We start from the raw sequence: 57,553 nt of genomic DNA, 5'->3' as shown, positions 1-57,553 counted from the left end.
AACATCATAGAAGATATGTATGGCTTATACAGAAATTTCGAAGCGACGGTTTTCACGTCGTGGCGGGAGATTTACCTGGGCACGGCAAAGAAAGTGTCGAAGTGCATGCAGAAGCATTTAAGGACTACCGCAGATTTATCAAGAAAATGATCCGTAGCGGATTAGATGATAATTTGCCTGTATTTTTATTTGGACATGGATTAGGAGCTACGTTCTTACTTCGTTTATTACAGATGGAACGAATTGAATGTGCGGGAGTGATCTGTACATCGCCTTGGCTACACTTGGAACATCACCCGCCAATTCGGGCGAAAATGTTTACAAAATGGTCTCAATCGATGACATTGGATCATGAAATAACGCCGGAACTCCTATCACGTAATCCAGAATTTTTAGAGCAATTCGCTGAAGATCCACTGTATGTATCCATTGTGACAGGCGGCTGGTACCGTGAATTGCAGACACTTATGAAGTCTGTCATGCAACCTGATTTAATTATCCAAGATGTACCGCTGTTACTTCATACGGGAGAAGCAGATCAAATCACGAACATCGATTACACACGGAAGTGGGCATTCGCACAAAACTTATCTGAACTTCAGTTGAAACGATGGAAAGACGTTGAGCACGATATCATCCAAGCACCTGAGCAAGAAGGGGTCTATTTATATACACATTCATTCATTAATAATGTACTTCATTCACTCGGATATATTATCGAATGACGTCAGGTCGTGAACATATGAGAAAACGTCTGTACATAGGTGTGGCTGGTGCTTTTGGAGCGAGCACAAGGCTGCTGGTCGGTCAGCTGCTGATCGTCAGCGGTTCTTTTCCTGTCGCGACGTTCTTGGTGAACATAGTCGGCACGTTTATACTTTGCTATATAGTGGAACGTGCTCGTCTTGGAGGAAGTCTCAGCCCTCTAGCAGTGACGGTTATAACTACGGGATTCCTTGGTGCATTTACGACGTTTTCAGCTGTCAGTGTAGAAACGGTTGAATTGCTAAGTGACGGATTTTTTGGACTTGCCGGTGCCTACGTCGGTAGTAGTTTATTAGGTGGACTAGCTATGGCAACACTTGGTTTTTCATTGGCTAGGAGGCGAACGTTATGATCTGGCACTTTATAGCAGTTGGTTGTGGCGGATTTATAGGAGCGCTTTTGCGTTACGAGGTATCTACCAAGCTCAATCGTGACCGTTTACCATATGGAACGTTGCTTGTTAATTCTATTGGAAGCTTCTTCATTGGCTGGATCATAGGATCAAATCTTTCACTCGGTTGGACATTGTTCTTGGCGACTGGTGTAGCAGGTGCTTTGACGACCTATTCTACGTTAATGAAAGAGATTTGGATGTACTGGGCTGAAGGCCGAAAATTCCAGGCCATTGGTTATACACTATTCACGTTCACAGTAGGGATAGGCTTAGCCTATTTAGGTTTTAGCTTATAGAAATGAGGTTCTGATGAATAACAAAACAATGCAAAAAACGACACCAAACAAACGGAAGAAAAGGATCACTTCATTCTTAATTGCTCTAGGGGTTGCGATTGCCGCCATATATTTCCCAGAACTATTTGACGATGAAGAAAAAGAGCCGAGTCGTCAAGGTCTGATTCCTGTCGAATTAGTGAAAACAATTGACGGCGATACGATCAAGATTATGTATGAAGGTAAAGAAGAAAATGTACGGTATTTATTAATTGATACACCGGAAACGAACCATCCACGTCTTGGCAAGCAGCCGTATGGGCAGCAAGCAAAAGTTCGAAATCAAGAACTACTGCAAAAAGGTCAGCTCGAAATCGAGTTTGATGTAGGCGGGAAATATGACAAATACGGCAGGTTATTAGCGTATATATACATAGACGGCAAGAGTGTGCAAGAACAGTTATTGAAAGAGGGATTGGCGAGAGTCGCTTATGTGTATCCACCGAACACACGGCATCTAGATGCATTTGACAAGGCGGAGCAACAAGCGAAGAAGTCCGGCATTGGAATCTGGACGTTGGAAGACTACACCACAGACCGCGGTTTTGACAGTGAGAAATATCCTGCAGATTCAGTGAAGATCTCTGTCTATGGTGAAACACAGGATTTCAAGAATTGTACAGAGCTTCGTAAAGTGTATCCAAAGGGCGTTAAGAAAGGCCACCCGGCATATAAAGAACAGATGGATGGCAATAGTGACGGACGGGCTTGTGAATAAAAGAATGACTAAGTGAGTGGTAAGACACCGTTGATTGTAAGCACTAATGAATAAATAAAAGAATGAAGACAATTCCTGGTCAGATCAAGGAATTGTTTTCATTCTTTTTTCATTAAAATACTTCATTATAATTGGTAAGCTCTCGCAGTGCACGTTCTTCAGCGGGAATCCGAACGGATAGCATCCAGATGTTCAGCAATAGAAACAGTCCTGCAGTGAAGTACGCACTGAATAGTAAAGGTAATACAATCAGTTCAGTTGTGACAATGACATAGTTCGGGTGGCGAATCCAGCGATAAGGTCCTTTTTTTTGTACGTCCGCTCCAGGTAGTATGAGAATTTTAGTATTCCAGAACTTCCCTAACGATGATAGACACCAAACACGCAGTACTTGCATCAATAGGAAAATTCCAAGCAAAACGCCCCAGAACGGTGAGAGAGGACGTTCGAATACAAGAACTTCGAATAATAAGGAAACGAAAAATGCCGTGTGCATTAGAACCATCCATTTATAATGAGACGCACCGATTTCTACTGCGCCATTACTGCGAATCCATTTCTCGTTACGATTGGCGACGACCAATTCGACTAACCGTTGAATGACGACGATCATAAAAACAAACAAGAAGAGCCTGCTCATCTTACTGCCACTCCAACAACAGTAACTCTCCACAGAAGCCTGGACCAAGCGCTGCCATTAAACCGTATTCACCTTCCGCAGGCTGTTGCTCGATAAAATCCTTGAGTACATACAGCACAGTAGGAGACGACATGTTTCCATGGTATTGCAACACTTTTTTCGACGTAGCGGTTTGCTCTGGATTCATATTCAAGGCTTTTTGATAAGCATCTAATACTTTTTTACCGCCCGGATGGGCAACGAAATGTTGTACATCTTCCATTGAAAGGTTACGATCTTCCACGAATTGATGTACAAATGGCCCTAACCAACTCTTGATGACGTTTGGAATACTCTTTGAAAATACAACATGCAAGCCATCATTTTTAATGTTCCAGCCCATTACATCCTCTGAATCAGGCATGAAACGGGAAGACGTTGCACGGATATGAGGCATCGGCCGTGTACTTTTGATGGTAGACTGTTCTCCGGAAACAAGTGCGCAAGCTACGCCATCAGAGAATAACGATACACCGACCAAGTTACTTTTTGACACATCATCTCGTTGAAATGTTAAGCTGCAAAGCTCAACAGCGAGTACGAGAACATTCGATTCAGGATAGGCTTTACAGTAATCAAAAGCACGACTCATACCCGAAGCACCACCTGCGCAGCCAAGACCCCAAATTGGAATACGTTTAATATCATGTCGAAATGGTAATTGATTTATAAGACGCGCATCGATACTTGGGGTGGAGATGCCACTACTTGAAACAAAGAATATCGCGTCTATTTCGGCTGCATTCACGGGACGCTCAAGCGTTGTCGTATTGGTGAGACATTTCTCGACTGCCTGTTTACCGAGTGCAACAGCATGCTGAATGTATAAATTATTTTTCGTTTCAAAATCATGGGGCTCCGCATACCATTCCAACGGCATACATACTTGACGTGAATCAATTTCACCGTTTTGGAACACCTTTAATAAGCGGTCGATATCTTTAAATGAATCCGAAAATAACGAACGAGCAAATGTCATAGCCTCTTCCTGTGACAAATCAACAGGCGGACTAACTGTACTGACAGATTGGATGATTGGCATAGGGTAACCTCCGTTTTAAATAATAGCGAGCACGAGCTGTGAATTTTGCAGTGGCTTCTTGTAGACTATATGCAATAGTAGAGGAGGACTTGTCTTGAAAATACAATTAAGTATATTAGATCAATCTCCCATTACATCCGGCAGTCATGCTCATGAAGCTTTTCAGCAAACCGCCACCTTGGCGAAAAAAGCCGAAGAATTGGGCTATAGCCGCTTTTGGGTATCCGAACATCACGATGCTCCAACTCTGGCGGGTTCATCTCCTGAAATTCTGATGGCGCATTTGGCTACAGTCACTTCGAAGATCCGAATCGGATCAGGCGGTGTCATGCTACCTCACTATTCCCCTTATAAGGTGGCAGAAAACTTCAAAGTGTTAGAAGCCTTATTCCCTGGGAGAATTGATGCGGGTGTCGGGCGAGCTCCAGCAGGGATGCCCCGAGCAACATATGCTCTCAACAACGGCGAATATCTAAATCGTGACCAATATCCCCAACAAATTGACGACCTGCATATGTATCTTCACGACGCGTTGCCTACAGATCATCCATATGAAGGATTGAAAGCAACCCCACTGACGAATAATGCACCACCCATCTGGATGTTAGGCACAAGTAAAGAGTCAGCGGGTTTAGCAGCTCAAAAAGGACTACCTTATATGTTTGCACAATTCATTAATAGTGAAGGAGGTAGGGAGGCTGCGAGGTATTATCGAGATTATTTCCAAGCGTCTGCGTATACACATTCACCGAAGCAAGCGGTAGCGGTATTTTTGTTTTGTGCAGAGACAGAAGAAAAGGCAGATTGGATTGCGTCCTCATTGGATTTGTTAATGATTATGCAACAACAAGGAATGAAAGTAGAGGGGACACCTTCGCCAGAGCAAGCGGCAGCGTATCCGTATAGTCAACTGGAACGAGAACTTGTTCAATTGAATCGCGAGCGTATGATAGTCGGTACGCCAAAATCAGCTCGTAGGCAGTTGGAACAAATAGCGGAAGATTTTGGTGCAGAAGAAATCATGCTCGTTTCAATTACATATCACTTTCATGATAAACTGAAGTCGTATGAACTGATTATGCAAGAGTTTTTGAAAGGGGAGAAGAGTAATGAATTTGATTGATACAAAAAATCAGCTGACTGAAAAGAAAAAGCATGTGGAGAAAGTGGCGAACGTTGACAATGCAACCTTTATGAATATTCAATTGCGTGCAGGTGAGGAAGTAGCAGAGCATGATGCGAATAAAGAAGTATTCATCATCGTGCGTAAAGGAAAAGTGCGGTTCATTGTAGAAGGCGAGCCGGTTGATGTAACACCAGATAATGTCTTGCATATGGTGCCTATGGAAAGGCATAGTTTACATGCTATAGAAGAGTCGGATATTTTGGTTATTCAAGTGAAGCCATAAAGATACTATAAAAACAGATCGCTAGTATTACTAGCGATCTGTTTTTATAGTATCTAGAGTAGGTTAATGCTGAACGGTTTTACATAACTCACACAAACTGGAAATGAAACCTTTATTCTGTTCAGCAGTTCGTTTTTTCGGGCCACGCAAACGACCTCCTGCTCGTCGGATTTTCTGAGCTTTATGACGTGCCGCAAGTAATTGATCAATATTGTCATTTGTATACCATCTACCGTTTTGATCAAGTGGTAATCCTTGTTTCGCCAACGCCATAGCGGCCAATCCGTAGTCTTGAGTGACGACGATATCCCCTTTTTTTATACGGTTCACTAATACAAAATCGACTGCGTCGGCACCTTTGGAAACAGTAATCGTTTCTGCGCCTTCCCGGTGCATTTCGTGTGCAGTGTCACATATTAACACACAAGGTAGGCCGTACTCTTTAGCTATCTCGATCGTTTCATTGATTACTGGACAGCCATCTGCATCCACTAAAATCGTTGTCACGTAATACCACTCCTTCCGCATTACTTAATAGGTTTAGTATAGCAAATAACGGGAAAGATAAGTAAAAATGTACGATTGAGGTGATGAAATGGCTGATTTATCAAAAGAACAACGAACTACTGTAGAACAACGTGAGCAATATGGACGAGAATTGGATGCGAGGAATGCTGCCATGGAGAACATAGAAGTTCCACTTGAAAACAGAGCGTTGGCAGATCACGAAATTCCACCACCATTAACAGAAGAAGAAGTACGAGCAAAAGTTGGTAATCAGAACTACCAAAATGCGACTGATGATAACGCACCTACATCAATTGGTAGCTAATAAAGTTAAGAGAACTGCTAGGGACATCACGGATGTTCCTTTTCTGCGTTAAAAGCTAATAACGAAACCAACCTGTGAGGTAAATCGTATACATACAATACAACTAGATGACGGAGTGATGAAAGATGAATGAAGGATATTTTGTAGGATGGGGCACGTTAGCTTTAATCAATGCAGTATTAGCGCAAGGAAAAAACAGAAGCGGATTGAACTGGTTTATACTCTCCTTATTTTTAGGACCACTGGCCACTCTCTTCTTAGCGCTATCAGGTAAAAAGTGATAAGCTATTTAGGAAACCGAAATAGTGAAGGGAGCTATTATAACTATGCACATTAATGTAGAGATTTTATTCGCAACAGATGCAAAAATAACGAAGAATCTTTTGGTGAAGCAATTTGTCGACAATCAAACTGGAGGATTTTCCACGTTTGTACATGACGGAAAACAGCTAGTCGTGATAAAAAATAAAGAATGGAAAACACTAGATGCAATTCGCAGTATTGCAGGTGAAATCTCTCGCAATCTTGCGGCACAAAAAGTAGATTCTGCTTCGATCCAAGCAGATCAGCTAGGGCAAAAGTGGTCGTCTGTAGATGAAGCAGTGACGGCTTTCGTCGAAGGATGGCACCTTGGCGCTTATAACTTTGACCGCTACCAATCCAAAAAAGCAGACCCTGTCACTACATTAAATGTTAAAGGTGCTGACAATGCAGCAGTCAAATCAGGAGAAGTGCGTGCAGCAGCTATGGCGTTTTCTCGCGATTTGATGAATGAACTTTCCGATGTCCTAAACCCGGAGACGTATCCAGAAGTATTGAAAGACCATTTCAAAGGGACAAAAGTGAAAATCGATGTACTTGGCAAAAAAGAAATCGAAGAACGCGAGATGAACGGCGTGTTGACTGTTTGTCGCGGTAGTAAATATGAACCTTCATTCGTAGAGATGACATTGCAGACGGATGCATCGAAACCACTCGTGGCTCTTGTCGGAAAAGGCGTGACATATGATTCGGGCGGTATCAGCTTGAAAGGCGGACGCGACGACAGTGATATGCGCATGGATATGGGCGGTTCAGCAGCTGTGAGCGGAGCTTTATCACTTCTAGCTCATTCAGATGCCAAAGTGAATGTAGTTGTGCTGATTCCAATGGTAGAAAACACTCCAGGACCCGACGCTGTTATGCCTGGGGAAGTAATTCAATATAAGAATGGCATCAGTGTACAAGTCGGTAATACCGATGCTGAAGGCCGTTTGATTTTAGCGGACGGATTAATTCGCGCAGGAGAATTAAACGCAGATTACACAGTCGATATTGCTACATTGACTGGTGCTGTTGTCGCTGCTCTCGGTACAGAAGTCGGCGGAGTTTTCGGGGATGAAGAGTTGTCTGCTAAACTGAAGAAAATAGGCGATCAAAACGGTGACTTCGTTTGGCCACTTCCGTTGGTGGATGAGTATGAAGAAACACTAGACAGCGCCTATGCTGATTGCAATAATATGAGTTCTCTAACTGTTGCCGGTTCGATCACGGCTGGCCTCTTCTTGCGCAAGTTCGCACCGAAGAATAACTGGTTGCATGTGGACATGGCAGGCGTCATGGATAAGCAGAAGTCGAAAGGTTATTACACAAAATCTGCAACAGGATACGGAGCACGTTTACTTGCAGATTATACAGTGTCATTGACTAAATAAGTATACTGAAAAAGGATGCCTTAACAGAGCATCCTTTTTTATGGTTTAGTTTAAAATCTAAATATGTTTATACTAGGAGGAACTAGTATCTACGATGGGATTGAAGCTCCAGCTGGGGACGCTTTCCGGAGGGCGTGGCTCAAGCTGATCCTCATCGAGTCGCCCTAGCTTCCGTTTAAACCCTCATAAAAACAAAGAAGGGGAGCTAATTCCCGCTAGAATAATTAGTAAGGATACCGACGCGATGATTGCGGGTTTCATAAATGCCGGCTCTTCCTTCACGAGCTCCTTTATTGCATAGATTATCGATATGACAAAAACAAATGGCCATACGAACCATGTCCATAGATAAAGAACACTTAAAAGCTTCATGATGCTAATAAACATAAACTTCACTCCTTCTATAAGAATAAGAGCTCACTATAATAAAAAAGAATAATGTGATAGATAATTGCTCTTTTACTTTTGTTTCCCCTATTTTATAAAATTCACACTTTTCATAATGAGATATATAACAAAATTATTTGTAATTCATCAACGGACCAATCACAGGGGAGTATGTAATTACGAATAAATGAGTTGCTCCTCCAAAATACACAATAAAAAAGACGAGTGAGAGAAATCTTCTCACTCGTCTTTCATTATTTACATAGCACTACTTCACGTGAAAATGTTCCTTTGCGAGCGAGACAACGATCGGCTATCTCAAATCCAGCAATTTCGAGCATTTCGTCCATATTCTCAATCGTAATAATTAAACAGCTTTTCGCAAAACGACGAGCTTCTTTCAAAATCTCGAGTTGGCCTTCTGCTGTAATATGCGTAAATAAATTATACGGCATATCTATAATTGCTACATCATATTCTTCGCCGACTTCAGCAATTGGACCTATTGTGACATTGCCTTCCAAATCGAAGTAGTCGATATTTTTCCGTGAACCATAGACGACAAGAGGATTAATATCACGACCTTCAATAGGGATACCCATAGAGAGTGCTTCAACAAGGACAGTTCCAATTCCACAGCAAGGATCGATGACGCGTTTCCCTTCAGGATGTGGCACAGCGATATTGACAGCAGCTCTGGCTAAACGTGTACCAAGCGCAGTGGAGTACATATGTGGCTTCTGTTGGTGCACATGCCAATCAGAAGAACTGTAAAGTAAATTTCCAACATACCAGTGATCATCCAATTGCATGATGCCGATAAACACTTCTGGATGATCCAACTCTGGCTCGCCTTTGATACGTAATCCAATTGTACGCTCTATTTCGCGACGATCATCATGACCGATTTTAGCTGTGCTTGCAAGCTTCATATCGTTCAAGCAGACTGTCTTAAATAATTGATCGATCCTCAGCTCAGAAGCTTTGTCTGCCAGCAATTCTAAACTGTCTGCATCCAGTAAGACTTCAAGGCGAGTTTGTATGAACGGACTTCGTGACGGATCCACCGCAATATCACTTACGATCACGTTGTCTTCCACGTAATGACCGAAAAAAGCTCGCATTTCCATTCGACATAATTCCTTTTCATCACGGTGTCGAATATACGTGTATATAAATTGTGAAGCCATTAGTTATTTGCTCTCACTTCATGCAAACCTACAAGTGCTTCATACAAAAGTTGTAATGCATCTTGGATCGACATCGTCTCGTCAAATCCTTTAAGAGAATCAAACGGAACATTCAATTCCCAGAAGCCTTCGTTGTCAGAAAACGAAATACTAAAGCCATTTAAGTTGTGCTGAAGTTTTTCTTCAATAAATGTGCGAATTGTTTCGGCTTCTTTTTTCTTACCTTGTAAACCAAACAACGCCATATACGTCTTGAAAATGTCATCAACTTCAAGTGCCAGCGAATCCACTTTGATCTCATCGAAGTCAGGCGACTCGACAAAAAGAAATTCAGCTATATTAGATTTCAAGTAAGAGATGGGTTCCTGTAAAAAATGCTCATCTGCAAAGCGTACGGTTTCTTCTGTTTCTTTTACACATACTTCTATTGTTTTGATTGTTACTGTACTCATTTTATTCACTCCTCGTTAGTAAGTATACCGGATTGTTTTTCGGGATACCACGGATTTAAGTGAATTAACACTTCATCGACGTCTTCATTCTTTGCCATGATCAAATTACGTAATCTACTCGAGATAATATGGCCTTCTTGTATCGTCAAATCACCACTGATACCGATTCGAATATCGACCAATACGTAATGTCCATGTTCCCTGCCACGCAAGCGATCAATTCGTTTCACTTCTGGAATGGAATAAATCAATTCTTCAAATGCGTTTAATCGCTCATCACATACGTTTTTTTCCATTAAAATATCAACACTTTCCTTACCGATCTCCATAGCGATTTTAAAGACAAGAATAGAGACAATAATCCCAGCGATAGGATCTCCATATGTGAGTAGCGGCAATGCGTAAGCATCTCCAATTAAAGCAAGTCCAATACCTACTACTGCTGCAAGCGAGGCATAGACATCAGCCAGGTGATCATACGCGGTCGCGATTAACCCTTTGCTGTTCTCGGCTTTACCGATACGAATTGTGTAGATATAGAGTATATATTTCCAAATTAGCGACACAATCGCAGTCAGTAAGGCAATTTTACTTGCTGTAGCAGGTTCTTCAAATAAAGCCATTATAGCTTCGAAAGCAATATAGATCGCAGCCAATCCTAAAATAATTGCGACTATACCTGAACCAATTACCTCCGCTTTTCCGTGTCCGTATGGGTGATCTTCATCAGCCGGTCGTTTTGAAATTTGCATAGAAGTCAATGCAGCGGCAGAAGCTACCACATCACCTGCGTTATGGAAACCGTCTGCAAGTAAAACGGGACTTCTGAAAACAAATCCGACTATCAGTTTTAATACAGTTAAGATCACATTACTCAATAAGCTGATCCAAATAGCTAAGACGGCAGAAGTAGAATGCTCGCGTGCATGAATTGTCATAAAAGTTTCCCCCCTCTAACAGTGTTGCCTTTAAACAACAAAAAAACCTCGCTTATTTTGGGCGAGGTCATAAATATTTTTACTTGTTGGATTGGTGCAAAGTTCATCATTGTCATCACTCATTCATTTGTAGTTCAATCATTATCCCATAAATGTACAGTTTATGCAAGGAAACGCAACGGCACTCAAAGTAGAAAAATGTCTTCTACTGTGTCAAAATAAGAAAATAGAAACAATGCAAGGAAGTAACAGTAAAAGTTGTTATACGCAGTCACGTATAAAAATACAATTCGAGAGGTTTGATGAATAATGAAGCTTTGGGGCGGACGTTTTAGTAGTAAAGCAGACGAGATCATGGAGAAGTTCAATAGCTCTTTACCCGTCGATTATCGTTTATATAGAGAAGATATCGCAGGTAGTATCGCACACGTCACGATGCAAGTTCATTCGGATTTATTGTCACCGGAGGAAGGTGAATTGCTAGTGAACGGCTTGCAGTCAATTTTGGCAGATATTGAATCTGACGAACTAAAAATTGAAGGAAATTATGAAGATATTCATTCATTCATTGAAATGAACTTGACGGAGCGGGTAGGGGAGACAGGCAAGAAATTACATACAGCCCGTAGTCGAAACGATCAAGTAGCTGTCGATATGAGACAGTATGCGAGAAATCAAACTTCTGTCGTCATGGATGCGTTGCAGGTCTTAATTGATTCACTTGAAGCAAAAGGAAAAGCAAACAATGTTATTATGCCAGGCTACACACATTTGCAACGCGCGCAGGTCGTCACTTTCGGACATCATTTGGGCGCATACGCACAAATGTTCAAACGCGATAAAAAACGTGTACAAAATGCGGCCGAGATTCTGAATGAAAATCCACTGGGCTGTGGTGCGCTTGCTGGTACGACGCATGATATTGATCGTCAAGTGACGACCGCTTTGCTAGGTTTCGATAAGCCGGTAGATAACTTCCTTGACGGCGTCAGCGATCGCGACTACTTAGTAGAATTGATGTCCGACTTCTCACTCATTATGATGCATATGAGCCGTTTAAGTGAAGAACTGATTCTTTGGAGTAGCCAAGAGTTCCGCTTCATCACCATCTCAGACGCCTATTCAACAGGAAGCAGTATCATGCCACAGAAGAAAAATCCGGATGCAGCAGAACTGATTCGCGGTAAAACAGGACGTGTATATGGCTCTCTATTCGCTTTACTGACGACGTTGAAAGGATTGCCATTAACATATAATAAAGACATGCAGGAAGATAAAGAACAATTCTTCGACTCACTGGATACAGTTCTAGATTGCTTGGAAATCATGTCTAAAATGATCGACACTCTAGAGGTAAATGAAAAGCATATGAAAGCAGCAATTAAAGGTGGATTTTTAAATGCAACAGAAGTGGCGGACTATTTAGTTGCAAAAGGTACGCCATTCCGTGATGCTCATGAAATCGTTGGAAAAATCATCATTTATTGTGAACAGGAAAACAAAGCGATTGAGGACCTGACAGTGGGGGAACTTAAAGAGTTCAGCGGTCATATCGAAGACGACATCTATGAATATATTGATTACGAATCCATTATTACAAAAGGCAATAAAGGATTGATGAAAGAACAGTAATTCCAATAAGTAAACTAGTTTTTCTATAGACGCTGGCTAATACTACCTCAATAAAACTGAACGATAATAAGCATGTAAAAAGCCTGTGGAATGTCCACAGGCTTTTTACTATTCAACACGGGGCTTACCTTGGGCAGATGCGACAATAAAACCTACTGCACCAAACACTATTGCAGGCAAAATCCAACCGACACCTTGTTTATATAATGGTAGGAATTCCAATATATGTGTAACCGGTACCACATCGATATTGAATGCACGTAACACATCAAAGAATCCAATTAGACCTGCTGCTAGTAAGCCATAATTATACACTTCATGATAGCCTTTGAATAATGGGTGTAACAATCTGAAGATTATTAAGACAATGGCTAGAGGATATACTCCTACTAGTACAGGAATCGTCACTGCAAGCAACTGCGTGAGACCGACATTCGCAACTATCGTAGAAAACGTACAAATAATAAACACAAACGCTCTATAAGAGATCTTTGGTACGACTTTAGAAAGATATGTAGCACTAGCAGTCGTCAGTCCAACTGAAGTCGTTAAGCAAGCTAACGTGACTGCAAGTCCAAGTAAGTATAATCCGTTATTACCCATCAAAGCATATGCAAGTTTTGCTAAAATATCTCCGCCATTCGTGGCGCCTTCTGCTACAGAGCGACTCGTCATCCCTAAATAGGCTAATCCAGCATAAACAAAGCTCAACCCGATAACTGCAATGGATCCTGCTTTCATCGTAATAGAAGTAATCGCTTTTCTATCTGTAATACCTTTTGCCTTCACGGCATTAATTACAATGATAGCGAAGACGAGCGCAGCCATTGCGTCCATTGTTCCATACCCTTCGATAAAACCTTTGAAAAAATAATCTTCTGCATAAGATCCTTGCGGCGCGCCCGCTTCACCGACTGGTTTGATAATACCAGTCACGACGATAAGCGTTACGATAGCTAGCAATATGGGAGTTAAAATACTTCCGAATCGATCGACTAGTTTATTTGGCTTAAATGAGAGCCAAATCGTCACTGTAAAAAACACAATGGATAAGAGCGCCAGTGCGAACCTAGAGTACGACTCCGGTACAAATGGTGAAACGGCAATTTCGAATGAAACAGTCGCTGTACGCGGAACACCGAAGAACGGTCCAAGCGCTAAATATATAACTAATGGAAAGATCATGGCAAACAAAGGAGATGCTTTTCTCGCTAAATCACTTAGTTGGCTACCACTCATGGTAACTGCAATTACGCCGAGATAGGGAAGACCTACTCCTGTTATTAAAAACCCAACTAGCGTAATCCATGTTTGTGTTCCTGCTAGTTGACCCAGTAGCGGTGGGAAAATCATATTTCCTGCACCGAAAAAGAGAGCGAACATCGTCAACCCTAATTTGAACGTATCAAATTTTGTAAATTGATTCATTTGGAATTCCTCCTGAAATACTTTGAAAAGTGTATGTATTTAGATAATTAGTTATATTTTCGTGAAAAGAGCTCATAAAAAAGGATTCTCCTAAGAGAATCCTTCAGAAGATTACCCCATAATGTGGTAGCCGGCATCTACATAGATGACTTCACCTGTCACGCCACTCGATAAATTACTTAACATTGCCACTGTCATATCTGAAACCTCTTCAGGTTTGACATTACGTTTTAGTGGCGCACGCTCCTCAATTTGACTGAGGATAGTATTAAAGGAAGGAACGCCTTTTGCGGATAATGTACGAACTGCTCCAGCAGAGATTGCATTGACGCGAATATTTTGTTCACCTAGCTCCGATGCCAAGTAGCGTACAGAAGCTTCAAGAGCAGCTTTTGCAACACCCATTACGTTATAGCCTTCAAGAACTCGTTCTGCTCCTAAATAACTCATCGTAATGATCGCTCCGCCTTCTGTCATATAATGACGGGCTTCACGTGCTGCTGCTACCAGTGAATAGGCACTGGAATCTTGTGCGAATGCATATCCTTCACGAGTCGTTTCGACGAATGGATTATGCAAGTCTTGTTGATGTGCAAATGCGATGGAATGGACTACTCCATGAATAACACCAACTTCTTCGCCAATCATTTTGAAAGCCTGTTCGATGCTTTCATCACTATTCACATCACACTGTACAATTTGTGTGGCTGTAAAATCACTTTTAGCTAACGCTTTTTCTAATTTATCACGTGAACGATCTTTACGGTAGGTGAAAATGACATTCGCACCGACTGAGAATAATGCTTTTGCAACTCCCCAACCAATACTACGTTCATTTGCCACACCCATAATCACAATATTTTTACCGGATAATTTTAATAAATCTACCATAATAGCCTCCTGAAAGTTTCTTATTCATTTGATCATATTATACACTCCATAATAATAACATATAGCGATGAAGAAGTTATAGATTTTCTATTAAGAAAGGAAAGAGAATTTATAAGTTAACTGTTAATAAATAAAAATACAGTTGACTTTATAATTATACATACGTATACTTGTCATTAATGAATAAAGAGGTGATGGCGTTGAAGGTTGGAATCGTAGGAGCGTCTGGATATGGTGGCCTAGAATTGATACGGTTGCTACAAAACCATCCGGAAATTGAACAAATTGATTTATTCACATCGTCAGAAGTAGGGACGATCTTTTCTCAAAAATATCCACATCTCGTGAATATTCACGATCAGCCGATGAAGGCTATAGAACCTGAACATATTAGTAAGCTGGACACAGTGTTTTTCAGTACACCAGCAGGCGTTACAACTAAGTTACTTCCTCCATTGGTCGGATCGGGTCCTAAATTGATTGACTTATCAGGAGATTTCAGATTGAAAGATCAAGCGACTTTTGAGCACTGGTATCAAAAGGAAGCACCGCCAATTGAACATTTGGAGAAAAGTGTATACGGACTTCCTGAATGGAATAAAGAGGATATTGCCGATGCAGAAGTAATTGCGAATCCAGGGTGTTACCCGACAGCGGTACTTCTTTCTTTACTTCCGTTACTAAAAAACAAACTAATTGACGGTAGCCAATTGATCATCGATGCAAAAAGTGGTATATCCGGTGCAGGTAATAAACCGAGCCAGGCGACTCATTTCAGTGAAACAAATGAAAACTTCTCTATATACAAGATTCATCAACATCAGCATATACCGGAAATTGAACAGGCAATGAATACATTTGCCGATCAGCCGGATCCAATTATGTTCACTACACATCTTGTTCCTATGACGAGAGGTATCATGACAACGAGCTATGCGAAAGTGAATGGGCAAGTAACGGAAGAACAGCTGGTAAATTGCTTGCAAGAAACCTATAAAGATAGTCCGTTCGTTCGCATTTTGACAGACGTACAAAAGGTCAGTACGAAACAGGTATATGGCTCCAACTATTGTGATATCCATGTCAAGGTAGATCCACGAACGAATCAGGCAACGATTATAGCAGTTATTGATAATGTGGTGAAAGGCGCCGCTGGACAAGCTATACAAAATATGAATATCCAATATGATCTAAATGAAAAAACAGGAATCGATATCATTCCATTATGGATTTAAACAATGAATTTGGAAACGAGAACTAGAGGGGGAGCACTACTATGGAAACTATCGAAAGTATGAAGCGCATCTCGCGTAAAAACATTATCTCACCAAAAGGATTCAAGGCAGTCGGCATTCACTGTGGGCTAAAACATAAGAAAAATGATTTAGCTCTATTAGTCAGCGAAGTGCCAGCGAGTGTTGCGGGTGTCTTCACAACGAATGTAATCCAGGCAGCTCCACTTCAAGTCACAAAAAAAGTTGTCAATGAGACACAAAAAATGCAAGCGGTCGTTATTAACTCCGGTAACGCGAATGCATGTACAGGAAAGCAAGGCATGCAAGACGCAATAACTATGCAACAAAAAACCGCAGAGCACTTAGGTATTGATTCCAATCTTGTAGGGATTGCTTCAACAGGTGTGATTGGTGAACAAATGAATATGGTTCCTTTACTATCAGGTATTGAAAAGCTTCAACCGATGGACACATTAGAAGGTTCCATTCAATTTTCACAAGCAATTTTAACAACAGATACCGTTACGAAAAATACTGCCTATGCAACGGTGATCGATGATCGTGAAGTAGTGGTAGCGGGTGTTGCAAAAGGTTCAGGAATGATCGAACCAAATATGGCGACGATGCTTGGCTTCATCACAACCGACGCCCATATTGAATCTGAGCATTTACAAACAGCACTAAAAGAAATTACAGATGTAACATTCAACTCCATTACAGTAGACGGTGATACGTCAACAAATGACATGGTTCTCGTCATGGCAAACGGGCTAGCGGGTAACCACTCATTAACTCCGGATCATCGCGAATGGCAATCTTTCATCGATGCATTGCATGCCGTATCACGTGATTTGGCAAAAATGATCGCTAAAGATGGAGAAGGTGCTACCAAATTGATCGAAGCGAAAGTGACAGGTGCAGTTTCGGATGAACAAGCGCGTCAAATCGCAAAATCTGTTGTCGGCTCACCGCTTGTCAAGACGGCAGTATTTGGCTGTGACGCGAACTGGGGAAGAATTATTGCGGCAGTTGGATATAGCGGAGCCACAATAGATCCGGAAGATATCAAAATCTATATCGGTGACACTGTAGTAGTAGAAGGCGGAGAACCTATTCCGTTTTCAGAAGAGAAATTGTTAATTTACCTTAAACAGCATGAAGTGAAATTTGCAATAGAGTTAAACCAGGGAGCTGGGCAAGGAATGGCATGGGGGTGCGATCTTACTTATGATTACGTCCAAATTAACGCAACATACCGCACGTAAAAGACAAGTTATTAAACTAGGCGGCAGTATGCTAGACGAATTAAGCGATAATTTTTTCCAGGGTGTGAAGAAATTACAGCAAGATGGTGTTCAAGTAATTATTGTTCATGGTGGGGGACCAAACATTAATCAAGAACTTGAAAATCGTGGTGTCGCTTCGACTGTTGTCAATGGGTTCCGTGTTACGTCTGCTGAAGCAATTGATATCGTTCAGTCAATCATGATTGGCCAAGTGAATCCAGCGCTCGTTCATCGTTTCAATCACGAAGGAATCAAGGCGGTTGGATTAAGTGGATTCGATGCGAACTTATTTACATGTGATGTACTTGATTTTGAAACCTATGGTTATGTGGGAGAAATTAAAACAGTTAAAACAGAAGTTTTGGATGCGCTATCGGATGCAGGAGTTATTCCTGTTATCTCTTGTATCGGTACAACTGCTACTGGTGATCCATTGAATGTCAACGCGGATACAGTCGCGAGTCAAATTGCATTAGCGGTCGAAGCGGAAAGTTTATTATTGGTGACAGATACATCAGGAATCCGGATTCAAGATCAGCCCCAGACAGAAGTGGTACCGCAAGCTATTTATGGCTGGATTAAATCAGAAGATATCTATGGAGGAATGATTCCGAAAGTAATGGCGGCAATAGATTGTCTAGAAGCGGGTATTCCATCTGTACAGATCGTCTGTCAGAAATTAAAAGGCACGGTCATTACCAAGGAGGAGGCAATCGCGTGACGTATTTATTCAATAACTATGCAAGACGTGCGGTACATCTCGTAAAAGGACAGGGTACCGTAGTGACAGACGATAAAGGGAAGGATTATTTAGACTTTACTAGCGGCATCGCAGTCGTCAGTTTAGGACATGCTCATCCTGCAATTGTTAAAGCTTTGCAAGAACAAAGCGAAAAGTTATGGCATATTTCCAATTTATTTGAAAGTCCAGAACAGGAGAAAATTGCTGAATCATTAACGAAAAATACGGATCTGTCATATGCGTTATTTTGTAACAGTGGAGCTGAAGCAAATGAAGCGGCGATTAAACTAGCACGTAAACATACAGGCAAGCACCATATCTTATCGTTCAAACAGTCATTCCATGGGCGGACCTTTGGCGCAATGGCTGCTACCGGTCAAGATAAAATCCAACAAGGATTCGGCCCGATGCTTCAAAGTTTTGAAGCATTGCCATTTAATGATGTCGAGTCTTTAAAACAAGCAACTAACGATAGCGTGGCTGCCATCATGCTAGAAGTCATCCAAGCAGAAGGTGGGGTTAACTCTATCGAACCGGCTTTTGCTGAAGCGGTTATGGCTGCCTGTAATGAACATAATATTCTCCTCATTATCGATGAAGTTCAGACAGGAATTGGACGTACAGGAACTCGCTATGCCTACGAGCAAACTGCATTAAAACCTGATATTGTCTCACTTGCTAAAGGTCTGGGTGGCGGTTTCCCGATTGGAGCTTTGCTAGCTGGCGAAGAGCTGTTCGATACCTTCGGACCTGGCGCACATGGTACAACGTTTGGCGGAAATCCATTAGCCATCTCAGTTGCCCAAACTGTAGTTAATCATGTGTTTGATCCTGCCTTCTTACAGGATGTTCAAGAAAAGTCTGCGTACCTGAAGATACAACTCCAATCAGAACTACCAAATGATAAATACTCGATTCGGGGTCAGGGCTTATTAGTTGGAATTCATTCAAATAAAGAAATCGCCCCATTCATCCAAGCGGCCGAAAAACAGGGATTACTCCTTGTGCCTGCTGGAACGAATGTCATCCGTCTATTACCACCGCTGACAGTATCAAAAGAAGAAATCGATCAAGCGGTAGCAATTTTAAAGAACATATTAACGTAATCACAAATTGAATTAAAGTAGTCTGCGAACTGCTATTCAGTAAACAAAAGATCTCCCCGAAGTTACAACACTTCAAGGGAGATTTTTTTTGCATGTGTACAAGTCAAATGCAGTTACACTTTTTGGAATTCTTTCTATACAAAGAATTATTCCTCAGGTATAGTTAAGGAAAAACAACTTAAGAGAATGGAAGTGTCCTAGACTTGAAAAAGATATGCGCACTAGCGCTAACGATAATGCTGGTCCTATATGCATTCCCAACCACCTCGCTTGCCAGTGTCTTTCAAGATGTACGTCCCCAGCACTCGGCAGCTGATGAAATACACTATTTAGTTGAAAAAGGAATCATCATAGAAAAACCAAATACCAAATATCGTGTAAACGAACCGATCACACGCCTCGAAGCCTCAGGGATGATCCAACGCGCACTAAAAATTCCTGTAGAGAATAGACCTGATGCAAAGCTGTCTGACGTAAAGGTGTCTCATTCCCACTACGCACTCATCGCTGCAATGGTTGATGAAGGTATTTTCATGGGCAACGAGAAAAATGAATTTCAACCGTATGGTAATCTAAAACGTGGGCAAATGGCGGCGGTATTCGTTCGAGCATTCGATCTGAAGGGTAAATCTACGTATCGATTCCGTGATGTGCCTGCAACATATTGGGGTTTATCGGACATTCAAAAGCTATCTGTAAATGCGGTTACGACAGGCTATTTGGATAACACGTTTAAACCGAATCAAACGTTAACTCGTGGACACTTTGCAGTATTTCTTGCACGAATTCTTGAGCCTGACTTCAGAGAACAATCTGCGTGTTTTAAGCCGAATAATACACCAGTGCAAACAGTAAATGTTCCTGTGACGACACTCTGGAAAGAGCCAGGAAAATCGCGAACAGTAGATGCTTATGCCACAAACAAATCGCCTGATATTACGAAGTGGGTTGCTGCGATGAGTTTACGTGAAAAACAATGGCTAGTAGGTAAATTAGAAACTCAAGCACTATATGGTCAAACGGTAAAAGTTCTACAAACAAAAGGGGACTGGGTGCAAGTGGCAGTAGTTGATCAAAGCTCCCCTAAAAATGCTGCAGGTTATCCTGGATGGATGTTGAAGAATCATGTAACGACCGTATATCCTAACTATGCAACATGCGACACAGCTATGGTGACAAAGAAGTCAGCTTCACTTACGATGGATGAAAGTGGCAAGCAATCTTTCCGTTCCATCAGCTTCAATACGACGTTGCCAATAGTTCATGTTATGGATAACAAGCTCGCTGTCCAAACACCTGCTGACGGGATAAAGTACATTGACAAAACTGCAGTGAAGGTAGTTGGGGCAGATGGCGTCATGCCAAAGCCAACAACACAGCAAATCATGGAGACAGCCAAACTCTTTGACGGATTAACGTATCTATGGGCAGGCACTTCAGGATTTGGCCTCGACTGCTCAGGATTTACTTATTCTGTCTATCGTCAGCATGGTATCGATATACCACGTGATGCATCTGTTCAAGCATTAAATGGAAAGTTAGTGCAGAAGAAGGATTTGCAACCTGGAGACTTACTGTTCTTTGCTTACAACAAAGGTAAAGGTATCATCCACCATGTCGGGATGTATGCAGGAAACGGTCAAATGATTCATGCACCGAACCCAAAGCGTACAGTGGAGATCATCCCTATGACGCTAGAACCGTATAAATCGGAATATGTATCAGCCAGAAGATATTTGAAATGAAAAAAGCGCACAGACAATGGATGTCTGTGCGCTTTTTATCTGTCTTACAGCTTACCTTCAAACAATAATTTATCACCATTCAAATCAATAATCTTTAAATGATTATCATGCTTAATGAAGATACTTTTATACACTTTTTTTCCGCTTTTATTTTCAAAAAGAATAATATGTTTGCCTTGATTATTCGCTTCTACTTGAGCTGTTAACTCGTCCAACGGAATATGCTCTGCCAATACCTCGGCTTCTTCATGCCCTAACAAATTAGAATTGGAAGGTTCGTATGAAGCGTTCGGTTCATCGGCAGGTATCTCTTCAGCAGGTGCTTCTTCTGTAGGTGTTTCAGTCTCATCAGGTTCAGTTACTTCCGGTTCATCCTCAGGCTCAATTACATCAACTGCAATATCCTCATCTTCTACAGGCTTTGCTTCCTCATCGTTACCGCATGCAGCCAAAAAAACGGCGAGTGCAGGTAATAGCCACCATTTCTTCATATGCGTTCACTCCTGCTTAAATCATTTAATGTCTAGACAGTGTAAAAGATTGCCTAGTATAAATCAATTGACTAGACTTTACTGCTATGGATATTGTGGAAATACAACTGTGTAAATTGGTGAGTTAAAGTAGGGTATTCATACAGTAGAAGTAATTATAAATATTGTTGTACCTTGACCAAGTAGTATTATTGGATATTTCAGCATCTCTGTAGGGATGAATCTACTAGACGAAGCAGGAATAATAAACCGCAAAGTCTACCGCTGGACATGTAAAATGTTCATCTACAAAGCGAATGGAAGTCAGAATTTCAAAAACAAAGAGATATTCCAAATTCCTGGAATACCTCTTTGTTTTTTGTGCAATTCATGCAGTACATTTCTCAATTTGAATTACACACTAGGCTGTATACTATGTTTCTTATATTGACGGGCCTCATCTTTGCGCTTCTGCTGTATCCGAAGGAATATATTATTTCCTAACAACGCCGCGATAATAAACACCGTCCCGATGTAATCAAAAATTGTTAACTGGTATCCTTGAATATAGGAAATTACCAGTGTGGTCACCGGCACGAAATTAATAAACAATAAACCATTCAATGGAGACAAGATGCGTACACCGACATTCCAACCTACTAACGCAATGATACCCGGGAATGCAATCATAAACAACATGTGCGGTGTTACCACTTGTAATGTATCCATAGTCGGGACTGAAATATAACCTGTCAACGTTACGAAGAATACCACTATACAAGCAGTGAATGTACCAAGTAGACAGCTTAACGTAGAATAACGCAATGCTGACCATTCACTAAATCGATTTCCACCCATTGTATAAATGACCCAGCCAATTACCGCAATGAAGATGAGTAATGAAGGTACAATGTCATCTGTTGCTGTGAGGAATGTGCGTAAGTCGCCTTTTGTGATCACAAGCATTACACCGACAAAGGCAGTAAACACACAAGTGAGCGTGAAGCCATGTGGTTTATGTCTACTAATCATCCAGACAATAACAATAGAAATCATCGGCATCATAGCTTCTGAAATAGATGCTACCATCGTTCCGGGTTGTCCCATTAAATCTTGCCCCCAGAAAATGAAGAGGTTATAGACAACGAATGCCATTGTCCCGAAGAACCAAAGGGATAAACCTCTCTTTTCAAAGCGGAAAGCCCGTGTCCCTTCTTTAAACCATAAAATAATGACGAGTAGAAATGTTACCGAAACATAACGAATTAATGTGAAATAGAACGGGTCTATATTTTTGAATGCGCTATTGGCAACTGGGAACATTGCACCCCATGACACACTAGCTATAAAGCACAAAAACGCTCCCCAGATAATTTTGTTTTTCAACAGACCTAACCTCCTTGAAGTACTACTTCTAGTAAACACTATATTGGACATCACGTAAAACGAATAATAATGATGACTACTATCGATTTTATTGATATCATATACATAAGAGTGTTTTACTAGGAGGCTAACCATGGAATTTAAAGACTTAGAGATATTCCAGATGGTCGCAGAGAAAGGAACGATCACGGCGGCTGCTAAAGAATTACGTTACGTACAGTCAAATATCACGTCGCGTATACAAAAGCTCGAAGCGGAATTAAAGACGCCGTTATTTAACCGACACAACCGAGGAATGATCTTGACGCCTGAAGGGAAACGACTTCTCATATACAGCGAGAAGATTTTATCGCTAACGAATGAAATGAGGAAAATCGTGCAGAATGACAAAGAACCTACAGGAAAGCTTGAGCTAGGCTCGGTTGAAACGGTCATCAAATTGCCAATTATTCTGTCGAGGTATAATAAAAAATATAAGCAAGTCGATATTTCACTATTGACAGGTGTAACAGAACGATTGCAGTCTAAGGTCCTGAACCATCAACTAGACGGAGCTTTCATCTCAGAAGGAACTACGCATCCCGACTTAGCTGTCCATGATGTACTCGAAGAAGAACTCGTGTTGCTTTCGAGTAAACCATTCCAATCCATTGAAGATATTAAAGATGAGCCAATTCTTTGTTTCAGAAAGGGTTGTGGTTATCGAGCTCGTTTAGAGTCATGGCTTGAAGCTGAGCAATTCAAGCCGACGAAAATGATGGAGTTTGGAACATTGGAGACGATTCTCGGCAGTGTGGCGGCAGGATTAGGCGTGACATTCGTTCCGAGATCAACTGTTTCTCATTTGTTAGATCAGGGATCAGTCTATTGCTATCATCTGCCGCCCAAATACAGCCAAATTAAAACGGTATTTGTACGACGTGCAGATTCTTATTTAACACCGACCATTGCAAAATTTATAAAAGTGATTAATGAATTCAGAGAAGAAACGGAAGAGCAATTTCAAAAATCGACACAATTATGATCTGCATAGCATGTTACGTATGGTACGATATAGGGTAGTTATGAATATAGAATTAGGAGTGCTATTAGATGAACTATTCGAATCAAACAACACCGCCTGCAAATTTCAAGAAAAGGAATTACCGTCCGGCGATTATCATTATCTCAGTCATTCTCATCGGTGCGATTGGCATCTTGGCAGGCATGCCGGGTGTAGAAAACTTCACAGCATTTGATATTACAATCTTGCCTCTATTGAATGCCATATTTAACACTTTCACCTTTATTTTTCTTGTCTGTGCATTAGTCGCGATCTTGAAGAAAAATATCAAATTGCATGAACGTTTTATCTATGCAGCATTTGGGACAACCGCTTTATTTTTAGTGACGTATGTCGCGTATCACTTTTTATCAGAGTCCACACCGTTTGGTGGTAGTGGTTTCTTGGCTGGATTCTATTACTTCATCTTGTTCTCACACATCGTGTTAGCTGCTGCAATCGTTCCACTCGCACTAACAAGTGTCGCAAGAGCATGGAATATGGAAATCCCGCGCCACCGCAAAATTGCACGTTGGACGATGCCTATATGGTTATATGTTAGCTTTACCGGAGTACTTGTGTATATATTGATTTCACCTTATTACTAAGTAACCAGAAAAATAGCGTTGAGCATCAGTCAAGAGTAGGTGAATGACTGATGCTCTTTTTTACAATGAGATAATCTGAATAATCAAATTCAATGAATAGGAGTGCTACAATGAAAACACCAAATTTCATGTCAGATGAATCATTTGATGAAGTGTTTAAACAAGAATCTGATCTAATCAATGAACAACTACAAAAAGAAATTCTTATTGCGATGGTCGGGGACATCAATGCAGGGAAGTCATCTACACTGAATCGTCTTATGCAAAAAGATGTAGCAGAAGTGGGAGCGCAGCCAGGGGAAACGAAGGAAGTTAAAAAGTTTTATTACACAGACAATATACTGTTTGTTGATACACCGGGTCTTGATGATATTTATCAGGAACATTCAAATGAGACGCTAAAATTTTATAATCAAGCAGATGTGATTTTATTTTTCTTGAATGCAGCGGGTACGGTATTGTCAGATACGGAACTAAAATCATTAAATAAGATTGCCACGCTCAATAAGAAAATCATTCTCGTACTCAATAAAATAGATGCAGCTGATGATATTCCGAGTTTAGTGAACTATGTTTTGGAGCATACTGGATTTGCCTATCCGGTTATTCCAATCTCTTCAAAGACAGGAGAACAAATGGAATTCCTGCAAAAAGAGATCCTACAACAATTAAAAGATGTTAATAAAGATCTATTACTCGCAGCGCATATGAACGATAAGTCGTCCATTGCTAAACGATGGATTCTTGCAGCAGGTGCATCAGCGGCTACGATTGGAGCAGTTCCCATTCCGGGTGCTGACTTTATACCGTTGACAACATTGCAAGTGGGCCTCATGTTGAAGTTATCTACATTATATGGAAAACCGATTACGAAAGACCACGCCAAGGAGCTGATCATTGCAACGATCGTAGGGAATATCGGAAAAACAGCTTTCCGTCAAATCGTTAAAGTGATTCCGGGTGCAGGAATGGTCGTTGCCGCAAGTGTTGCCGGGTCTATGACAGTTGCGCTAGGATATGCAGTGAAATATATGTATGAACATAATATGGAACTCACACCTGACACATTGAAAAAAGTGTATGAAATGTTTTTGAAAAAACAAAAGTAAAAAAGGGGCGGAATGTATGGAGTGGTTTAACTACGCAACATTTGTGGTCGCTTTACTAGCAGGTTTGTATTCGATGGAAAGTATGAAACGTAATAAGGAATTAGAAGAACGTGTAGAGGAGTTAGAGAAGAAAAATACGGCCGAGCTGGACAAGCATCGGTTGTAGAAAGGGGAATACATGAAAAGCGAATGTCCGATTTGTCGGGGGAATAATTTGTGTGGTAATACAATGGAAAGTGACGAACATTGCTGGTGTACAAAGATGACCTTTCCGCAAGAAGTGTTTCGACAAATACCAGAAGAAGACCTGTACAAACGTTGTATATGTGAAACGTGTTTGAACCGTATAACTGAATTAGAGCAGGCAAGCAAGAGGTCTATGGACCACTAGCTTGCCTGATTTTTATTCGGCTTCAAATGAACGTGTGGAAAGTTCTTTCTCGTAGATGAACAATGCGTTCTTATCGTCACGGATCCGCTTCAAATATTCGATATGTCTATCGAATGTTGCTTCCTCTTCTACTTGCTCGTCAAGGAACCAGTTCAGGAAAGAAATCGTTGCATGTTCCTTTTCTTCCCATGCCATATCCATGATTTGATAAAATGATTTTGTTACTTCTTTTTCTTGTAATAATGCCACTTCAAACGTGTGGACCAAGTTATCAAATGAAGTAGTTGGTGCAGGTGTTTCTGTAATAATCGCACGGATCCCGCGATCATTCAAATAAGTATAGATTTTCATTGCGTGTTGACGTTCTTCTTCTACCTGCTGTAGAAAGAAGTGCGCAAATCCGCTGTAATTGCGATATTCACAGTAAGATGCCATGGATAAGTATGTTTGTGCTGCGGCAAATTCATTATTCATTTGCTCGTTCAACGCTTGTGCTAATTTTTCACTAATCATGTGGATCGCCCCTTTTCTGATAGTAATGTAACTAGCGTAAAGTATGACACCTCCGCTATCTATAGTATACCTTTAAACGACATTATTTGCATACTAGTTATTTAATTGGATACTCATTAAGGTCTACTGATATACTTAAATAGAAAACTAATGAATGTTTGTACATAATAAGAAAGAAGGTCATCACTTGAAACAGTATACTATCCCTGCCTTGGACGTCTCGGCAGGAGTGGAAGCAAAAGCGTATGTAGATACATTGACGAAACCTATCGGAAGTTTAGGGAAACTTGAAGAAATCGTAATTACGTTGGCAGAGATACAAGGTCGGAAACAGCCTAGCATAAATCGATTAGGTGTATTAGTATTCGCAGCAGATCACGGAATTGTAGAAGAAGGGATTTCAGCATTCCCACAACTAGTCACACGTCAGATGGTACAGAATATGGCGGTAGGCGGAGCAGCAATCAATGTATTCAGCAGACAGCAACAAGCAGAATTTTCATTGGTTGACGTGGGTGTGATGGGAGAGTCGTTTTCAGCACCCGTGAAAGACCGGAAGATTCGACAGGGGTCGGAGAACTTTCTACGTACCGAGGCGATGACTCAGGAAGAAGTAGAGAAAGCGCTGGAGATTGGCTATGAAGAAGCGATGGCGCTATTTGAAAAAGGTGTAGATTTCTTAGTAGTAGGGGAAGTCGGTATTGGTAATACTACGACAAGCAGTGCTGTAGTGGCGGCCATAACAGGTTTAGATCCGGAAGAACTCGTTGGTTACGGAACAGGAATATCGTCTAAACAACATCTTCATAAGATTACAGTAGTTCGGGAAGCGCTAGCTCTTCATCAGCCTAATTCTTCAGACGGCTATGACGTGCTACGTAAGGTTGGTGGTCTAGAATTGGCTGCGATGGTAGGAGCAATGCTTGCGGCCGCTTCTAAGCGCGTACCTATCATTTTAGACGGATTTATCTCTACTGCGGCAGCTTGTGTGGCGGAAGCTATAAGCCAAGGCGCAACAGGATATATGTTACTTGGTCATCAATCCGTGGAACCGGGACATCAAAAGGCATTTCAATATTTAGGAAAAGAACCCATTCTGTCTTTGTCCATGCGTTTAGGGGAAGGTACAGGTGCAGCAGTTGCATTCAGTATCATTCGATCAGCTGTGTTGATGATCAATGAAATGGCAACCTTTGAAAGTGCCGGTGTTTCCGGAAAAAACTAATAAAAAGGGAAGAGTGGGCAGGCCCATTCTTCCCTTTTTTGTTATTCAGCTACTTTAACTGTTTCGACTGGATTAATTAGTGTCTCCTCATCTTCTTCATCATCAGCGGAGTTGCTAATTATGCTTGAAAGTATATGAACCCGTAAAATAATACCTTCAATTCGGTTCGTTTCATCTATAACAACAAGTGGGTATTTGGAATCTAGTACACGGGGAATTATGTCTTGTACATATTCCTCAGGAGTAGCGGTCAATACATCAGTTGTCATCACTTCATCTAATGTTTTTTTGTTTTTCACGCCTTCAATCGCACAGTCGATTGTTACTAAGCCAAGCAACTGTCGTTCACGATTCGTAATGAAGACACTAGAAATACCGTTCTCCTTCATATTCTTGATCGCGACATGCAAACCATCTTTACCATTCATAACACTCAATGGCTTTGACATGATATTCATAGCTTGTAACACTTTCGAACGGTCGATTTCACGAGTGAAGTCCATAATATAATCGTTTGCAGGTGTTTCTAATAACTCTTCCGGAGTACCGATTTGCTCTACGTGACCATCTTTCATAACCGCCACGCGGTCACCAATACGGAATGCTTCGTTGACATCATGTGTGATGAAGATGATCGTTTTTTGAAGACGTGTTTGAATATCCAAAAGTTCCATTTGCATCTCTCTGCGAATAAGCGGATCGAGCGCACTGAATGGCTCGTCCATTAATAGAATATCGGGATCATTTGTCAAAGCACGTGCAATACCGACACGCTGCCGCATACCGCCTGACAATTCATCAGGATATTGATTTTCATACCCTTTCAGACCGACCGTCTCAATATGTTTTTGTGCGATATCGCGACGCTCACTCTTCGATAGTCCGCGAATTTCTAGACCGTATTCAATGTTTTCTATAACGGTCCTATGGCTGAATAAACCAAAGTGCTGGAAGACCATTGCGATTTTCTTCTGACGGTAAAATTTCAATTGTTCTTTATTGTACTTGACAATATTCTCACCATCTACATAAATTGCACCTGACGTAGGCTTGTTCAACAAGTTGAAGCAACGGATCAGTGTTGATTTACCACTTCCAGATAGCCCCATAATTACAAAAGTTTCACCTTCCATGATTTCCATGTTGGCATTATAGACACCTACTGTATGTCCAGTCTTTTCAAGGATTTCCCGCTTAGTAGTTCCTTTTTCGATCATAGGAATGACTTTCTTCGGGCGAGGACCAAAGATCTTGGTGACATTTTCTACTTTAAGTTTAACGGTCATGCTGATCTCCTCCCTGTATTTTGTAGGCGGTTTGCTACTCCATTTGTTAAACGGTCAATAATAATCGCTAAGAACACGATACTGATACCTGCTTCGAATCCTAGTGAAATATTGATTTGGTTAATAGAGAATAGTACACGTTCACCCAAACCGTGAGCACCAACCATGGAACCGACAACAGCCATGGATAAGGCCATCATCGTCGTTTGGTTGATTCCTGCCATCATAGTAGGCAATGCTTGTGGTAATTGTACTTTCATTAACATTTGGTTTCGAGAAGAGCCAAATGATTCTGCAGACTCAATCACTTCAGAATCAACGTTTCGAATACCAAGTTCTGTTAAACGGATCACTGGAGGTAACGCATAAATGATGGTCGCAATGATTGCGGGAACGTTCCCCAGAGGGAAAAAGAATATTACGGGTATCAAGTAGACGAATGTAGGCATTGTCTGCATGGCATCCAATAGAGGACGCATGATGACGGAAAATGTTTTACTAAATGCCATTAAGATGCCGACTGGAATACCGATCGCAAGGGATAGTACAACTGAAATGACGATAATAGCAACTGTTGTCATCGTATCTTCCCATAAATTGAAGGATCCAATCAAAAAGATAAAGGCGGCAAACATAATACCGTTTAAAACGGAATTTAAATACCAACCAAGTAGGAAAACCACAATCATGATGGCCCACCAAGGTGTAGCGAGTAAAGCTGTTTCAATCGTTCGGATTGTAGTGGAGGCAATAGTGAAGATGAAATCAAATAGCCAGCCAAAATTCATTGCAAGAAAATCAATAAACTTTTCTACATAATCTCCTATAGGTATTCTGACGTTAGGGAATTCATTCATAGGCAGTAAGCTAGGACGTACTAGCTTGTCCCTCTCTTTCTCTACTTTTAGTATTCGTGCAAATTAAAAAGGGTGGAGCGGAAAGCGTCCACCCCGAAAATCTATAATGTATTACAGTGCTGCTTTTACTTTTTCCGCAACATCTTCAGGCACCCATGAAGTCCAAAGTTCTTCATTTTCTTTCATGAACCACTTTGCAGTATCTTCTGGACTAGCTTCATTTTCACCCATATATTTTAATGCATCTTCTGTTAAAGCACTGCTAGTTTCGTAATGGCTGAAGAACTCTACTACTTCAGGAGCTTGTGTTTTCAAGTCTTTATGGACACTGACGTAGACATCATTAGGAGGGAATTCACCAGACTTATCTTTATCCCAAGCCTCTTGATCAAATGGCTCGTCTTCTAAAAGTGTTAAGTCATATGTTGCAGTGACCCAAGTAGGTGACCAGTAATACCCAACCCAAGGCTCACCTTTTTTATATGCGCTAGCTAAGTCCGCTACGATAGATGAGTCTGAACCTGGAGCTAAATACGTAAACTTTTCATTTAATCCATAAGTAGTTAACTTTTCATCTAAGTGTTTACTAACTATCCAGCTAGATGGTGCACCGATGATCCGTCCCTTATCCTTGTTTTCAGGATCTTGGAATAGTTCGGGATACTTTTCTAAGTCTTTTACTGTTTTCAAATCCGGAGCTACTGCCTCAATATTACGCTCTGGATCGCCTTTAATAACGTATGTAGGGACATACAGGCCTTGTGAGTTATCGTCGAAGTTTGTTGAAACGGATTCAATGTCTCCACTGTCGATTGCTTTTGTATACGCGTCACCCAAGTTATCAGACCAAACTTCTGTATAAACGTGTAGATCACCTTGCTGTAACGCTTGCAATGTTGCAGAAGAAGTACCGTTTACTATTTCCGTATCATAGCCGTAGCCTTCTTCTAAAATGATTTGTGCAATGCCGTTGTGGAACCGAATACTATCCCATCCTGCATCTGCTAGTTTAATTGTGCTAATTGAATCTTTGCTGTCACTGTTACCACACGCAGTTAATAGTAGTAATGTAAAGACAGATAAAAATAACATAAACTTTCTCAAAAAATCAAACCCTTTCTTTTTATAATTTTTTCATCACGAAATGCTGTTTTTTGCTCGGATATCTTAAAATCAGACATAAGTTATAATATGTAGATAGTTCAAGAGATCAAGGAAAAACCATCATTATTCTCGCGATACTATTACACGAGTTTACAGGATAATTAAATTAATATCAATTTAATTATTAAGACAACTCTCGGTTTCATGCGATTTTAAAGAGATATTCAGCTGCGTTTTATAATAAAAAAATTAATGACATTCGATTGATTATGGTGGATAAACTAAGGTGTTAACCTATAGGGGGTAAAGGTTCGTGCTTTGTCGAATCATAGGGGAAATGATAATATATAATATGTTGACTGTGTATATAAAAGGAAATTTTATCGTGCGATATGTTTATTTATGCACTTTGGACAAATCTTTGTAACAGTTTAAAAGGAATCGTCTTGATTTTTTGATTTTACTTTTAAGAAAATGATATAGTTATATGTACGAATGGAAAAAATATTTAAATGTAACGTAAAAGGAGAACGGACCCATATGACGAAAGAAGCCCATGTTGTTTCGAGTACGACTCAAAGCCGCTCGGCGTCTACCTTCTTCTCGGATATTAAATCATTAGTTAAAGGACCTGTATTAATCGCGAATGTCTTTCCGGTTTTTACGGGGTTTTGGTTGGCACTATATTTTTCAGGTATGACACTTACAGGTAACTGGGGTGTGTTTCTGCTAACCATGATAGGTAGCACCTTTTTAGTTGCAGGTGCACTTGTAATGAATAACTGGTTTGATTCTGATATTGATACGGTGATGGAGAGAACGAAAAAACGTCCGACTGTGACAGGAAGTTTTGCTTTGAAAACCGTATTAAAAACCGGTTTGATATTATCGGGGATTGGCATGTTATTATTATTATTCACTACTTTAGAAGCGGCGATTTATGCATTTATCGGATGGTTTACGTATGTAATACCCTATACCATGTGGTCTAAACGTAAATATACATTAAATACAGTCATTGGTAGTGTGTCGGGAGCAGTAACTCCCCTCATAGGATGGGCAGCTATTATGTCGGCGGATCATATCGTACCTATTGTTTTGGTTGCTATACTATTCATTTGGCAAATGCCTCATACATTTGCAATTGCTATGAAAAAGTATAAAGATTATAGCGCGGCTAACGTAGCGATGTTGCCTGTTGTTTATGGATTTAATTTCACTAAGCGCCAAATGTTGGTTTATGTATTATGTTTATTGCCGTTACCGTTTTTATTAACGATGTTCGGTACTACTTTCATTATCATCGCGACATTGATGAACCTTGGATATATTGCGGCTAGTATCTACGGGTTTTATGCAAAAGATGATTATAAGTGGGCTAACTTCATGTTCTTATATTCAGTCAATTACATGACGCTATTATTTGGTATGATGATTCTTTGGACTTTTTAGTGAATACAAAAAAGACTTCCTTTCACACGATGTGAAAGAGAAGTCTTTTTTATGTTAGAATTATTGAGAAGTTTGAAAAGTCAGGATTAAATCATGCGATAGATAACAATGAACGACAGATATTAGGAGGCGTCTTAATGAATGAGCAAGTACAGTTACTGAAGCCGAAACTAGATGAAGTGTTTGCGCATTTACACAGTCATCCGGAAGTCAGTTGGAAGGAAACAGAAACAACAACTTACTTGAAAGAATTTCTTGAGAGTGAAGGATTTCATGTGAATGTATTTGATGGAATAACAGGTTTATCCGTGACGATTGGTGAAGGTAAGCCAGTAGTCGGATTACGCGTGGATATAGATGCATTGTGGCAAGAAGTAGATGGTGTTTATCAAGCGAATCACTCATGCGGACATGATGGACATATGACCATGGGAATTGGCGCCTTGCTTATGGCAAAAGAGCGTGGTATTCCTCAAAAAGGAACATTGAAAGTATTCTTCCAGCCAGCAGAAGAGAAGGGCGAAGGTGCGTTAGCTGTTCTTGAGCAGGGATTGATCGATGATATCGATTATTTATTTGGCGTTCATGTACGGGCTGCAGATGAAATGGCGGACGGTTACTCCGCTGCTTCCCTGCGTCACGGGGCGGCGAAGATGATTAGTGGAACGATAAAGGGGACGGAAGCACATGGCGCAAGGCCACATCAAGGAAAGAATGCTATCGAGGTTGGTGCTTCGTTAGTGGGAGGCTTGCAGTCCATTCATTGTAATCCGATGGTTTCCCATACAGCAAAGATGACGATGTTCCAAGCGGGAGGCAAATCCGCAAATATTATTCCAGGAAACGCGAAATTCAGTTTGGATTTACGTGCCCAAGAAAATGGTGTCATGGACGAATTATATGAACAAGTGGAACGTGTAATTCAAGCGGTTGAAAGACAATACGATGTAGAAATTAACTATAAAATAATGGCGGAAATGGTCGCAGCGGAAGTAGATGCCGAAGCGGAAGATCTTATGTATCAGGCGATTGTTAAAGTAATTGGCGAAGAGAAGGCTACACGTACTGTCGTCACACCCGGAGGAGAAGATTTTCACTTTTATTCTGTCCGCCGACCGAGTGTCAAAAGTACAATGCTTGGATTGGGATGTGGCTTAACACCAGGACTTCACCATCCATATATGACGTTTAATCAAGATGCATTGGCAACAGGAGTCGAAATTTTGACAACAGCCATCGAATTAACATTCCAATCTAAAAAATAGAAGGTGACAGTATGAGGAAGGATATAAAAGTTAGAAAAGTGACAGCTATCGAAGACATTTATTCCGTACAAAAACTTGAGAAGCGGATTTGGGGAATGGAACCTATTCCTGTCCATCAAACCATCACTGCAGTCAAAAATGGTGGCTTAATTGTCGGAGCATTTCTAGAAAATCGTTTGATTGGCTATTCCTATAGCTTTGCAGGATATTCAGAAGGGGAAGTATATCTATGCTCTCACATGCTTGCGGTAGATGAAGAATTTCAAATGATGGGCATTGGTAAGCTTTTAAAAGAAGAACAACTTCGTCTGGCGCGGGAAATGGGATATCGATTGATCGTCTGGACATTCGATCCGCTCGAAAGTCGCAACGCCTACTTAAATACTTCAAAGTTATACGGTGTGTGCTATGACTATATAGTTAATTGCTATGGAAGTATGGACGATGGGTTAAACAAAGGCTTACCGACTGATCGTTTTCAAGTGGCCTGGTGGATTGATAGTCCGCGTGTGTTGGAGAAATGGCAACCTGATCTCACATATAGTCGTCCTTTTCAAATTCACTTGAGTGAAGATTCACACCCTGTCGTACTTTTGCCGGAAACGAATGATTGGCTGGAGGCAGAAGCGATAGAAGTGCCAGTACCCAAACAAATTCAATTGATGAAGAAAGAAAATCCGCAATTTGCCTATGAATGGCGAATGGAAACGAGAAATATATTTCAACAACTGTGTGATGAAGGGTTCGCTTTGGTCGATGTATGCAGAACAGAAGAACCTGTCCAGTACTATCGTTTCTGTAAACGATCCATCATTCCGTTGCAAAATTAAAGGAGCTTATCCAATGAAAATTAACTCGATTACAATTCGTAGAATGAATATGACGATGAAACATCCATTTACAACAAGTTTCGGAACGATACAGCAGAAAGATTTCCTTTTGGCAACTGTCACGGACGCGGACGGGCATGAGGGATGGGGAGAGTCGGTTGCGTTTACGGCACCTTGGTATAGTGAAGAAACGACCGAAACGACGATTCACATGCTGCGTGATTTCCTGATTCCTGCAGTGCTTGGCAAGACTATTTCACATCCCGATGAAGTAAGTGATTTATTTGGGCATATCCGCAAAAATAATATGGCTAAAGCGACAATTGAAGGGGCGATATGGGATGTATATGCGAAACATCACCATATGACGCTTGCCGCAGCACTCGGAGGGAAACGGCAACGTATTGAAGTAGGTATCAGCATTGGAATTGAGGAACATGTTGAAGATTTATTGGCCGATATTAATGGATTTATAGAAGAGGGATATAAGCGCATTAAAGTGAAAATCAAACCTGGATATGACGTGGAAGTGATTCGTGCCATTCGAGAAGCCTATCCTGATGTACCGTTAATGGCAGATGCGAACTCTGCTTATACACTAGACGATGTAGAGTTGTTGAAAGAACTGGACCAGTTTAATTTAATGATGATTGAGCAACCACTTGCTTCCGACGATATTATCGATCACGCAACACTACAAAAACAAATTAAGACACCAATATGTCTAGATGAAAGTATTCATTCGTTGGAAGATACGCGTAAAGCTATCGAACTGGGTAGTTGTAAAATTATTAACGTGAAAACTGGTAGAGTGGGTGGCTTGTCAGAAGCAAAGAAAATTCATGATTATTGTGCTACAAAAGGGATCGATGTATGGTGTGGCGGCATGCTGGAATCGGGTATTGGCCGAGCGCAAAACATAGCATTGACAACATTACCTAATTTCACGCTCCCTGGTGACACAGCGGGGTCTTCACGTTACTGGGAACAAGATATTATTACACCAGAAGTAGTGGCTAATGAAGGTTATATTACGGTTCCGACAGGAGATGGAATCGGATACATTCCAAACATGGAAGCAGTGGAACGATTTACAGTAGACAAATGGGTATTTTTATCTGAATAATTATTCAGTTGTTGTTATTTAGTCATCACATGTGCTAGACTCTTAATTAATCGAATAAGTTTCCTTCGGGGCAGGGCGTAATTCCCTACCGACGGTGATGAGCTTACAAGCTCTTAGTCCGTGACCCGGATGCTTTATATAAAGCAGAAGGTGGATTTGGTGAAACTCCAAAGCCGACAGTTAAAGTCTGGATGAGAGAAGGAACAGTGCGTATATACTACATGTAATGATTTTTCATTACTGTTTATAACGTTTATTTAGTCATGGTTACAAGCCCCGCATACTCTTTTGCGGGGCTTTTGTATGTAGAATTGTCACTAGAGGAATACCGTAAGTTGGAGTGTTGCTCAATGAATCAAAATTATATGGAAATGGCTTTGCAACTCGCGGAAAATGTGGCAGGTCAAACCTCTCCTAATCCACCTGTAGGTGCGGTTGTCGTAAAAGCGGGCCGGATCATTGGAATGGGCGCACATTTACAAGCGGGAGAGCGCCATGCCGAACGAGTGGCGCTAGATATGGCTGGAGCCAAAGCAACGGATGCTGATTTGTATGTAACACTTGAACCGTGTTCACACACCGGTAAAACTTCACCTTGTGCAGATGCCGTTATTCAAGCGGGTATCAAACGTGTCTTCGTCGCAACAGCGGATCCGAATCCGCTTGTAGCAGGTAAAGGCATTGCAAAACTTCGTGAGGCAGGAGTAGAAGTAACCGAATCGGTTTCCGTTGAACTTGCTAAAAACCTATATGCACCATTTTTTCATTTTATTAAAAATAAAACACCTCATGTGACAATGAAAACAGCTATGACGATAGACGGTAAAATTGCGACTTCAAAAGGAGATAGCAAATGGGTGACGAGTGAGCAAGCGCGACTCGATGTCCATCAGCTTCGCCATACGCAAGATGCAATTTTAGTAGGTGTGCAAACGCTTCTTCATGACAATCCTCTTCTCACCACCAGACTGCCCCTAGGTGGACGACATCCTATTCGAGTTATTTTAGATACATCTTTACGAACACCGGAATCTAGCCAGATCATTCAAAACGCAGAAGCACCGACGTGGATTTTTTGCGGAAAATATGCGGAATTATCACGTGAAAAGTTACTCAAGAAGCCGCATGTCGAGATCATCCGAATGCAGAAACCTCAGCTAATTGTAGAAGATATTCTACTAGAGCTAGGAAGACGTGGAGTCATGACATTGCTTGTAGAAGGTGGCGCTGCTATTAATGCTTCATTCGTAAAAGCGCGAGCTGTACAGAAAGTCATTTGCTATGTAGCGCCAAAATTACTTGGTGGAATTGGATCTTTGACGCCAATTAGCGGGCTGGATCCTCTAATGATGAATGAGGCGCTTCCGCTAACATTTGAAAGTGTGGAAATGATCGGTCCAGACATTAAAATCATAGCTGTACCGAAAGAGAGTGATTAAACAGTGTTTACAGGAATAATTGAAGAGATTGGTTCAGTTCAGCAAATACAACCTGGTGCTCAGTCTATGACACTAACGATAGCAGCATCTCTTGTATTGACAGATGTGAGAGTTGGGGACAGTATCGCAGTCAATGGTGTCTGTTTGACGGTAAAGAGCTTTTCGAAAGATCGATTTGCAGCGGACGTCATGCCTGAAACCGTATCCTCTACTTCACTACGACAATTAGCGATGGGAAGTCCTGTGAATCTTGAGCGGGCACTCGCGGCAAATGGCAGGTTAGGTGGACATTTTGTCACGGGACACGTAGACGGAATAGCCACGATCCGTGATAAGCGAACAGTTGATAATGCATTATATATACGCTTGTCATTACCGCAAGGATATGATCCCTATTTGTTACATAAAGGCTCTATCGCATTGGATGGTACTTCATTGACGATCTTCGAAGTGAAAGATACGGATATTACGATTTCGTTGATTCCACATTCGCAGGAAATGACAGTCATCGCGAAAAAGCCGGTAGGGGATGTAGTCAACTTTGAATGCGATATGCTCGCGAAATATGTTGAGAATATGTTGCAAAAAAGACAAGATACGGATCAAACAATGTCGAAAGATTTTTTACAACAACACGGATTTATGTGAAGGAGTGAATGAGGATGTTTCATACAATTGAAGAAGCGTTAGAAGATTTACGACAAGGTAAAGTTGTAATCGTAGTGGATGATGAAGATCGAGAGAATGAAGGGGATTTTGTAGCATTGGCCGACCAGGTTACGCCTGAAATCATCAACTTCATGGCAACGAAAGGTCGAGGATTGATTTGTGTACCGATAACAGAACAGAAAGCAGCCCAACTAGGCTTGCAGATGATGACCGATAATAATACGGATTCACATGGTACGGCGTTTACAATCAGTATCGATCACAACTCCACCCATACCGGGATCAGTGCATTTGAACGTGCAGATACAATCGTTAAAATGATGGGACCGAATGCAACAGCAGGTGAATTCAAACGTCCTGGACATATATTTCCACTCGTAGCGAAATCAGGTGGTGTACTGGAACGTACGGGACATACTGAAGCTGCGATAGATTTGGCGCGACTGGCAGGCAGCGCTTCTGCAGGTGTAATTTGTGAAATCATGAGTGAAGACGGAACGATGGCGCGTGTGCCAGAGTTACGTCAGATGGCTGAAGAATTAGATTTGAAACTAATCACCATTCAAGACCTCATTCATTACCGTCTACAGCGAGAGCATTTAGTTATACGTGAAGCAGAGATCAAGCTGCCAACGGACTATGGAGAATTCTGCATGGTCGGCTATACCGAGACTATGACAGGCAAAGAACATGTTGCGTTGGTAAAGGGCGACGTTACGACAGAAGAGCCGGTCTTAGTGAGAGTTCATTCAGAATGCTTAACAGGCGATGTCTTTGGATCATGCCGTTGTGACTGTGGTCCGCAACTGCAAGCGGCTCTCTCTCAAATTGAAGAAGAAGGGCGCGGTGTATTGTTGTATATGCGTCAAGAGGGCAGAGGCATAGGATTGATGAATAAACTGAAAGCCTATGCACTGCAAGAACAAGGCTATGACACGGTAGAAGCGAATGAAAAACTTGGATTTGCGGCTGATTTACGTGATTACGGTATCGGCGCACAAATTCTTCGTGAACTCGGTATTACGCAAATGCGTTTGCTGACGAATAATCCGAAGAAAATCGCTGGTTTAAAAGGATATGAATTAGAAGTGGTGGAACGCGTCTCGATCCAGCTACCATTTAATGAAGCAAACGAAAAGTATTTACACACAAAAGCGGAAAAACTAGGTCATTTATTAACTTTATGAGGAGAGATGAAAAATGGGTAATTTATTCGAAGGACATTTAGTAGGTACTGGTTTAAAAGTAGGTATCGTCGTAGGGCGGTTTAACGAGTTCATCACAGGGAAGTTACTTTCTGGTGCACAAGACGCGTTTAAACGTCATGGTGTAGATGAAGCGGATGTAGACATAGCGTGGGTGCCAGGTGCGTTTGAAATCTCGTTAATCGCAAAGAAAATGGCAGATTCTAAAAAATATGACGCAGTCATTACACTAGGCACGGTCATCCGTGGTGCGACTCCTCATTTTGACTTTGTTTGTAATGAAGTGGCAAAAGGTGTTTCGCAAGCTGGTATGCAATCAGGTATCCCTGTAATCTTTGGAGTGCTCACAACGGATACAATTGAGCAATCAATCGAGCGTGCAGGCACTAAGGCGGGGAACAAAGGCTGGGACGCAGCGGTGTCTGCTATTGAGATGGCGAACCTAACGAAGCAGTTTGATTGATTAATAATAGAGTAAAAAGAGGATGTCCCGGAAGTTACTATACTTCATGGGGTGTCCTCTTTTATAATGTGTAATTCAAATTCAAATTCAAATTCAAGTGCAAGATTGAAAGGGTTAGCGAATGAATGTAACATCCCCAACACCCATGCAAGCTGCTCTATTACAAACTCTATGAACAAAAAAACTGTCTAAGAAACCATATTGGTTTCTTAGACAGTACTAAATTCGTTATTTTACCGCTACTACGCCTAACTTTTCTCGTGCCTGAACAGTGGCAATTACCATATTCTTCAATGCTGCAACTGTTTCTTCACGCTTTCTTGTCTTCAAACCACAATCCGGGTTGATCCAGAACTGGTTAGGCTCTAGCACTTCAAGACCTTTGTTGATAATCTCTGTCATCTCTTCGACTGCAGGGACGCGTGGGCTATGGATGTCATAGACACCTAGACCGATTCCTTTGTCGTAATGATACTCATTGAAAGCCTCGACCAAGTCGCCGTGACTACGTGAAGTTTCAATAGAGATGACGTCTGCATCCAGTGCGCTGATCGCTTCGATAAAGTCATTGAAATCACAATAGCACATATGTGTATGAATTTGCGTCGTATCTTCGACTGATGCTGTGGATACGCGGAAAGCATTAACAGCCCAGTCCAGATAATGTTTCCACTCAGCTTTCTTTAATGGAAGACCTTCTCGAAGTGCTGGCTCGTCAACTTGGATCATATGAATGCCGGCTGCTTCAAGCGCTTCAATTTCCTTACGCAAAGCGAGTGCAATTTGGTTTGTCACTTCTTCTCTCGACAAGTCGTCACGAACGAATGACCAGTTTAAAATAGTGACAGGACCCGTAAGCATTCCTTTTACTTCATGATCTGTAAGGGATTTTGCATAAACGGATTCTTCCACAGTCATGGGTTTAGTGAACGCAACGTCTCCGAAGATGATTGGAGGCTTAACACAACGTGAACCGTAGGATTGTACCCATGCTTTCTCAGTAAAGACAAAACCGCCCAGCTTTTCACCGAAATATTCCACCATGTCCGTACGTTCGAATTCGCCATGTACCAAGACATCAAGTCCCAAGTCCTCTTGAATATCGATCCACTCTTTAATTTCAGCATTAACAAAATCTTTGTATTGCTGATTCGTAATTTCACCTTTTCTCCATTTATTCCGTGTAGCCCGTACTTCTGGCGTTTGTGGGAAACTGCCGATTGTTGTAGTAGGAAGTAGTGGCAATTGGAATTTTTCCTGTTGCTTCACTTTACGTTCTGCAAATGGAAGATTTCGCTTACTGTCAGAAAGTAGACTTCCGGAAGTCGCTTGGCGTACTTCTTTATTATTGCGAGCAGGAAGGGCATTAAATGCAGTCAGTGCTGCTTCACTGTCTTCAAATACTTTAGTGAATTTTTCTTTTCCATATTGTAAAGCTGTTTGAATAGCTTTGATTTCTTCCATCTTCTCGTCAGCGAATGCTAATGCGTTCAAGATGGTTTGATCTAGTTTCTGTTCCGAGCGAGTCGTGACAGGTGAGTGGAGCAAGCTACATGAAGGTTGAATCCACAATTTATCAGGTGAAACTTGCTGTTGGATTGTTTCAGTCAATGTAAGCTTTTTCTGTAAATTAGAACGCCATACGTTGCGTCCATCTACAATCCCTGCCGCAAGTACTTTGTCTTTTGGGAAGCCATGTTGTTTCAGATTATCTAAGTTTTTCTCGCGTCCGTGGACGAAATCGAGTCCGATCGCTGCAACAGGTAACGCAATCGTTTCTGTATAATGTTCAACTGAATCAAAGTATGTCTGTAGAAGAATATTCAGTCCGCTTAGATTATTTGTCAGTTGTGAATAAATTTCTGTTACAGTTTTCATTTCATCTGAGCTGATTGATGTACATAAAATTGGCTCATCGATTTGAACCCATTGTACTCCTTCATCCTGTAATTCCTGGAGTACTCTTTGATAAAGTGGGATCAATTGCAGGATGATAGATGGTACATCATTATCCTCAAACCCTTTAGATAATTTCAATAATGTATAGGGGCCAAGTAGAACGGGTTTACCTTCAATACCTAGTTCTTTCTTTGCTTCACGATAAGCAGCTAGCGGTTTATTTTCAGTTAGTTCAAAACGCTGACCTTCGTATTCGGGCACGATATAGTGATAGTTCGTATTGAACCATTTTGTCATTTCGGAAGCGACTGCCTCATCATTACCGCGAGCCATCGAAAAGTATGTGGAAGTGGAAACTTGTCCGCCTTTCCAGTTATAGCGTGAAGGGATGATTCCAAACATTGCAGACGTATCGAGTACACGATCATACAATGTGAAGTCACCTACAGCAATGAAATCAATTCCGGCATCTTGCTGTTTTTTTAAGTTCGCCAAGCGAATCTCTTTCGTTGTTTGAAGAAGATCATCCTCTGAAATCTTCTTTGACCAAAATGCCTCAAGTGCGCGTTTCCACTCACGATTTTCACCTATGACCGGATAGCCCGCTATACTACTTTTTACCATGGATAAATTCCCCCTTGATTTTTTATAATAAAAAAACATCTCTAGGGGAGATGTTAGAAATGCGAGTACATATAAAATAACATGCTAAAAATAGCATGCGTTTATAGACTGCGTCTGTCTAACACTTCCCTATTCATCGTAGGATTAAGCGTCATGAAAAATAGGCAGGTGTCTGGCTGGACGCATGGGCGTCTTCACAGTGGCGGGACCGCTCCAAGAAAAGGATTCCCTTTTAAGAAATGAAAGTATTTTCATTCCACCTACTTTTCAAACTATTCAATTCAGATGATTGTCTCTAAAACTATCACATGCAAAATAGTGTGTCAACTTGCTATCTGAATTTAGTGGTGGGTACCTAAAGAACAAATGGCGAAGTGAAATGATGAAACAGTGTATTACCTCTACTGTTATATAACTGATGTAAATAGACAGACTCAGACGTAATCAACCGTGATGCGAAAATTTTAACTATTCAGTTGAAAGTCAACTAGACTTTAGGTATGATATGTACTAACACGTCTTCAAGTGAAGAAGTCATTCGTTTGTTATGTGTCGATTTTTGATCGACAGGCTATGGGGTGTTGCCGAATAATGGACGATGATAGGTGTTCATCGCTATATGTTATACAACAGAATAGCGCAAAAAACATTAAGGGGTGGCTTTATCCATGACAAACTATGAAAAAGTAGGTAAATTGCAAGTCGCAACAGAACTATATAACTTCGTAAACGAAGAAGTTCTTCCGGACTTAGAAGTCCAAAGTGATCAATTTTGGACAAACTTTGATTCGCTCATTCATGAACTTGCTCCTGAAAACAAAGCGCTATTAGAAAAACGTGATGAATTGCAAAAGACCATTAGCGAATGGCACCAAAATAATAAAGGCGAAATTGATTTCGCTAAATATAAAGAGTTTTTACAAGAAATTGGCTACTTAGAGCCAGTTCCTGAAGATTTCAAAGTAACAACAGCAAACGTTGACAATGAAGTCGCAAACCAAGCAGGTTCACAATTGGTAGTTCCAATCGATAATGCTCGTTATGCATTAAATGCAGCGAATGCAAGATGGGGAAGTCTATACGACGCGCTTTATGGATCGGATGTAATTAGTAATGAAGCGGGTGCTGAAGCTGGCGTTCAATACAATCCGATTCGTGGACAAAAAGTAATCGATTTTGCGAAAAACTTGTTAGATCAAGCAGCGTCTTTAGCTGAAGGATCTCATGCAGAAGTAACAGCTTATAAAATTGCAGAAGGTAAACTTCAAGTAACGCTTGAAAGTGGTAACACAACTCCATTGAAAGATGAGTCCAAGTTCGTTGGATATAAAGGCTCTGAAGACGCACCGACTGCTGTATTGTTAGTGAATAATGGATTGCATATCGAAATCGCTATCGATCCCAATAATCCAATCGGTAAAAGTGATAAAGCAGGTGTGAAAGATCTTGTACTTGAAGCGGCACTCTCTACGTTGATGGACTGTGAAGACTCTATTGCTGCAGTAGATGCTGAAGATAAAGTTGGTGTATACCGTAACTGGCTTGGTCTAATGAAGGGCGACTTGGAATCAACATTCAAGCGCGGTAGTAACACAGTTACAAGAAAATTGAATCCAGATCGTACGTATACAGGCGGAGATGGCAAGGAGTTGATTCTGCGTGGTCGTTCATTGATGTTCGTACGTAACGTAGGTCATTTAATGACTAATAATGCAATCCTGGACGAAAATGGTAATGAAGTACCTGAAGGGATTTTGGACGGTGTTCTTACATCGCTGATTGCTACACATAACTTTAAAGAAAACACAGAGTTTAAAAACTCCCTTCACAATTCCATTTACATTGTAAAGCCGAAAATGCATAGTCCAGCTGAGGCGGCATTTGCGAATAAACTATTTGATCGTATTGAAGATCTACTAGGTGTTGAGCGCAACACAATTAAAATCGGAGTTATGGACGAAGAGCGTAGAATGTCACTGAATCTGAAATCGGCAATCAATGAAGTGAAAGAGCGTATTGCATTTATAAACACTGGATTCCTTGATCGTACAGGTGATGAAATCCATACGTCTATGGAAGCAGGTCCAGTTATTCGCAAAGCGGATATGAAGACGTCTAAATGGCTATCTTCTTATGAATCTGCAAACGTAGCAGTAGGAATTGGAGCGGGTCTACCAGGACACGCACAAATTGGAAAAGGAATGTGGGCAATGCCTGACTTAATGGCTGCAATGCTTGAACAGAAAATTGCTCATCCAAAAGCTGGAGCTAGCACTGCGTGGGTTCCATCACCAACAGCTGCAATTTTGCATGCATTGCACTACCATGAAGTAAATGTTAAAGATGTACAAGCCGGAATTGACAGTTCGATCGATTATCGCGATGGTATCCTTGACATTCCATTGGCACCTAAAGCGGATTGGTCTGCCGAAGAAGTACAATCTGAACTAGATAACAACGCACAAGGTATCCTGGGCTATGTAGTTCGCTGGATTGACCAAGGAGTAGGGTGTTCAACAGTTCCTGATATCAATGATGTCGGATTAATGGAAGACCGTGCAACATTACGTATTTCGAGTCAGCACATTGCAAACTGGTTACGTCATGGTGTTTGTACGAAAGAGCAAGTACAAGAAACTTTGGAGCGTATGGCAATTGTAGTGGATCAGCAGAACGCGGATGATGAGTTGTATCAGCCGATGGCACCAAACTATAATGATTCCATCGCGTTCCAAGCAGCGTCTGACCTAATATTTAAAGGGGCGGAACAGCCAAGTGGATATACGGAACCGATCTTGCATGCTCGTCGTATTGAAGCGAAAGCAAAAGCCAAACAAAAAGCGACAGTACAAAACTAATATCCATTACCAAACCGTCACTCTCTCACTAACGAAAGAGTGGCGGTTTTTTCTTGATTAGTCAAAAATGATATTTTTCTAATAAATCTGTAATCATGCTATACTAGCGAGAATGATGAAAAGGGGATGAGTAAAGCATGTTGCAAACAAATCAAACAGTTTTCGTATTAGTCGATGTACAAGGAAAGCTAGCGCAAATCGTTAATGAAAGTAAGGAATTACATGATAACTTGGAAAAACTGATCAGAGGATTACAAGTATTGGATATTCCTATACTATGGCTCGAACAATATCCTGATGGTCTAGGGCCGACTACCGAATCGTTATCGAACTTGCTTGAAAAACAACAACCGATTGCCAAAATGACATTTAGTGCAATGGGCAATGAAGAATTTGTTAAACAGTTGAACGAGTTGGATAGGAAGCAAGTATTAATTGCAGGAATTGAAACGCATATTTGCGTGTATATGACAGCGGCTGATCTTGTGAAAGAAGGCTATGAAGTAGAAGTGGTAGTGGATGCAGTCACATCTAGAACAGAAGCTAATAAAATGATCGGCTTACAAAAGATGAAACATCTTGGTGTCTCAGGTACATGTGTAGAAACAGCTTTGTATGAGTTGCTTGGTGAGGCAGGGACAGATGAATTTAAGCAAGTTTTGAAAGTAATCAAATAGAAAAAAGCGAAATGCCTGTTTTGATGGCATTTCGCTTTTTGTTATTCCCATTGTTCCCGCTGCAAATCTTCTGCAATGAGTTGTAAATCATCGGCAGTAATCGATAATACTTCATAGTTAGTAGTTTCAGCTAGTTGTACTGCCATTTTCTTAAGGAACTTCGGTGAACCTTCATTTTCTTCATCATATACCAGTAACAAAGCATCTGAATTTCGAAGTAGAAACTTATTCTTCTCTACAAATTGCCAAGGTGCTTCATACGGTTTGTTTGTCAGACTCACTGAATAATCTGCGAGTGATAGGATTTGTTCATATGTTTCTTGTTTTATTTCATTCCATTTTGATTGTTGATCAAGAAATGGGGTGATGACCGCGTATTGTAAGTTGGGGTAGTCTTCTTGCAAATCCCACACACATTCAATAATCCACGTTTCCACTCCAAGTTGTCCACTGACGATAACCCATTCGAGTCCTTGGTCTAGAAGAGCTAGCAATTGATCTGTTAACGCTTTTTTAATGATAGGAATACCTTGATGATCTTCATTGAAAATACCTAATTCATGGGCTTTATAACCGCTCACGAGTAGACGTTTAATCATTGTTGTCCACTAATTGCTGCTTGTGCGAGCTTTGTAATCGTCATGTCATCCATCGGTGGGTTGTGAAGACCAGCTCGTACATCGCGATAATATCGCTGAAGAGGATTGGACATTTCCAAGCTTTTCGCACCTACAATACGCATTGCTAAGTTAACAATTTCAATCGCGCTATTCGTTACAATCGACTTCGCTACCCCAAGTTCATTTTGTAAATGAACTCGACGAGCAGGATCATCGTAAATTCTCGCGATATCATAAAGTAAATGGCGTGCCTTAATCAGTTCTAAATCCATCTTCCCAATTTGTGTTTGGATACTGAAAAGGGAAGCAATGGGTTCATTGAGACTGTTTGGCTGATAAGTTGCTGCAAAGTGTACCGCATAATCACGCGCGGCTTGGGCAATTCCCATGTAACATGCGGGAATATGAAGAAGCCAGCCGTTTTGGTTGTTGCCGCGAGGTGCTTCATTCACTTCTACTAACTGATCATCCGTTGCTATCACTTGATCCAGTACAAGCGTTTGACTTTCGGTACCGCGCATTGAAATCATATGCCAAGTATCTCTAATGGAGAGACCGTTTGCGTCACTTGGCAACAAGAAAAAGCCTGTTTTCTGCTTTTCTTCAATCCAAACAGATACAAGTATATGGGTAAGGGCAGGCGCCATAGTCGTAAACGTCTTTTCACCTGAAATCATCCAGCCACTCTCAGTGCGAACAGCAGTCGTTTGTGGTCGACCGCCACGCGTAGGGCTGCCAGTTTGAGCTTCAGTAACGGAACGATTAACAAGTGCGCCTTGTTGAACCGCTTCACTAAACTGAGCTAATTGTTCTTCCGTCCATTTACGATTCTCATACAGTTCACCAATGACTCCCTGATGCCAGCCGATTGCAAGAGCGGTAGCACTGTCAAAACGAGCGATGGTCTCCTGTAAGAGCACCATGTCCGTCACTGTGATCCCCCCACCTCCAAACTCTTTAGGTAAGGTTAACGTCGTATAACCCATTTTTATGAGTTTTTCTATATTCTCTTGTGGGAATTTTGAAAGCTCATCAGATCGTTCTGAAAAGCCGCTGAAAAACGGACCTGCCTCAGTCAATTCATTGACCCATCGGCGTTGAAAGTCCGTTGTAATAAAAAGTTCTGTTGACACGAGTAACACGTCCTAACTGCTTCAGTCTCTTACTGCAATTTGTACTAATATATTGTAAATTTATGTAGAAATACAAAATCACCTTGAGTACATCTCTCAAGAGTCATGAAATTCTAGTATACTAGAAAAACAAAATAAATACCATTCTGACGAAAGAAAAAATTCATATCATACTATGTAAGAATTTACTGAATAATCAAGTGGTTTATAAAGCAATTCGCGGTTTACAAGATGGTGTTTGACTTGAGTTGAAATTTCTATGTGTAAACTAGTTAAATTAGGAATTAAATGTATGAGGTTAAGTTCTTGGTGCTGTTATTTTAATTTTTATAGAGAAAGTATAAAGCTCTATTAAATTTATTTGTTCAGCATTAAAGTAGCTCTTAATAATTATGAAAGAAAAAGAATATAAAACGACAAATTAATATGTTAAATGCTTTATTTTATCATAAACCCCAAATATCCCTATACGAATATGAATAGCGTGGGGTATAATTGGTAGTGTATACCAAACATATATTAGTATATTGATAATTGAATAAGGGAGAATGGCGAATATGAAGTTCACAGTGGGGAAAAAATTATGGGCTGGGTTTATGAGTCTTGTGATCATTATCATTGTAATTGGTTTAATAGGGTTCCTAGCGCTGAAGAGTGTTAACGAAAAGTATTCATTTTTAATTAACGATCGGATGCATAAAGTTATTTTGCTAGAGGAACAGCAAAGCGACCAACATAATTTAGCTAAAAATATTAGAGGTTTTATGTTATATGGTTCAGAATCGTACATAAACGAATTAGAAGAAACCCAATCGCGTATAGAAGGACGCTTAAATGAATTGGAGCAAATTATAAACAACGATACTATGCAGACTGCGTTGGGATCTATTCGGGAAGCGAGTGTAGAATACGACAAGGTACTACTATCTATTATAGAAGAGAAACGTGCAGGGAATGATGATCAAGCGCTTGTAATTGGAACGAATGGAGCAGGTTATCAACAAACTATAACTGATAATATTAATCAAATGACTGATTACCAAAGACAACAGCAAGAAGAGTTGGAAAAGGAAGTGACGAGTTATACGAACAGTGCTACTTTGTTAATGGTAATCTTAATCGCACTGGGAGTCATTGGTAGTGTAGTGATCACGACGATCATTAGTCGTTTGATTAGCCGTCCGGTTGGTCGAATGACGAATGCACTAGCTGAAGTATCAGGAGGAAACTTTACCATTGAAGAAGTGAAGATCAAAAATAATGACGAAATTGGCGATATGTCTATTACGCTGAATGAAATGGTTGCCGATTTACGAGGTATTATCGATCGGGCGAAAAATTCTGCTTTGCATTTGGCAGCACAATCTGAAGAATTATCTGCAAGTGCGGAAGAGAGTTTAGCTGCTTCTGAAATGGTAGCGGAAATTACGGAAAAGAATTTACAGACGAGTGAGATGCAGGCGAATATTGTCAATCAATCTACTGTCTCAATGGAAGAGATGATGACGGCCATTGATGTTATCACACAGGATAATGAAGAAATGTTGAATTCGTCAGAAGATGTGGCGCGATTGGTGAAGGAAGGTTCTGCCTTAATGAAAGAAACGACTAATCAGATGACCAATATCAGTGAGACGATTGGTGAATCCGCGGAAACTATCAATAAAATGTCCAAACACACTGAAAGTATCCGTGGCGTTACATCCATGATTGCGGCAATTGCTGAGCAAACTAATTTACTTGCTCTTAATGCTGCAATTGAAGCAGCCCGTGCAGGAGAGCATGGGAAAGGCTTTGCTGTTGTAGCTGAAGAAGTACGAAATTTAGCGGAACAATCCAAGCGGTCTACACAAGAAATTGGTCGAATGATTGATACGATTATTCACGATGTAGAAACAGTGGTAACGAGCACGGATGAAGGTAGAAAATGTGTGTCAGAAGGCTTATTATCAACAGAGAAAACAAATGCCATCTTTATGGATATTGAGCACGCAACGTCAGATGTCAGTGAAAAAGTATCCACAGTATCAGCAGCAATCGAACAGATTCGTGCGATGACAGATGAAGTGACGGATGGAGCTAAACGAGTAGAAGAATTAGCTATTCAAGCAGCAAACGAAGCTCAATCTACTAGTGCGGCAACAGAAGAACAGTTAGCAGCTAATGAGGAAATCACATCCAGTTCACAAACATTGGCTCAACTTGCAGAGCAACTTCAAAATGATATGGCCCGTTTTAAAGTGTAATAAAACAGTAAGGAGTTGATTGCGTAGTGTGCAATCAACTCTTTTTTAATTGAAAATACGCGAGGGCTTCATAAGAGGGGCTTTTCTTAGGATGAATTTTAAACAATGTGAAACCTGCTATTGTAATAGGAACAGGTTCTATAGACTTTTTTTCTAATCGCATTTTTTCAGTGGTCTTGCGTTTTTTTGCTATCGTGATATGCGGAACGAAACGAGTGTCTTTTTCCAACTCAAGGATCTTCTCTGTACGTCTAGCGATTTGCCTTTGTAGTTCGCATAAAGTGTCAGAATTCTGAACCGCTAGAAAAACGACACGTGGTCCACTTGCAGATCCGAAAAATGATAAACCTTGCAAGTACACTGTGAACTCTGTATGCGATGTAGCGATTTTCTGTAGACTGGATTTCAGCCATGGGAGCTTAGCCTCGTCAAGCTCTCCGATATAGCGCATAGTCAAATGTAAATCTTTAGCGTGCGGAATTACTTTGTATTTCTCGTTTAATTGGTATTCTGTACGAAATTGTTGGGCTATGTCATCAACAGGATGAGCAATAGAGATGCCGATAAAGTAATGTTGTCCCAATTCCAGCTCACCTCCTATTCAGTAGGTTCCCTTACACTTTGAAATATATGCATGACTGTACAAAATAATCTGTGTATAGCCCGCTGTTTAGGGAACGTACTAACAAATCATCTAAATAATGTGTATAATAAGAGTAGGATATAACTGAATTATTATAATTGCAAAGGGGATGTTACGATGATTAAAACATTGATTTTTGATCTGGATGATACATTGATATGGGATGCCAAGAGTATTTCTATGGCATTTCAAAAAACATGTGAATATGCGACAAAGAAAACAGGAGTCAATCCAGTAGAACTTGAGCATGCTGTGCGTCAGGAAGCAAGAGACTTGTATGCTACATATGAGATATTTCCACATACTCAAAATATCGGAATTAATCCTTTTGAAGGATTATGGGGTGTCTTTGACGATGAAGGAGAAGAGTTTCAGAAGATGAAAGAGATTGTTCCTGGCTATCAAAAGGGAGCTTGGGTCAATGGGTTAAAGAAATTAGGGGTTGATGATGAAGCGTTTGGTTGGGAATTAGCGGATGTATTTCCAAGAGAGCGTAAGAATAGCCCCTATATTTACGAAGAGACATTTGAAGTGTTGGATAAATTGAAGGGTAACTATCAGTTAATTCTTTTGACAAACGGTTCACCAAGTTTACAACAGATTAAATTAACGATTTCACCTGAAATCCCTAGCTACTTTGATCATATTATCGTTTCTGGTGCATTTGGTAAAGGAAAACCTGACGTATCTATATTCAAGCATGTTCTTAATTTAAGTGGCGCCCAAGCAAATGAAGCGTTGATGATAGGTGATAACTTAATGACAGATATTTTAGGTTCAAGTCGTATTGGTATGCGTAATGTATGGATTAATCGTGAAAATAAGCTTCCGAATGATGAAGTGAAACCTACTTATGAAATCGATAACTTACATGGTCTTTTCCCTATACTTAGCACATTAGAAAACCGATGAGATGATCTCATCGGTTTTGATTCTATTTTACTTGTTTTTATTTGTTCGTACAGCAAGGAGGTATTAGATGCTAGAATATTTATTGGTGTTTTTAGGAGCGGCTATACCGTGGATAGAAATTATGATTGTCGTGCCGTTAGGTATTATTCGAGGTCTATCACCTATGTGGGTAATCATTCTTTCATTTGCAGGTAATATGACAACAATTCTTCTGTTGATTGTTGGTTTCCAACGCATTAAGGAATGGATGGCACGTAGAAAACAGAAGAAGGGAAAAGGCGAGTCGAAACGTCAACAACGTGCAGAACAAATTATGAACATATATGGATTACCGGTTTTAGCACTAGCGGGTCCAATTTTGATCGGAACACACATCGCGGCTTTTATTGGTCTTGTATTAGGCGCAAAGAAAATGAATACGGCAATTTGGTCAGCGATCAGTATTGCGCTTTGGTGTTTAGTGTTCGGAATTCTGACTGCTATGGGATTTGATTTCTTTGTCGATCGTACATAAAAAACATCCAGCTGAAAATATCAGCTGGATGTTTTCGTTCTTATAGATCGATTGCTTTTGCATCATTTATATTTTGAACTTCTTTGATACGCTTGATAGAAACCGACTCAACGTGGTTGTCGACAGCTAACATCATGATAGCATATCCGCCTTCAGTGGAACGTCCAACCTGCATCGCGGCAATGTTGATATTCTCTTCTGCAAGAAGTGTCCCTACACGACCAATTGCACCTGGCTGGTCTCTGTGTCGGATGAATAATAAGTGACCGCTTGGAATTACATCCACTACATAATCGTCCACTTTTACAATACGTGCACCAAGGCCATTTAGAAGTGTACCCGCTACTTTGCGAACACCTTTTTCAGTAACGATTTCTACTGTAATCAAGTTCAAGAAACCTTTACCAGTAGTTGTTTTTTGTTCATTTACTTTAATGCCGTAACGATCAGCCAATAACTTCGCATTTACATCATTAACAGTTTCTCCGAGGTTACGCTTCAAAAGACCTTTGACTGTATTACGAGTTAGTGCGCGCACATCGTAGTTTGCCAATTCGCCAGCATATTGAATATTGATTTCATGGATAACGGAGTTTTGGATTTGTGATAAGAACATACCCAACTTCTCTGTAAGATCGAAGAACGGCTCGATTTTCGCCAACACATCACGAGAAACAGATGGCAAGTTTACTGGGTTACGAACAGATCCGATTGTCAAGAAGTTCACTACGTCGCGGCTTACGTCGACTGCTACTGATTCCTGTGCTTCGAATGTACTTGCTCCCAAGTGTGGAGTCGCAATTACTTCAGGTAATGTCAATAATTTGTGGTCGAGGAATGGCTCTTCTTCGAATACGTCCAATGCTGCACCCGCCACTTTACCAGCAACGATTGCATCATATAGAGCATCTTCGTCAATAATTCCACCGCGTGCACAGTTAATAATTTGTACGCCGTCTTTCATTTTCTCAAATGCTTCTTTGTTAATCATTCTACGGGTTTCTTTAAGTAAAGGTGTGTGAACTGTAATGAAGTCTGCTACTTCGAGCACTTCATCTACTGTTCCAATTTCAATACCCAATTTCTTCGCAACATCTTCTGTTAGGTACGGGTCATATGCCACTACATTCATACGTTGTCCTCTTGCGCGTCTTGCAACTTCAGCACCAATACGACCGAGACCGATGATTCCTAAAGTTTTGTCTTTCAACTCCACACCAAGGAATGATTTTCTATCCCATTTATTATTTTTCAACGAGTTGAAAGCTTGAGGGATTTTGCGTGCCATAGACATCATCATTGCGACTGTGTGCTCAGCTGCAGAGTTCGTGTTGCCGTCCGGAGCATTGACAACGATAATTCCTTTTTCGGTAGCTGCGTCCAAATCGATATTATCGACACCTACACCAGCACGACCGATGATCTTTAATTGATCAGCTGCTTCCAACAATTCTTTTGTAACTGTTGTCTGACTACGTACTAGTAGTGCGTCGAAATCTTTAATACGCTCTTTCAGCTGATCTGGTGTCATGTCCGTTTCCATTACAATTTCAAAACCTTCTGCTTGTCGTAGTGGGAAAATTCCGTCCTCGCTAAGTGGGTCACTAATAAGTATTTTAAAAGCCATGATATTCATTCTCTCCTTCGATAGTTTGTAGTGGGTGTTTTTGTAGAAACTAGGTGCAGTCGTTCGTATATGTATGTTGCGCGCTACCCCCCTTATAGGTAAAATAAAAAAGCCTTCCATCCCTTACGTATAAGTAAGGGGCGAAAAGCTCGATAAACTAACGCGGTACCACCCTTGTTTGCTGCAATTGCAGCCTTCATTCAGCATGCGTAACGTGCATGTGACGGATCAGCCTACTAAAAAAGTTCAGCTAATCAATTCAGAAGTGCCCCCAACCTCAGAATTTGCTGACTTTCACCTTTGCATCAGCTCTCTGGAAAATCCTTTTTAGGAAGGTATCTCTTCGTCAAAATTGTTTAACAACTATTAATTTAGAACTAATCATAACACGTCAAAAACTATTGTCAATTGCTTTTCTCGGAAATTAAAAAAACAGTTAAATACGAACGTCATTATTGAATTATTTGTGAACGTTCGTGTTTGGAGAGTTAATTATAAAAAAACATCTTTAATTGAACTGAGTGAAAGGAATTTGCTTAAGTCGTCTAAAGAGAAGAAGTACAGATAAAAGTGTTATAGTGAGCTTATACTATTCGTGAAGAGGAGTGTTGGAAATTGAAAAAATTAGAATCTCTAGAGCAATTTGAGCAACTTAAACAGGAAGAAAGAGTAATTTTCTTATTCACTGCAGACTGGTGTCCAGATTGTAGAGTGATTGAACCATTCTTGCCTACACTAGAAACTGAGTTTGCAGAGTATGAGTTCATCTCGGTTGATCGTGATGAATTTATAGACCTTTGCAGTCAGTTGGATATATTCGGTATTCCTAGTTTCGTGGCATTTAGCGAAGGAACAGAAAAAGGTCGTTTGGTAAGTAAGAATCGTAAAACTAAAGAAGAGATTGAGGAGTTTATTAATAGTTTAACGTAATGCAATAATTCTCTGTGAGTGGATCAAGAGACAATCAAACAAAAGGACTGAAGACAACTGTAACTGTTGTTTTCGGTCCTTTTTTATAAGAAAAGATTCTACAATAGTTCTTATATATTTGTATTATGTGAAATCTTTCAGCTGCTCTATAAGGATTTTTGCGCCTCGTGGACTGATGTATAGACCGTTCGACAATTGCTTGTTTTCATCCATCACATCGCCGGTGATAAAACATGCTCTGTTGACCTGATATTTTCTCAATATAATTCTGTCATCCTCTACGAAAATTTCGATAGGGTCACCTTGATCGAGCGACATAGAATTCCGAAGTTCTTTTGGAATGACAATCCTGCCGAGATGATCAACTTTACGAACTATACCTAAAGATTTCATAAGCTCCTCCTCGAAGAAAAGTAGTTGGTATTTTCTATTATACACAAAAATAGACCATCTACAATTTACAAAACTAAAATGCGCAGAACAATTTGATAATTCTGCTATACAATTAAATTATTAATGCTATAATAGTCAGTAATTAAATATTTCTTATCAAGAGAAGCTGAGGGAATTGGCCTGATGAAGCTTCAGCAACCTCTGTGCATACAGGAAGGTGCTACCTCCAACAAGATTGTTGTCTTGAGAGATAAGAACGGTGAACAGTCAACCCTCATTTTCTTATCTAATAGAAATGAGGGTTTTTTGTATAGAATTAGTAATAATAGAACGTTAAGGGGGAAATAGTATGCCGATTAATATACCGAAACATCTACCAGCAGGAGAATTATTGAAAGAAGAGAAAATCTTTATTATGGATGAAGAACGTGCCACAACACAGGATATCCGTCCAATCAATATTTTGATTTTGAACTTGATGCCTGAAAAAGAGAAGACCGAGTTACAATTGCTTCGATTGCTTGGAAATACACCATTACAAGTGAATGTCACATTCCTCAATACAGCATCCTATGTTTCAAAAAACGTCAGTCAGACTCATTTAGAAACCTTCTATACTACGTTTGAACATGTTAAAGCTCGTCGTTTTGACGGTATGATCATCACAGGTGCGCCAATCGAACTTTTACAATTTGAAGATGTAGTCTATTGGAAAGAGTTAAAAGAGATCATGGAATGGACAAAAACGAACGTTACATCAGTGCTCCATATTTGCTGGGGGGCACAAGCGGCCCTTTATCATCATTACGGAATTGACAAGTTCGAGTTATCAAAGAAATGTTTTGGAGTATTTTCACATGATATTACCGATCCGACAGTGAACTTGGCACGCGGATTCAATGATGTATTTGTAGCGCCACACTCACGCCATACGGGGGTTTCATTAGAAGAAATAAAGAGTCATCCCGATTTGACTCTACTTTCCGCTTCTGAAGAGGCAGGTGCATTCATTGTGATCTCAAATGACGCAAAGCATATTATGGTAACTGGACATTTAGAGTACGATGCACATACCTTGGGGGATGAATATGCTCGCGATGTAGAAAAAGGTTCTGATATTGACATTCCTGTAAATTATTATCCGAATGATGATCCATCAAAAGAACCTATGAATACTTGGCGTTCCCACACGCATTTATTATTCTCTAATTGGCTTAATTACTACGTCTACCAAAAAACTCCTTACAACTGGAGTTAAAAGAATTGCAGTATAAATTCCTATAGTTTGCACATACTCCGACTACTGGAGGTGTATGCAGTGAACATAAATGAATTTTGGGAATTGGCTTTTTGGGAAATGACTTTACGAACGGTGATTTCATTTATTGTACTGTTGATCTTAGCGCGCTTCATGGGGAAGAAACAAGTGTCTCAGCTGACTTTCTTTCATTATGTAACAGGCATAACGATTGGTTCGATTGCAGCCAACTTGGCGGGAGAGTCTGAAACACCTTTCTTAAATGGCTTATATGGAATGGTTTTATGGGCAGTGTTAACGATTATTGCTAACTTTTTATCATTCAAATCCATCAAACTTCGCGTATTACTCGATGATAAACCGATAATTGTCATTCAAAATGGAAAAATTCTAGAAGGTTCCATGCGTAAATTACGGTTGAGTTTCAATGATTTAAATATGTTGCTTAGAGAGCAGTCGGTATTTTCAATGAAGGATGTCAATTACGCGATATTCGAAACAAATGGTAATTTGAGTGTCATGCTAAATGAGGGTGAGAAATATGCGACAAAGAAAGATGTCAAAGCACCATCACCAATGCCCAAATATATTCCGACTGAAATTATTACTAATGGGAAAGTAGAAGAGAAAAGTATGCGAGAGCTTCAATTGACCGATACTTGGCTAACAGAACAATTAAAAAAGCAGGGGATTTCTAAGCCTGAGCATGTTCTCTATGCAGAAATTCAGACAGATGGTAGTTTATATATTAATACATTAAAATCGACTTAACGTGGAGAGCTCTGACATAATCAGAGCTCTTCGCGTTTTTATAATATTTCCCAATTTCTTTGTTTGGCCACAGTAGCAAGTTTTTCATCTGGACGAACTGCTACAGGAGAGCCAACTTTCTCTAAAACTGGAAGGTCGGAAATGCTGTCTCCATAGGCAAAGCTATTGTCCCAGTCGATAGTTTCTCCTAGTAGTGCTTGGTAAATTTGTTCGTTTTTACGTGTACCTTGAATATGTAATAAGGGCTGATCCATTGCAAGTTGTTCGCCATTTGAAGGGATGTCTGTGCCAATAATTCGATCAAATATCAGGTGACTTGTAACTGCTTTTAAGAAAGGAGTATAGGCTCCAGAAACGAGCAAGACATGGTATCCATCTTTTCGGTGCTTTTCCAGTCGATTGATGACTTGTTCGTTAAAGTCCGGCATCATAACGTTATGCATGCCTTTGAAAAACTCATGTAGTTCCTTCATCGTTAATGAGTCTAAGGCTTTAAGATAAAGATGCATCGAGCGCTCTTTCATGACAGATTCAGGCAGTATTTTTAATTTATAGCGAATGTAAAGTGGTAATATCGAACGATAGAACTTTCTATAATACTGCTTGTACGTAGGATGATTTTTTAATTGCTCCATGAGTAATTTAAAGGTTTCTTTAGTGTACAACGTACCATCAAAATCAAAGATCGCAACTTTCATATAGACACTCCTCTTTTGTATGCTTCTACTTAGTATACAAATATAACGAGTGTAAAAGCAAAAAGCAGATGGAGAAAAACTCCATCTGCTTGAATCGTTAACTTATTGAAGGTTGTTTGGCATACCCGGTTGACCTTGCGAAGGCGCAAAAGAATTAAGTAACATATTCATATCCTGATCATTTAATTGTGGAACTTGATAATATTGATGTTTGTTTTGGTAAATGGACAACTCATATGCCATTTCTATACAGTTGGGCACAGAATCTGCAAGTACACGGCGAACGACTGGATTACATACTTCTAATGAAGCAGCCGTTTTGCCTGTAGCGCCTTCTTTTGTAGCGCCCAACAAAAAACCGGAGATGATTTCATCACTAATTTCACCTGTAGATTGAATAGGTTTAGACG

At 40.6% G+C, this 57,553-nt stretch carries 60 protein-coding genes, 3 riboswitches and 1 other annotated feature (2 of these 64 cut by a window edge); of the genes, 37 read left to right on the top strand and 23 right to left on the bottom strand.

The genetic code is table 11. The features are described 5' to 3' along the window. The 4 genes in view from CSV74_RS11100 to CSV74_RS11085 are tightly spaced (at most 17 nt apart) and all read left to right on the top strand, a layout consistent with a single transcriptional unit that may run on beyond the window. Positions 1-725, top strand: partial view of an alpha/beta hydrolase gene (locus tag CSV74_RS11100; protein ID WP_233190882.1) — the 3' portion only. Its footprint begins 73 nt before the window's first position; the window shows 725 of its 798 coding nt (coding positions 74-798); its start codon lies off the left edge, out of view; the stop codon is at positions 723-725. A gap of 17 nt (positions 726-742) precedes the next feature. Further along, positions 743-1,117, top strand: a complete 375-nt coding sequence (locus CSV74_RS11095) for a fluoride efflux transporter FluC (protein ID WP_158231790.1) — start codon at positions 743-745, stop codon at positions 1,115-1,117. Then, the gene (locus CSV74_RS11090) at positions 1,114-1,455 is read left to right on the top strand and encodes a fluoride efflux transporter FluC (protein WP_099691695.1); all 342 of its coding nucleotides are present in this window, start codon (positions 1,114-1,116) and stop codon (positions 1,453-1,455) included. The genes CSV74_RS11095 and CSV74_RS11090 overlap by 4 nt, the downstream gene beginning before the upstream one ends. 13 nt (positions 1,456-1,468) lie before the next feature. Next, positions 1,469-2,212 carry a thermonuclease family protein gene (locus CSV74_RS11085; protein ID WP_233190880.1) on the top strand — a complete coding sequence of 248 codons (744 nt, stop codon included), beginning with the start codon at positions 1,469-1,471 and terminating at the stop codon, positions 2,210-2,212. A 112-nt stretch (positions 2,213-2,324) separates the two neighbouring features. Here the strand turns inward: CSV74_RS11085 and CSV74_RS11080 are convergent, their stop codons facing one another. Together CSV74_RS11080 and CSV74_RS11075 are read right to left on the bottom strand one after the other, a co-directional pair. Further along, positions 2,325-2,852: an isoprenylcysteine carboxyl methyltransferase family protein gene (locus tag CSV74_RS11080; RefSeq protein ID WP_029055149.1), complete on the bottom strand. Its 528-nt coding sequence runs from the start codon at positions 2,850-2,852 to the stop codon at positions 2,325-2,327. Position 2,853: 1 nt separating this feature from the next. Further along, complete coding sequence (locus tag CSV74_RS11075) at positions 2,854-3,933, bottom strand: type III polyketide synthase (RefSeq protein WP_099691694.1); 1,080 nt, start codon at positions 3,931-3,933, stop codon at positions 2,854-2,856. A gap of 94 nt (positions 3,934-4,027) precedes the next feature. Here CSV74_RS11075 and CSV74_RS11070 point away from each other — a divergent pair, with 94 nt between their 5' ends. Both CSV74_RS11070 and CSV74_RS11065 read left to right on the top strand, forming a co-directional pair. Then, a complete protein-coding gene (locus CSV74_RS11070; protein WP_099691693.1) occupies positions 4,028-5,056 on the top strand; it encodes an LLM class flavin-dependent oxidoreductase in 1,029 nt (342 codons plus the stop codon). Beyond that, entirely contained in the window at positions 5,043-5,342 is a 300-nt protein-coding gene (locus tag CSV74_RS11065; protein ID WP_099691692.1) for an AraC family ligand binding domain-containing protein, read from the top strand. The genes CSV74_RS11070 and CSV74_RS11065 overlap by 14 nt, the downstream gene beginning before the upstream one ends. Positions 5,343-5,405: 63 nt before the next feature. Here the strand turns inward: CSV74_RS11065 and CSV74_RS11060 are convergent, their stop codons facing one another. Beyond that, positions 5,406-5,849, bottom strand: coding sequence for a YaiI/YqxD family protein (locus CSV74_RS11060; RefSeq protein ID WP_029055153.1), 444 nt, complete (start codon positions 5,847-5,849; stop codon positions 5,406-5,408). Between the two features lie 88 nt (positions 5,850-5,937). Here CSV74_RS11060 and CSV74_RS11055 point away from each other — a divergent pair, with 88 nt between their 5' ends. The 3 genes from CSV74_RS11055 (at position 5,938) to CSV74_RS11050 (ending at position 7,868) form a co-directional block, all read left to right on the top strand. Continuing rightward, on the top strand, positions 5,938-6,174 hold the full coding sequence (locus CSV74_RS11055) for a hypothetical protein (protein WP_037562287.1): 237 nt from the start codon (positions 5,938-5,940) through the stop codon (positions 6,172-6,174). Between the two features lie 125 nt (positions 6,175-6,299). Next, positions 6,300-6,455 (top strand): hypothetical protein, encoded by a 156-nt coding sequence (locus CSV74_RS16770; RefSeq protein ID WP_169535198.1) that lies wholly within the window; start codon positions 6,300-6,302, stop codon positions 6,453-6,455. Positions 6,456-6,500: 45 nt separating this feature from the next. Continuing rightward, positions 6,501-7,868, top strand: coding sequence for a leucyl aminopeptidase family protein (locus tag CSV74_RS11050; RefSeq protein ID WP_099691691.1), 1,368 nt, complete (start codon positions 6,501-6,503; stop codon positions 7,866-7,868). A 183-nt stretch (positions 7,869-8,051) separates the two neighbouring features. On the opposite strand, the gene CSV74_RS11045 is transcribed toward CSV74_RS11050, so the two are convergent. The 4 genes from CSV74_RS11045 to CSV74_RS11030 form a co-directional block, all read right to left on the bottom strand. Beyond that, positions 8,052-8,255 carry a hypothetical protein gene (locus CSV74_RS11045; RefSeq protein ID WP_029055155.1) on the bottom strand — a complete coding sequence of 68 codons (204 nt, stop codon included), beginning with the start codon at positions 8,253-8,255 and terminating at the stop codon, positions 8,052-8,054. Positions 8,256-8,509: 254 nt separating this feature from the next. Next, positions 8,510-9,445 (bottom strand): TRM11 family SAM-dependent methyltransferase, encoded by a 936-nt coding sequence (locus CSV74_RS11040; RefSeq protein WP_099691690.1) that lies wholly within the window; start codon positions 9,443-9,445, stop codon positions 8,510-8,512. Next, on the bottom strand, positions 9,445-9,897 hold the full coding sequence (locus tag CSV74_RS11035) for a hypothetical protein (RefSeq protein WP_099691689.1): 453 nt from the start codon (positions 9,895-9,897) through the stop codon (positions 9,445-9,447). The genes CSV74_RS11040 and CSV74_RS11035 overlap by 1 nt, the downstream gene beginning before the upstream one ends. Positions 9,898-9,902: 5 nt before the next feature. Continuing rightward, positions 9,903-10,835 (bottom strand): cation diffusion facilitator family transporter, encoded by a 933-nt coding sequence (locus tag CSV74_RS11030; RefSeq protein ID WP_099691688.1) that lies wholly within the window; start codon positions 10,833-10,835, stop codon positions 9,903-9,905. 309 nt (positions 10,836-11,144) lie between these two features. Between CSV74_RS11030 and argH the strand changes: the two genes are divergently transcribed. After that, positions 11,145-12,467, top strand: coding sequence for an argininosuccinate lyase (argH, locus tag CSV74_RS11025; protein ID WP_099691687.1), 1,323 nt, complete (start codon positions 11,145-11,147; stop codon positions 12,465-12,467). 108 nt (positions 12,468-12,575) lie between these two features. Here the strand turns inward: argH and brnQ are convergent, their stop codons facing one another. Together brnQ and CSV74_RS11015 are read right to left on the bottom strand one after the other, a co-directional pair. Then, positions 12,576-13,895 carry a branched-chain amino acid transport system II carrier protein gene (brnQ, locus tag CSV74_RS11020; RefSeq protein WP_099691686.1) on the bottom strand — a complete coding sequence of 440 codons (1,320 nt, stop codon included), beginning with the start codon at positions 13,893-13,895 and terminating at the stop codon, positions 12,576-12,578. Between the two features lie 111 nt (positions 13,896-14,006). Beyond that, the gene (locus CSV74_RS11015; protein ID WP_099691685.1) at positions 14,007-14,786 is read right to left on the bottom strand and encodes an enoyl-ACP reductase FabI; all 780 of its coding nucleotides are present in this window, start codon (positions 14,784-14,786) and stop codon (positions 14,007-14,009) included. Positions 14,787-14,980: 194 nt separating this feature from the next. Here CSV74_RS11015 and argC point away from each other — a divergent pair, with 194 nt between their 5' ends. The 5 genes from argC (at position 14,981) to CSV74_RS10990 (ending at position 20,900) form a co-directional block, all read left to right on the top strand. After that, positions 14,981-16,021 carry an N-acetyl-gamma-glutamyl-phosphate reductase gene (gene argC / locus CSV74_RS11010; protein ID WP_233190878.1) on the top strand — a complete coding sequence of 347 codons (1,041 nt, stop codon included), beginning with the start codon at positions 14,981-14,983 and terminating at the stop codon, positions 16,019-16,021. Positions 16,022-16,062: 41 nt separating this feature from the next. Further along, the gene (gene argJ, locus CSV74_RS11005; RefSeq protein ID WP_099691683.1) at positions 16,063-17,286 is read left to right on the top strand and encodes a bifunctional glutamate N-acetyltransferase/amino-acid acetyltransferase ArgJ; all 1,224 of its coding nucleotides are present in this window, start codon (positions 16,063-16,065) and stop codon (positions 17,284-17,286) included. Beyond that, positions 17,249-18,028: an acetylglutamate kinase gene (argB, locus tag CSV74_RS11000; RefSeq protein WP_099691682.1), complete on the top strand. Its 780-nt coding sequence runs from the start codon at positions 17,249-17,251 to the stop codon at positions 18,026-18,028. Before argJ ends, argB begins: the two co-directional genes overlap by 38 nt. Beyond that, complete coding sequence (locus CSV74_RS10995) at positions 18,025-19,155, top strand: acetylornithine transaminase (RefSeq protein ID WP_099691681.1); 1,131 nt, start codon at positions 18,025-18,027, stop codon at positions 19,153-19,155. The genes argB and CSV74_RS10995 overlap by 4 nt, the downstream gene beginning before the upstream one ends. A gap of 203 nt (positions 19,156-19,358) precedes the next feature. Further along, positions 19,359-20,900 carry an NlpC/P60 family protein gene (locus tag CSV74_RS10990; protein WP_099691680.1) on the top strand — a complete coding sequence of 514 codons (1,542 nt, stop codon included), beginning with the start codon at positions 19,359-19,361 and terminating at the stop codon, positions 20,898-20,900. 44 nt (positions 20,901-20,944) lie between these two features. Here the strand turns inward: CSV74_RS10990 and CSV74_RS10985 are convergent, their stop codons facing one another. Together CSV74_RS10985 and CSV74_RS10980 are read right to left on the bottom strand one after the other, a co-directional pair. Beyond that, on the bottom strand, positions 20,945-21,391 hold the full coding sequence (locus tag CSV74_RS10985; RefSeq protein ID WP_099691679.1) for a hypothetical protein: 447 nt from the start codon (positions 21,389-21,391) through the stop codon (positions 20,945-20,947). Positions 21,392-21,784: 393 nt separating this feature from the next. Then, a complete protein-coding gene (locus tag CSV74_RS10980) occupies positions 21,785-22,756 on the bottom strand; it encodes a DMT family transporter (protein WP_099691678.1) in 972 nt (323 codons plus the stop codon). Between the two features lie 133 nt (positions 22,757-22,889). Here CSV74_RS10980 and CSV74_RS10975 point away from each other — a divergent pair, with 133 nt between their 5' ends. From CSV74_RS10975 to CSV74_RS10960, 5 genes are all read left to right on the top strand, one after another. Further along, positions 22,890-23,780: a LysR family transcriptional regulator gene (locus CSV74_RS10975; protein WP_099691677.1), complete on the top strand. Its 891-nt coding sequence runs from the start codon at positions 22,890-22,892 to the stop codon at positions 23,778-23,780. Between the two features lie 68 nt (positions 23,781-23,848). Beyond that, entirely contained in the window at positions 23,849-24,406 is a 558-nt protein-coding gene (locus tag CSV74_RS10970; protein ID WP_099691676.1) for a DUF420 domain-containing protein, read from the top strand. Positions 24,407-24,516: 110 nt separating this feature from the next. Further along, entirely contained in the window at positions 24,517-25,515 is a 999-nt protein-coding gene (locus tag CSV74_RS10965) for a YcjF family protein (protein WP_029055168.1), read from the top strand. A gap of 16 nt (positions 25,516-25,531) precedes the next feature. Beyond that, positions 25,532-25,681, top strand: a complete 150-nt coding sequence (locus tag CSV74_RS16650) for a hypothetical protein (RefSeq protein ID WP_155979564.1) — start codon at positions 25,532-25,534, stop codon at positions 25,679-25,681. A 12-nt stretch (positions 25,682-25,693) separates the two neighbouring features. Next, the gene (locus tag CSV74_RS10960; protein ID WP_099691675.1) at positions 25,694-25,906 is read left to right on the top strand and encodes a cysteine-rich CWC family protein; all 213 of its coding nucleotides are present in this window, start codon (positions 25,694-25,696) and stop codon (positions 25,904-25,906) included. 12 nt (positions 25,907-25,918) lie between these two features. On the opposite strand, the gene CSV74_RS10955 is transcribed toward CSV74_RS10960, so the two are convergent. Continuing rightward, a complete protein-coding gene (locus tag CSV74_RS10955) occupies positions 25,919-26,419 on the bottom strand; it encodes a ferritin (protein WP_029055169.1) in 501 nt (166 codons plus the stop codon). Positions 26,420-26,573: 154 nt separating this feature from the next. Here CSV74_RS10955 and cobT point away from each other — a divergent pair, with 154 nt between their 5' ends. Then, positions 26,574-27,644, top strand: coding sequence for a nicotinate-nucleotide--dimethylbenzimidazole phosphoribosyltransferase (gene cobT / locus CSV74_RS10950; RefSeq protein ID WP_099691674.1), 1,071 nt, complete (start codon positions 26,574-26,576; stop codon positions 27,642-27,644). Between the two features lie 41 nt (positions 27,645-27,685). On the opposite strand, the gene CSV74_RS10945 is transcribed toward cobT, so the two are convergent. From CSV74_RS10945 to CSV74_RS10935, 3 genes are all read right to left on the bottom strand, one after another. After that, positions 27,686-28,930: a quaternary amine ABC transporter ATP-binding protein gene (locus CSV74_RS10945; RefSeq protein ID WP_099691673.1), complete on the bottom strand. Its 1,245-nt coding sequence runs from the start codon at positions 28,928-28,930 to the stop codon at positions 27,686-27,688. After that, entirely contained in the window at positions 28,927-29,787 is an 861-nt protein-coding gene (locus tag CSV74_RS10940) for an ABC transporter permease (RefSeq protein WP_099691672.1), read from the bottom strand. The genes CSV74_RS10945 and CSV74_RS10940 overlap by 4 nt, the downstream gene beginning before the upstream one ends. Positions 29,788-29,898: 111 nt before the next feature. Continuing rightward, positions 29,899-30,891, bottom strand: coding sequence for an ABC transporter substrate-binding protein (locus CSV74_RS10935; RefSeq protein ID WP_099691671.1), 993 nt, complete (start codon positions 30,889-30,891; stop codon positions 29,899-29,901). 540 nt (positions 30,892-31,431) lie between these two features. Here CSV74_RS10935 and cyoE point away from each other — a divergent pair. The 8 genes from cyoE to ribH all read left to right on the top strand — a co-directional run bounded on the left by cyoE (position 31,432) and on the right by ribH (position 39,340). Then, entirely contained in the window at positions 31,432-32,343 is a 912-nt protein-coding gene (gene cyoE / locus CSV74_RS10930; protein ID WP_029052720.1) for a heme o synthase, read from the top strand. A gap of 137 nt (positions 32,344-32,480) precedes the next feature. Further along, on the top strand, positions 32,481-33,608 hold the full coding sequence (locus CSV74_RS10925) for a M20 peptidase aminoacylase family protein (protein WP_099691670.1): 1,128 nt from the start codon (positions 32,481-32,483) through the stop codon (positions 33,606-33,608). Between the two features lie 11 nt (positions 33,609-33,619). Next, positions 33,620-34,438 (top strand): GNAT family N-acetyltransferase, encoded by an 819-nt coding sequence (locus tag CSV74_RS10920; protein WP_099691669.1) that lies wholly within the window; start codon positions 33,620-33,622, stop codon positions 34,436-34,438. A 13-nt stretch (positions 34,439-34,451) separates the two neighbouring features. Continuing rightward, entirely contained in the window at positions 34,452-35,564 is a 1,113-nt protein-coding gene (gene menC, locus CSV74_RS10915) for an o-succinylbenzoate synthase (RefSeq protein ID WP_099691668.1), read from the top strand. Between the two features lie 57 nt (positions 35,565-35,621). Beyond that, positions 35,622-35,771: riboswitch (FMN riboswitch) on the top strand. Between the two features lie 143 nt (positions 35,772-35,914). Then, entirely contained in the window at positions 35,915-37,003 is a 1,089-nt protein-coding gene (ribD, locus tag CSV74_RS10910; RefSeq protein WP_099691667.1) for a bifunctional diaminohydroxyphosphoribosylaminopyrimidine deaminase/5-amino-6-(5-phosphoribosylamino)uracil reductase RibD, read from the top strand. A 3-nt stretch (positions 37,004-37,006) separates the two neighbouring features. Further along, the gene (gene ribE, locus CSV74_RS10905) at positions 37,007-37,651 is read left to right on the top strand and encodes a riboflavin synthase (RefSeq protein ID WP_099691666.1); all 645 of its coding nucleotides are present in this window, start codon (positions 37,007-37,009) and stop codon (positions 37,649-37,651) included. A gap of 14 nt (positions 37,652-37,665) precedes the next feature. Continuing rightward, on the top strand, positions 37,666-38,859 hold the full coding sequence (locus CSV74_RS10900; RefSeq protein ID WP_099691665.1) for a bifunctional 3,4-dihydroxy-2-butanone-4-phosphate synthase/GTP cyclohydrolase II: 1,194 nt from the start codon (positions 37,666-37,668) through the stop codon (positions 38,857-38,859). Between the two features lie 13 nt (positions 38,860-38,872). Continuing rightward, complete coding sequence (gene ribH / locus CSV74_RS10895) at positions 38,873-39,340, top strand: 6,7-dimethyl-8-ribityllumazine synthase (protein ID WP_029052727.1); 468 nt, start codon at positions 38,873-38,875, stop codon at positions 39,338-39,340. Positions 39,341-39,568: 228 nt separating this feature from the next. On the opposite strand, the gene metE is transcribed toward ribH, so the two are convergent. Beyond that, positions 39,569-41,863 carry a 5-methyltetrahydropteroyltriglutamate--homocysteine S-methyltransferase gene (gene metE / locus CSV74_RS10890; protein WP_099691664.1) on the bottom strand — a complete coding sequence of 765 codons (2,295 nt, stop codon included), beginning with the start codon at positions 41,861-41,863 and terminating at the stop codon, positions 39,569-39,571. A 146-nt stretch (positions 41,864-42,009) separates the two neighbouring features. Beyond that, positions 42,010-42,142: riboswitch (cobalamin riboswitch) on the bottom strand. A 389-nt stretch (positions 42,143-42,531) separates the two neighbouring features. Between metE and CSV74_RS10885 the strand changes: the two genes are divergently transcribed. Both CSV74_RS10885 and CSV74_RS10880 read left to right on the top strand, forming a co-directional pair. Then, positions 42,532-44,721 carry a malate synthase G gene (locus CSV74_RS10885; RefSeq protein WP_099691663.1) on the top strand — a complete coding sequence of 730 codons (2,190 nt, stop codon included), beginning with the start codon at positions 42,532-42,534 and terminating at the stop codon, positions 44,719-44,721. A 137-nt stretch (positions 44,722-44,858) separates the two neighbouring features. Next, entirely contained in the window at positions 44,859-45,398 is a 540-nt protein-coding gene (locus CSV74_RS10880; RefSeq protein WP_099691662.1) for a hydrolase, read from the top strand. Positions 45,399-45,439: 41 nt separating this feature from the next. Here CSV74_RS10880 and CSV74_RS10875 read toward each other — a convergent pair whose 3' ends face one another. Then, positions 45,440-45,997 carry an SLOG family protein gene (locus CSV74_RS10875; protein ID WP_029052731.1) on the bottom strand — a complete coding sequence of 186 codons (558 nt, stop codon included), beginning with the start codon at positions 45,995-45,997 and terminating at the stop codon, positions 45,440-45,442. Continuing rightward, complete coding sequence (locus tag CSV74_RS10870; protein ID WP_199170346.1) at positions 45,994-47,151, bottom strand: acyl-CoA dehydrogenase family protein; 1,158 nt, start codon at positions 47,149-47,151, stop codon at positions 45,994-45,996. The genes CSV74_RS10875 and CSV74_RS10870 overlap by 4 nt, the downstream gene beginning before the upstream one ends. Positions 47,152-47,708: 557 nt before the next feature. Here CSV74_RS10870 and CSV74_RS10865 point away from each other — a divergent pair. After that, positions 47,709-49,397, top strand: coding sequence for a methyl-accepting chemotaxis protein (locus tag CSV74_RS10865; protein WP_158231789.1), 1,689 nt, complete (start codon positions 47,709-47,711; stop codon positions 49,395-49,397). 34 nt (positions 49,398-49,431) lie between these two features. On the opposite strand, the gene thpR is transcribed toward CSV74_RS10865, so the two are convergent. Then, a complete protein-coding gene (gene thpR, locus CSV74_RS10860) occupies positions 49,432-49,980 on the bottom strand; it encodes an RNA 2',3'-cyclic phosphodiesterase (RefSeq protein ID WP_158231788.1) in 549 nt (182 codons plus the stop codon). 177 nt (positions 49,981-50,157) lie between these two features. Here thpR and CSV74_RS10855 point away from each other — a divergent pair, with 177 nt between their 5' ends. Then, positions 50,158-50,952 carry an HAD family hydrolase gene (locus tag CSV74_RS10855; RefSeq protein WP_029052735.1) on the top strand — a complete coding sequence of 265 codons (795 nt, stop codon included), beginning with the start codon at positions 50,158-50,160 and terminating at the stop codon, positions 50,950-50,952. Between the two features lie 67 nt (positions 50,953-51,019). Continuing rightward, positions 51,020-51,466: a small multi-drug export protein gene (locus CSV74_RS10850; protein ID WP_099671520.1), complete on the top strand. Its 447-nt coding sequence runs from the start codon at positions 51,020-51,022 to the stop codon at positions 51,464-51,466. A 40-nt stretch (positions 51,467-51,506) separates the two neighbouring features. Here the strand turns inward: CSV74_RS10850 and serA are convergent, their stop codons facing one another. Continuing rightward, on the bottom strand, positions 51,507-53,093 hold the full coding sequence (serA, locus tag CSV74_RS10845; RefSeq protein ID WP_099691658.1) for a phosphoglycerate dehydrogenase: 1,587 nt from the start codon (positions 53,091-53,093) through the stop codon (positions 51,507-51,509). Between the two features lie 133 nt (positions 53,094-53,226). Then, positions 53,227-53,452: a binding site (T-box leader), on the bottom strand. A gap of 256 nt (positions 53,453-53,708) precedes the next feature. Here serA and CSV74_RS10840 point away from each other — a divergent pair. Beyond that, positions 53,709-54,023 carry a thioredoxin family protein gene (locus tag CSV74_RS10840; protein WP_099691657.1) on the top strand — a complete coding sequence of 105 codons (315 nt, stop codon included), beginning with the start codon at positions 53,709-53,711 and terminating at the stop codon, positions 54,021-54,023. Between the two features lie 123 nt (positions 54,024-54,146). Here CSV74_RS10840 and CSV74_RS10835 read toward each other — a convergent pair whose 3' ends face one another. After that, the gene (locus CSV74_RS10835) at positions 54,147-54,416 is read right to left on the bottom strand and encodes an AbrB/MazE/SpoVT family DNA-binding domain-containing protein (RefSeq protein WP_099691656.1); all 270 of its coding nucleotides are present in this window, start codon (positions 54,414-54,416) and stop codon (positions 54,147-54,149) included. A 150-nt stretch (positions 54,417-54,566) separates the two neighbouring features. Further along, positions 54,567-54,673: riboswitch (SAM riboswitch) on the top strand. Between the two features lie 92 nt (positions 54,674-54,765). On the opposite strand from CSV74_RS10835, the gene metA reads away from it, so the two are divergent. Both metA and CSV74_RS10825 read left to right on the top strand, forming a co-directional pair. Continuing rightward, entirely contained in the window at positions 54,766-55,674 is a 909-nt protein-coding gene (metA, locus tag CSV74_RS10830) for a homoserine O-acetyltransferase MetA (protein ID WP_099691655.1), read from the top strand. A 66-nt stretch (positions 55,675-55,740) separates the two neighbouring features. Further along, on the top strand, positions 55,741-56,445 hold the full coding sequence (locus CSV74_RS10825) for a YetF domain-containing protein (RefSeq protein WP_369823711.1): 705 nt from the start codon (positions 55,741-55,743) through the stop codon (positions 56,443-56,445). A 38-nt stretch (positions 56,446-56,483) separates the two neighbouring features. Here CSV74_RS10825 and CSV74_RS10820 read toward each other — a convergent pair whose 3' ends face one another. Together CSV74_RS10820 and CSV74_RS10815 are read right to left on the bottom strand one after the other, a co-directional pair. Continuing rightward, the gene (locus CSV74_RS10820) at positions 56,484-57,143 is read right to left on the bottom strand and encodes an HAD family hydrolase (RefSeq protein WP_099691654.1); all 660 of its coding nucleotides are present in this window, start codon (positions 57,141-57,143) and stop codon (positions 56,484-56,486) included. A gap of 102 nt (positions 57,144-57,245) precedes the next feature. After that, positions 57,246-57,553, bottom strand: partial view of a spore coat protein gene (locus tag CSV74_RS10815; protein ID WP_029052743.1) — the final stretch only. 328 nt of this gene lie beyond the right edge of the window; 308 of the gene's 636 nt are visible here — the last part of the coding sequence; its start codon lies off the right edge, out of view; it ends in the stop codon at positions 57,246-57,248.

Origin of the sequence: Sporosarcina sp. P19, from assembly GCF_002743165.1 — a bacterium.
GTDB classification, from domain to species: domain Bacteria; phylum Bacillota; class Bacilli; order Bacillales_A; family Planococcaceae; genus Sporosarcina; species Sporosarcina ureae.
This window is presented reverse-complemented; position numbering and strand designations above follow the sequence as displayed.

Excerpts from the sequence above, each read along its gene's own strand:
- CSV74_RS11050 (WP_099691691.1), top strand. The coding sequence starts at position 6,501 with ATGCACATTAATGTAGAGATTTTATTCGCAACAGATGCAAAAATAACG.
- CSV74_RS10875 (WP_029052731.1), bottom strand. The coding sequence starts at position 45,997 with ATGATTAAACGTCTACTCGTGAGCGGTTATAAAGCCCATGAATTAGGT.
- CSV74_RS11035 (WP_099691689.1), bottom strand. The coding sequence starts at position 9,897 with ATGAGTACAGTAACAATCAAAACAATAGAAGTATGTGTAAAAGAAACA.
- ribD (WP_099691667.1), top strand. The coding sequence starts at position 35,915 with ATGAATCAAAATTATATGGAAATGGCTTTGCAACTCGCGGAAAATGTG.
- CSV74_RS10920 (WP_099691669.1), top strand. The coding sequence starts at position 33,620 with ATGAGGAAGGATATAAAAGTTAGAAAAGTGACAGCTATCGAAGACATT.
- CSV74_RS10965 (WP_029055168.1), top strand. The coding sequence starts at position 24,517 with ATGAAAACACCAAATTTCATGTCAGATGAATCATTTGATGAAGTGTTT.
- CSV74_RS11040 (WP_099691690.1), bottom strand. The coding sequence starts at position 9,445 with ATGGCTTCACAATTTATATACACGTATATTCGACACCGTGATGAAAAG.
- CSV74_RS11075 (WP_099691694.1), bottom strand. The coding sequence starts at position 3,933 with ATGCCAATCATCCAATCTGTCAGTACAGTTAGTCCGCCTGTTGATTTG.
- brnQ (WP_099691686.1), bottom strand. The coding sequence starts at position 13,895 with ATGAATCAATTTACAAAATTTGATACGTTCAAATTAGGGTTGACGATG.
- CSV74_RS16770 (WP_169535198.1), top strand. The coding sequence starts at position 6,300 with ATGAATGAAGGATATTTTGTAGGATGGGGCACGTTAGCTTTAATCAAT.
- argC (WP_233190878.1), top strand. The coding sequence starts at position 14,981 with ATGGCGTTGAAGGTTGGAATCGTAGGAGCGTCTGGATATGGTGGCCTA.
- argB (WP_099691682.1), top strand. The coding sequence starts at position 17,249 with ATGATTACGTCCAAATTAACGCAACATACCGCACGTAAAAGACAAGTT.
- cobT (WP_099691674.1), top strand. The coding sequence starts at position 26,574 with ATGTTTGTACATAATAAGAAAGAAGGTCATCACTTGAAACAGTATACT.
- CSV74_RS10885 (WP_099691663.1), top strand. The coding sequence starts at position 42,532 with ATGACAAACTATGAAAAAGTAGGTAAATTGCAAGTCGCAACAGAACTA.
- CSV74_RS10835 (WP_099691656.1), bottom strand. The coding sequence starts at position 54,416 with ATGAAATCTTTAGGTATAGTTCGTAAAGTTGATCATCTCGGCAGGATT.
- ribH (WP_029052727.1), top strand. The coding sequence starts at position 38,873 with ATGGGTAATTTATTCGAAGGACATTTAGTAGGTACTGGTTTAAAAGTA.
- CSV74_RS10850 (WP_099671520.1), top strand. The coding sequence starts at position 51,020 with ATGCTAGAATATTTATTGGTGTTTTTAGGAGCGGCTATACCGTGGATA.
- metE (WP_099691664.1), bottom strand. The coding sequence starts at position 41,863 with ATGGTAAAAAGTAGTATAGCGGGCTATCCGGTCATAGGTGAAAATCGT.
- CSV74_RS10960 (WP_099691675.1), top strand. The coding sequence starts at position 25,694 with ATGAAAAGCGAATGTCCGATTTGTCGGGGGAATAATTTGTGTGGTAAT.
- CSV74_RS11045 (WP_029055155.1), bottom strand. The coding sequence starts at position 8,255 with ATGTTTATTAGCATCATGAAGCTTTTAAGTGTTCTTTATCTATGGACA.
- CSV74_RS11095 (WP_158231790.1), top strand. The coding sequence starts at position 743 with ATGAGAAAACGTCTGTACATAGGTGTGGCTGGTGCTTTTGGAGCGAGC.
- CSV74_RS10955 (WP_029055169.1), bottom strand. The coding sequence starts at position 26,419 with ATGATTAGTGAAAAATTAGCACAAGCGTTGAACGAGCAAATGAATAAT.
- argH (WP_099691687.1), top strand. The coding sequence starts at position 11,145 with ATGAAGCTTTGGGGCGGACGTTTTAGTAGTAAAGCAGACGAGATCATG.
- CSV74_RS10820 (WP_099691654.1), bottom strand. The coding sequence starts at position 57,143 with ATGAAAGTTGCGATCTTTGATTTTGATGGTACGTTGTACACTAAAGAA.
- CSV74_RS11030 (WP_099691688.1), bottom strand. The coding sequence starts at position 10,835 with ATGACAATTCATGCACGCGAGCATTCTACTTCTGCCGTCTTAGCTATT.
- CSV74_RS11065 (WP_099691692.1), top strand. The coding sequence starts at position 5,043 with ATGAATTTGATTGATACAAAAAATCAGCTGACTGAAAAGAAAAAGCAT.
- CSV74_RS10900 (WP_099691665.1), top strand. The coding sequence starts at position 37,666 with ATGTTTCATACAATTGAAGAAGCGTTAGAAGATTTACGACAAGGTAAA.
- CSV74_RS16650 (WP_155979564.1), top strand. The coding sequence starts at position 25,532 with ATGGAGTGGTTTAACTACGCAACATTTGTGGTCGCTTTACTAGCAGGT.
- CSV74_RS10855 (WP_029052735.1), top strand. The coding sequence starts at position 50,158 with ATGATTAAAACATTGATTTTTGATCTGGATGATACATTGATATGGGAT.
- CSV74_RS11090 (WP_099691695.1), top strand. The coding sequence starts at position 1,114 with ATGATCTGGCACTTTATAGCAGTTGGTTGTGGCGGATTTATAGGAGCG.
- CSV74_RS11085 (WP_233190880.1), top strand. The coding sequence starts at position 1,469 with ATGAATAACAAAACAATGCAAAAAACGACACCAAACAAACGGAAGAAA.
- CSV74_RS10880 (WP_099691662.1), top strand. The coding sequence starts at position 44,859 with ATGTTGCAAACAAATCAAACAGTTTTCGTATTAGTCGATGTACAAGGA.
- serA (WP_099691658.1), bottom strand. The coding sequence starts at position 53,093 with ATGGCTTTTAAAATACTTATTAGTGACCCACTTAGCGAGGACGGAATT.
- CSV74_RS10945 (WP_099691673.1), bottom strand. The coding sequence starts at position 28,930 with ATGACCGTTAAACTTAAAGTAGAAAATGTCACCAAGATCTTTGGTCCT.
- CSV74_RS10865 (WP_158231789.1), top strand. The coding sequence starts at position 47,709 with ATGAAGTTCACAGTGGGGAAAAAATTATGGGCTGGGTTTATGAGTCTT.
- metA (WP_099691655.1), top strand. The coding sequence starts at position 54,766 with ATGCCGATTAATATACCGAAACATCTACCAGCAGGAGAATTATTGAAA.
- CSV74_RS11015 (WP_099691685.1), bottom strand. The coding sequence starts at position 14,786 with ATGGTAGATTTATTAAAATTATCCGGTAAAAATATTGTGATTATGGGT.
- CSV74_RS11080 (WP_029055149.1), bottom strand. The coding sequence starts at position 2,852 with ATGAGCAGGCTCTTCTTGTTTGTTTTTATGATCGTCGTCATTCAACGG.
- cyoE (WP_029052720.1), top strand. The coding sequence starts at position 31,432 with ATGACGAAAGAAGCCCATGTTGTTTCGAGTACGACTCAAAGCCGCTCG.
- CSV74_RS10985 (WP_099691679.1), bottom strand. The coding sequence starts at position 21,391 with ATGAAGAAATGGTGGCTATTACCTGCACTCGCCGTTTTTTTGGCTGCA.
- CSV74_RS10970 (WP_099691676.1), top strand. The coding sequence starts at position 23,849 with ATGAACTATTCGAATCAAACAACACCGCCTGCAAATTTCAAGAAAAGG.
- argJ (WP_099691683.1), top strand. The coding sequence starts at position 16,063 with ATGGAAACTATCGAAAGTATGAAGCGCATCTCGCGTAAAAACATTATC.
- CSV74_RS10925 (WP_099691670.1), top strand. The coding sequence starts at position 32,481 with ATGAATGAGCAAGTACAGTTACTGAAGCCGAAACTAGATGAAGTGTTT.
- CSV74_RS11055 (WP_037562287.1), top strand. The coding sequence starts at position 5,938 with ATGGCTGATTTATCAAAAGAACAACGAACTACTGTAGAACAACGTGAG.
- CSV74_RS10940 (WP_099691672.1), bottom strand. The coding sequence starts at position 29,787 with ATGAATGAATTCCCTAACGTCAGAATACCTATAGGAGATTATGTAGAA.
- menC (WP_099691668.1), top strand. The coding sequence starts at position 34,452 with ATGAAAATTAACTCGATTACAATTCGTAGAATGAATATGACGATGAAA.
- CSV74_RS10975 (WP_099691677.1), top strand. The coding sequence starts at position 22,890 with ATGGAATTTAAAGACTTAGAGATATTCCAGATGGTCGCAGAGAAAGGA.